General features: G+C 72.4%; 44 protein-coding genes, 1 pseudogene and 1 riboswitch. Of the genes and pseudogenes, 20 read left to right on the forward strand and 25 right to left on the reverse strand.

Annotation, left to right across the window (positions count from 1 at the left end; genetic code table 11):
* Positions 1–52 precede the first annotated feature (52 nt).
* The 8 genes from ACFC1X_RS38030 to ACFC1X_RS38065 form a co-directional block, all read right to left on the reverse strand.
* Positions 53–847 (reverse strand): DUF3159 domain-containing protein, encoded by a 795-nt coding sequence (locus tag ACFC1X_RS38030; RefSeq protein ID WP_376363424.1) that lies wholly within the window; start codon positions 845–847, stop codon positions 53–55.
* A 3-nt stretch (positions 848–850) separates the two neighbouring features.
* Positions 851–1,249 (reverse strand): OB-fold nucleic acid binding domain-containing protein, encoded by a 399-nt coding sequence (locus ACFC1X_RS38035; RefSeq protein ID WP_376363427.1) that lies wholly within the window; start codon positions 1,247–1,249, stop codon positions 851–853.
* 61 nt (positions 1,250–1,310) lie between these two features.
* Entirely contained in the window at positions 1,311–2,027 is a 717-nt protein-coding gene (locus ACFC1X_RS38040) for a response regulator (protein ID WP_234958513.1), read from the reverse strand.
* The gene (locus ACFC1X_RS38045) at positions 2,021–4,570 is read right to left on the reverse strand and encodes an ATP-binding protein (RefSeq protein WP_376363431.1); all 2,550 of its coding nucleotides are present in this window, start codon (positions 4,568–4,570) and stop codon (positions 2,021–2,023) included. The genes ACFC1X_RS38040 and ACFC1X_RS38045 overlap by 7 nt, the downstream gene beginning before the upstream one ends.
* A gap of 120 nt (positions 4,571–4,690) precedes the next feature.
* Positions 4,691–5,386, reverse strand: coding sequence for an ABC transporter ATP-binding protein (locus ACFC1X_RS38050; RefSeq protein WP_376363434.1), 696 nt, complete (start codon positions 5,384–5,386; stop codon positions 4,691–4,693).
* 167 nt (positions 5,387–5,553) lie between these two features.
* On the reverse strand, positions 5,554–6,306 hold the full coding sequence (locus ACFC1X_RS38055) for a DUF3710 domain-containing protein (protein ID WP_376363437.1): 753 nt from the start codon (positions 6,304–6,306) through the stop codon (positions 5,554–5,556).
* A 1-nt stretch (position 6,307) separates the two neighbouring features.
* Positions 6,308–6,859 carry a dUTP diphosphatase gene (gene dut / locus ACFC1X_RS38060; protein WP_122618455.1) on the reverse strand — a complete coding sequence of 184 codons (552 nt, stop codon included), beginning with the start codon at positions 6,857–6,859 and terminating at the stop codon, positions 6,308–6,310.
* On the reverse strand, positions 6,856–7,440 hold the full coding sequence (locus tag ACFC1X_RS38065; protein ID WP_064730235.1) for a PaaI family thioesterase: 585 nt from the start codon (positions 7,438–7,440) through the stop codon (positions 6,856–6,858). The genes dut and ACFC1X_RS38065 overlap by 4 nt, the downstream gene beginning before the upstream one ends.
* Before the next feature lie 57 nt (positions 7,441–7,497).
* Here ACFC1X_RS38065 and ACFC1X_RS38070 point away from each other — a divergent pair, with 57 nt between their 5' ends.
* Entirely contained in the window at positions 7,498–7,959 is a 462-nt protein-coding gene (locus ACFC1X_RS38070) for a DUF3093 domain-containing protein (RefSeq protein WP_376363441.1), read from the forward strand.
* Between the two features lie 33 nt (positions 7,960–7,992).
* On the opposite strand, the gene ACFC1X_RS38075 is transcribed toward ACFC1X_RS38070, so the two are convergent.
* The 4 genes from ACFC1X_RS38075 to ACFC1X_RS38090 all read right to left on the reverse strand — a co-directional run bounded on the left by ACFC1X_RS38075 (position 7,993) and on the right by ACFC1X_RS38090 (position 11,542).
* Positions 7,993–8,922 (reverse strand): hypothetical protein, encoded by a 930-nt coding sequence (locus ACFC1X_RS38075; RefSeq protein ID WP_376363444.1) that lies wholly within the window; start codon positions 8,920–8,922, stop codon positions 7,993–7,995.
* 13 nt (positions 8,923–8,935) lie between these two features.
* Positions 8,936–9,232: a DUF4193 domain-containing protein gene (locus ACFC1X_RS38080; protein WP_003993510.1), complete on the reverse strand. Its 297-nt coding sequence runs from the start codon at positions 9,230–9,232 to the stop codon at positions 8,936–8,938.
* Positions 9,233–9,637: 405 nt separating this feature from the next.
* On the reverse strand, positions 9,638–10,882 hold the full coding sequence (locus ACFC1X_RS38085) for a sensor histidine kinase (protein WP_376363447.1): 1,245 nt from the start codon (positions 10,880–10,882) through the stop codon (positions 9,638–9,640).
* Positions 10,883–10,888: 6 nt separating this feature from the next.
* On the reverse strand, positions 10,889–11,542 hold the full coding sequence (locus ACFC1X_RS38090) for a response regulator transcription factor (protein WP_003993508.1): 654 nt from the start codon (positions 11,540–11,542) through the stop codon (positions 10,889–10,891).
* 415 nt (positions 11,543–11,957) lie between these two features.
* On the opposite strand from ACFC1X_RS38090, the gene ACFC1X_RS38095 reads away from it, so the two are divergent.
* Positions 11,958–12,131, forward strand: coding sequence for a hypothetical protein (locus ACFC1X_RS38095; protein WP_376363451.1), 174 nt, complete (start codon positions 11,958–11,960; stop codon positions 12,129–12,131).
* 491 nt (positions 12,132–12,622) lie between these two features.
* Here the strand turns inward: ACFC1X_RS38095 and ACFC1X_RS38100 are convergent, their stop codons facing one another.
* Positions 12,623–13,441 (reverse strand): inositol monophosphatase family protein, encoded by an 819-nt coding sequence (locus tag ACFC1X_RS38100; RefSeq protein ID WP_376363454.1) that lies wholly within the window; start codon positions 13,439–13,441, stop codon positions 12,623–12,625.
* Between the two features lie 8 nt (positions 13,442–13,449).
* Positions 13,450–14,577, reverse strand: coding sequence for a ferrochelatase (locus ACFC1X_RS38105; protein WP_376363457.1), 1,128 nt, complete (start codon positions 14,575–14,577; stop codon positions 13,450–13,452).
* Positions 14,578–14,741: 164 nt separating this feature from the next.
* Here ACFC1X_RS38105 and ACFC1X_RS38110 point away from each other — a divergent pair, with 164 nt between their 5' ends.
* Both ACFC1X_RS38110 and ACFC1X_RS38115 read left to right on the forward strand, forming a co-directional pair.
* Positions 14,742–15,998, forward strand: a complete 1,257-nt coding sequence (locus ACFC1X_RS38110) for an MFS transporter (RefSeq protein ID WP_376363460.1) — start codon at positions 14,742–14,744, stop codon at positions 15,996–15,998.
* Positions 15,940–17,277 (forward strand): D-arabinono-1,4-lactone oxidase, encoded by a 1,338-nt coding sequence (locus tag ACFC1X_RS38115; protein ID WP_376363463.1) that lies wholly within the window; start codon positions 15,940–15,942, stop codon positions 17,275–17,277. The genes ACFC1X_RS38110 and ACFC1X_RS38115 overlap by 59 nt, the downstream gene beginning before the upstream one ends.
* Here the strand turns inward: ACFC1X_RS38115 and ACFC1X_RS38120 are convergent.
* On the reverse strand, positions 17,201–18,064 hold the full coding sequence (locus ACFC1X_RS38120) for a hypothetical protein (protein WP_376363466.1): 864 nt from the start codon (positions 18,062–18,064) through the stop codon (positions 17,201–17,203). The two genes, ACFC1X_RS38115 and ACFC1X_RS38120, sit on opposite strands and share 77 nt — an antisense overlap.
* A 472-nt stretch (positions 18,065–18,536) precedes the next feature.
* Between ACFC1X_RS38120 and sepH the strand changes: the two genes are divergently transcribed.
* On the forward strand, positions 18,537–19,598 hold the full coding sequence (sepH, locus tag ACFC1X_RS38125) for a septation protein SepH (RefSeq protein ID WP_376363469.1): 1,062 nt from the start codon (positions 18,537–18,539) through the stop codon (positions 19,596–19,598).
* Between the two features lie 640 nt (positions 19,599–20,238).
* On the opposite strand, the gene ACFC1X_RS38130 is transcribed toward sepH, so the two are convergent.
* Positions 20,239–21,090, reverse strand: a complete 852-nt coding sequence (locus ACFC1X_RS38130; protein WP_376363471.1) for a sulfurtransferase — start codon at positions 21,088–21,090, stop codon at positions 20,239–20,241.
* A 236-nt stretch (positions 21,091–21,326) separates the two neighbouring features.
* Between ACFC1X_RS38130 and ACFC1X_RS38135 the strand changes: the two genes are divergently transcribed.
* Positions 21,327–22,166, forward strand: a complete 840-nt coding sequence (locus ACFC1X_RS38135) for a VOC family protein (protein WP_376363474.1) — start codon at positions 21,327–21,329, stop codon at positions 22,164–22,166.
* Here the strand turns inward: ACFC1X_RS38135 and ACFC1X_RS38140 are convergent.
* The 4 genes from ACFC1X_RS38140 to ACFC1X_RS38155 form a co-directional block, all read right to left on the reverse strand.
* The gene (locus ACFC1X_RS38140) at positions 22,155–22,805 is read right to left on the reverse strand and encodes a thymidine kinase (RefSeq protein WP_376363477.1); all 651 of its coding nucleotides are present in this window, start codon (positions 22,803–22,805) and stop codon (positions 22,155–22,157) included. The two genes, ACFC1X_RS38135 and ACFC1X_RS38140, sit on opposite strands and share 12 nt — an antisense overlap.
* A gap of 48 nt (positions 22,806–22,853) precedes the next feature.
* Complete coding sequence (locus ACFC1X_RS38145; protein ID WP_376363480.1) at positions 22,854–24,047, reverse strand: alkaline phosphatase family protein; 1,194 nt, start codon at positions 24,045–24,047, stop codon at positions 22,854–22,856.
* Entirely contained in the window at positions 24,047–24,643 is a 597-nt protein-coding gene (locus ACFC1X_RS38150; protein WP_376363483.1) for a DUF5998 family protein, read from the reverse strand. Before ACFC1X_RS38150 ends, ACFC1X_RS38145 begins: the two co-directional genes overlap by 1 nt.
* 62 nt (positions 24,644–24,705) lie before the next feature.
* Positions 24,706–27,609 (reverse strand): GNAT family N-acetyltransferase, encoded by a 2,904-nt coding sequence (locus tag ACFC1X_RS38155; protein WP_376363486.1) that lies wholly within the window; start codon positions 27,607–27,609, stop codon positions 24,706–24,708.
* A gap of 211 nt (positions 27,610–27,820) precedes the next feature.
* Between ACFC1X_RS38155 and ACFC1X_RS38160 the strand changes: the two genes are divergently transcribed.
* Entirely contained in the window at positions 27,821–28,102 is a 282-nt protein-coding gene (locus ACFC1X_RS38160; RefSeq protein WP_122618470.1) for an HPr family phosphocarrier protein, read from the forward strand.
* 65 nt (positions 28,103–28,167) lie between these two features.
* Here ACFC1X_RS38160 and ACFC1X_RS38165 read toward each other — a convergent pair whose 3' ends face one another.
* Entirely contained in the window at positions 28,168–29,304 is a 1,137-nt protein-coding gene (locus tag ACFC1X_RS38165) for an FAD-dependent oxidoreductase (RefSeq protein WP_376363489.1), read from the reverse strand.
* Between the two features lie 137 nt (positions 29,305–29,441).
* Between ACFC1X_RS38165 and ACFC1X_RS38170 the strand changes: the two genes are divergently transcribed.
* The 12 genes and pseudogenes from ACFC1X_RS38170 (at position 29,442) to ACFC1X_RS38225 (ending at position 42,101) form a co-directional block, all read left to right on the forward strand.
* Positions 29,442–30,140: a TetR/AcrR family transcriptional regulator gene (locus ACFC1X_RS38170; RefSeq protein WP_376363492.1), complete on the forward strand. Its 699-nt coding sequence runs from the start codon at positions 29,442–29,444 to the stop codon at positions 30,138–30,140.
* A 78-nt stretch (positions 30,141–30,218) separates the two neighbouring features.
* Positions 30,219–31,328 (forward strand): annotated as a pseudogene (locus ACFC1X_RS38175) (FAD-dependent monooxygenase); the annotation flags it as partial.
* 84 nt (positions 31,329–31,412) lie between these two features.
* Complete coding sequence (locus tag ACFC1X_RS38180; protein WP_376363495.1) at positions 31,413–32,129, forward strand: DUF998 domain-containing protein; 717 nt, start codon at positions 31,413–31,415, stop codon at positions 32,127–32,129.
* Between the two features lie 90 nt (positions 32,130–32,219).
* Positions 32,220–32,879 carry an RraA family protein gene (locus ACFC1X_RS38185; RefSeq protein WP_376363498.1) on the forward strand — a complete coding sequence of 220 codons (660 nt, stop codon included), beginning with the start codon at positions 32,220–32,222 and terminating at the stop codon, positions 32,877–32,879.
* Positions 32,876–34,024: a pyridoxal phosphate-dependent aminotransferase gene (locus ACFC1X_RS38190; RefSeq protein WP_376363501.1), complete on the forward strand. Its 1,149-nt coding sequence runs from the start codon at positions 32,876–32,878 to the stop codon at positions 34,022–34,024. The genes ACFC1X_RS38185 and ACFC1X_RS38190 overlap by 4 nt, the downstream gene beginning before the upstream one ends.
* Before the next feature lie 82 nt (positions 34,025–34,106).
* Positions 34,107–34,724, forward strand: coding sequence for a TetR/AcrR family transcriptional regulator (locus ACFC1X_RS38195; protein ID WP_376363504.1), 618 nt, complete (start codon positions 34,107–34,109; stop codon positions 34,722–34,724).
* 228 nt (positions 34,725–34,952) lie between these two features.
* Complete coding sequence (locus ACFC1X_RS38200; protein ID WP_376363507.1) at positions 34,953–35,738, forward strand: alpha/beta fold hydrolase; 786 nt, start codon at positions 34,953–34,955, stop codon at positions 35,736–35,738.
* Entirely contained in the window at positions 35,731–36,885 is a 1,155-nt protein-coding gene (locus ACFC1X_RS38205) for a DUF3500 domain-containing protein (RefSeq protein WP_376363510.1), read from the forward strand. The genes ACFC1X_RS38200 and ACFC1X_RS38205 overlap by 8 nt, the downstream gene beginning before the upstream one ends.
* A 5-nt stretch (positions 36,886–36,890) precedes the next feature.
* Entirely contained in the window at positions 36,891–38,714 is a 1,824-nt protein-coding gene (locus ACFC1X_RS38210) for a gamma-glutamyltransferase family protein (RefSeq protein ID WP_376363513.1), read from the forward strand.
* Positions 38,715–38,767: 53 nt separating this feature from the next.
* Positions 38,768–39,499 carry a DUF1275 family protein gene (locus ACFC1X_RS38215; protein ID WP_376363515.1) on the forward strand — a complete coding sequence of 244 codons (732 nt, stop codon included), beginning with the start codon at positions 38,768–38,770 and terminating at the stop codon, positions 39,497–39,499.
* A gap of 14 nt (positions 39,500–39,513) precedes the next feature.
* A complete protein-coding gene (locus ACFC1X_RS38220) occupies positions 39,514–40,911 on the forward strand; it encodes an MFS transporter (protein WP_376363518.1) in 1,398 nt (465 codons plus the stop codon).
* Positions 40,908–42,101 (forward strand): FAD-dependent monooxygenase, encoded by a 1,194-nt coding sequence (locus ACFC1X_RS38225; protein ID WP_376363521.1) that lies wholly within the window; start codon positions 40,908–40,910, stop codon positions 42,099–42,101. The genes ACFC1X_RS38220 and ACFC1X_RS38225 overlap by 4 nt, the downstream gene beginning before the upstream one ends.
* 130 nt (positions 42,102–42,231) lie before the next feature.
* On the opposite strand, the gene ACFC1X_RS38230 is transcribed toward ACFC1X_RS38225, so the two are convergent.
* From ACFC1X_RS38230 to ACFC1X_RS38245, 4 genes are all read right to left on the reverse strand, one after another.
* Positions 42,232–42,927 carry a GntR family transcriptional regulator gene (locus ACFC1X_RS38230; protein ID WP_376363524.1) on the reverse strand — a complete coding sequence of 232 codons (696 nt, stop codon included), beginning with the start codon at positions 42,925–42,927 and terminating at the stop codon, positions 42,232–42,234.
* 199 nt (positions 42,928–43,126) lie between these two features.
* A complete protein-coding gene (locus ACFC1X_RS38235; RefSeq protein WP_376363527.1) occupies positions 43,127–43,891 on the reverse strand; it encodes a M23 family metallopeptidase in 765 nt (254 codons plus the stop codon).
* Positions 43,892–43,903: 12 nt separating this feature from the next.
* A riboswitch (cyclic di-AMP (ydaO/yuaA leader) is annotated at positions 43,904–44,068 on the reverse strand.
* A 191-nt stretch (positions 44,069–44,259) separates the two neighbouring features.
* Positions 44,260–45,648, reverse strand: a complete 1,389-nt coding sequence (locus ACFC1X_RS38240) for a M16 family metallopeptidase (RefSeq protein ID WP_376363530.1) — start codon at positions 45,646–45,648, stop codon at positions 44,260–44,262.
* Complete coding sequence (locus ACFC1X_RS38245; protein WP_376363533.1) at positions 45,645–47,009, reverse strand: M16 family metallopeptidase; 1,365 nt, start codon at positions 47,007–47,009, stop codon at positions 45,645–45,647. Before ACFC1X_RS38245 ends, ACFC1X_RS38240 begins: the two co-directional genes overlap by 4 nt.
* 312 nt (positions 47,010–47,321) lie before the next feature.
* On the opposite strand from ACFC1X_RS38245, the gene ACFC1X_RS38250 reads away from it, so the two are divergent.
* On the forward strand, positions 47,322–49,778 hold the full coding sequence (locus ACFC1X_RS38250; protein ID WP_376363536.1) for a DNA topoisomerase (ATP-hydrolyzing) subunit A: 2,457 nt from the start codon (positions 47,322–47,324) through the stop codon (positions 49,776–49,778).
* Positions 49,779–49,867 lie beyond the last annotated feature (89 nt).

Genomic DNA, 49,867 nt, shown 5'->3' on the forward strand with positions numbered 1-49,867 from the left:
CTCCGGGCGCCCCCACCGTCGTACCGCCACAGGTGTGGACGGCGCTGGACCGTCAGCTCTTGCGGTGTCTGCCGCCGTGCGTGTCGGCGGCGTCGCTCTCGGCGTCCGCGGGCTGCCACACGGCGGCCTTCTCGCGCTCCGCCCGCTCCTTCTCGGCCTTCTCCGCCTCCTCGGCCGCCTCCATCTCCGCGAAGACGTCGATCGGGGCCGGTGCCTTGGCCAGGAAGACCCAGGTCAGCCAGACGGCGAGCAGGAAGGGCGGGATCTTCAGGGTGACCAGGACCCAGCCGAGCTGCTCGGTGTCCGCCCACCAATACAGCGGGAAGAGGATCGCGCTCTTGCCGAGCAGGATCAGGCCCCAGGCGTAGCTGGCCTTGGTGTACGCCTTCTTGCGGCCCGGGTTGCGGGTGCGCCAGGAGAGGTTCTCCTTGAAGACCGGGCCGAGGATCAGGCCGATCAGCGGCACTCCGGCCAGCGAGGTGACGATGTACGCCGTGGCCAGGCCGAGGGTGTAGAGCATGCCCGGCAGATAGAAGTTCTTGGCGTTGTCGGTCATCATCGCGAAGACCACACCGAAGGCGACGCCGAAGACGCCGCTGAAGGCGTGCTTCACGGTGTCCTTCATCACCAGCCGCACCACGACCAGGATCAGCGACACGGCGAGCGCCGCGATCGCGGACATGTGCAGGTCGTTGTTGAGCGTGAAGATGGTGACGAAGAGCAGGCCCGGCAGCACCGTCTCGACCATGCCCCGCACGCCGCCGAACGCCTCGAACAGCGCGGCCTCGGTCACCGCCCGGGAGTCGTCCGCCTCTTTCTCTTCGGTCGGCTTGTCGAGCGACGTCACCGGCTACTCCCGTCCGAGGGGTCTCAGTTCGTATTTCGGGTTGAAGAGCACCCGGCGGCCCCGGCTCATCGAGATCCGGCCCGATGCGATGAGCTTGCGCCCCGGCTCTATGCCCACGATGGAGCGTCTGCCCAGCCACACCACGTCCAAGGCCGCGGAACCGTCGAACAGCTCGGCCTCCAGGGCCGGAACGCCCGCGCGCGGTCGCAGAGTGACCGTGCGCAAGGTACCAGTAACCGACACGACCTGCCGGTCCTGGCAGTCGCAGATGCGGGTGCAGCCGGCGGTGTCGGCGTCCTCGCGCAGTTCCTCCGACTCCAGGTCCTCCTGCGACGAGGAGAGCCGGTCGAACATGCGCCGGAACCGGCCCACCGGCTTGTCGGAACGCGGAGCAGCACTCATATGTGAAGCGTACCGGGGCCCGCCGACAGGCACGCACCCTCCGGGGAAGGGATGGCGAGGCTCACTTTTCGAAGCGGTAGCCCATGCCGGGCTCGGTGATGAAGTGCCGCGGGTGCGCGGGGTCCGCCTCCAGTTTGCGGCGCAGCTGGGCCATGTAGACCCGCAGGTAGTTGGTCTCCGTCCCGTACGACGGCCCCCACACCTCCTGGAGCAGCTGTTTCTGGCTGACCAGGCGCCCCGTGTTGCGCACCAGTACCTCCAGCAGGTGCCACTCGGTGGGCGTCAGGCGTACGTCCCTCCCGTCCCGGTGGACCTTCTTCGCGGCCAGGTCGACGCTGAACCGTTCGGTCTCCACGATCACGTCGTCCCCGTCGCCGGGGACCGGTTCGGCGCGGCGTACGGCGGCCCGCAGCCGGGCCAGCAGCTCGTCCATGCCGAAGGGCTTGGTGACGTAGTCGTCGGCGCCGGCGTCCAGCGCCTCGACCTTCTCGTCGGAGGAGTGGCGGGCGGACAGCACCAGGATCGGCACCCGGGTCCAGCCGCGCAGGCCCTTGATCACCTCGACGCCGTCCATGTCGGGCAGGCCCAGGTCGAGGACGACCACGTCGGGGTGGCGGGCGGCGGCCAGCTGGAGGGCGCCCGCCCCGTCGTGGGCGGCGTCGACCTCGTAGTGGCGCGCCTTGAGGTTGATGACGAGGGCCCGCACGATCTGCGGTTCGTCGTCGATCACGAGCACCCTCGTGGGGGTCTGGGGGTCTCCCCCAGTCGGGTTCAGCATCGGGCGGCCTGCCTTTCTGCCGGCGCGCGGTGGGGGGTCGCTGCGGGTGATCCCGCCGCGCGGAGGGTGAGAACCATGGTGAGGCCGCCGCCGGGGGTGTCCTCCGCGTTCAGGGTGCCGCCCATCGCCTCGGCGAAGCCCCTGGCCACGGCCAGCCCGAGCCCGACACCCGCTCCGCGCGGGGCGTCGCCGTAGCGCTGGAAGGGCTCGAAGATGCGGTCCTTCGCCTCGTCCGGCACCCCGGGTCCCCGGTCGACGATCCTTATCTCGACGCGGTCCGCGAGGGCACTGGCGGTGACCAGGACGCCCCGGTCGTCCGGGCTGTACTTGACGGCGTTCTCCACCAGGTTGGCCAGCGCGCGCTCCAGGAGCCCGGCGTCCACGGCGACCATGGGCAGCGTCTCCGGGATGTCCAGCTCCGCGCTCCCCTCGGGCACCCCGCCGAGCGCCATCGGCGCCACCTCGTCCACGTCGATCTCGCGGATCAGCGGGGTGACCGTGCCGGTCTGGAGGCGGGACATGTCGAGCAGGTTGCCGACGAGGTGGTCGAGGCGGTCGGCGCCCGCCTCGATGCCCTCGAGCAGCTCCGCCTGATCCTCCTCGGACCAGGCGACGTCGTCGGACCTGAGGCTGGTGACCGCGGCCTTGATCCCGGCCAGCGGGGTGCGCAGGTCGTGGCTGACGGCGGCGAGCAGCGCGGTGCGGATGCGGTTGCCCTCGGCCAGCGCCCTGGACCGGTCGGCCTCCTCGCGCAGCCGGCGCCGGTCCAGGACGACGGCGGCCTGGGAGGCGAAGGCGGCCAGCACCCGGCGGTCCTCGGCGGGCAGCACGCGGCCGGTCAGCGCGAGGGCCATGTGGTCCCCGACCGGCATGTCCACGTCCGCGTCCTCCGGTCGCTCCACCGGGGGCCCGGACCCGGCACGCCCGGCGCAGGTCCAGGGCGCCACGTCGCTCTCCCGCTCCAGCAGCGCGGCCGACTCCATGCCGAAGGTCTCACGCACCCGTTCGAGGAGCGTCTCCAGGCTGGTCTCGCCGCGCAGGACGTCGCCGGCCAGGAAGGAGAGGATCTCGGACTCGGCACGCAGCCGGGCGGCCTGGTGGGTGCGGCGGGCCGCGAGGTCGACGACCGAGGCCACGGAGAGCGCGACGCCGACGAATATGGCGAGCGCAAGGATGTTCCTGGGGTCGGCGATGGTGATCCGGTTGACCGGGGGTGTGAAGAACCAGTTCAGCAGCACCGAGCCGACCGCGGCCGAGGCGAGCGCCGGGTACAGCCCGCCGAGCAGCGCGGCGGCCACCGTCAGCGCGAGGTAGAGCAGGACGTCGTTGGCGAGCCCGAGGGGCACGGCGCTGAGCAGCAGGGTCAGCAGCACCGGCCCGCCCAGGCCGGTGAACCAGCCCCAGACGATCCGGGAGCGGCCCAGGCGCGCGCCCCTGGCCACCGGGAGTCCGCGGCCCTTGGCGACCTCCTCGTGGGTCACGATGTGGACGTCCAGGTCGGGGCCGGACTCGCGGGCGACCGTGGCGCCGACGCCGGGGCCGAAGACGTACTGCCACGTCTTGCGGCGCGAGGAGCCGAGGACGATCTGGGTGGCGTTGACGCCGCGCGCGAAGTCGAGGAGGGCGGCGGGTATGTCGTCGCCCAGGACGTGGTGGAAGGTGCCGCCGAGGTCCTCGACGAGGGTGCGCTGGAGGGCCAGCTCCTTCGGGGACGCCGAGGTCAGCCCGTCGCTGCGGGCTATGTACACGGCCAGCACCTCGCCGCCGGCGCCCTTCTCGGCGAGGCGCGCGGCCCGCCGTATCAGCGTGCGGCCCTCGGGACCGCCGGTCAGGCCGACCACGATGCGCTCGCGCGAACCCCAGATCTTCGAGACGCGGTGCTCGCTGCGGTACTGCTGGAGGTACTCGTCGGCCCGGTCGGCCACCCAGAGCAGGGCCAGTTCCCGCAGGGCGGTGAGGTTGCCGGGGCGGAAGTAGTTGGACAGGGCCGCGTCGACCTTGTCGGGCTGGTAGATGTTGCCGTGCGCCATGCGCCGGCGCAGCGCCTGGGGCGACATGTCGACCAGCTCGGTCTGGTCCGCGCGCCGCACCACCTCGTCCGGCACGGTCTCCCGCTGCCGTACGCCGGTGATCGACTCCACGACGTCGCCGAGTGACTCCAGGTGCTGGATGTTGACGGTCGAGACCACGTCGATCCCGGCGGCCAGCAGTTCCTCGACGTCCTGCCAGCGCTTGGCGTTGCGCACGCCGGGGACATTGGTGTGCGCCAGTTCGTCCACGAGGGCGACCTGCGGCTTCCGGGCCAGTACGGCGTCCAGGTCCAGCTCCGTGAAGGTGCCGCCGCGGTACTCCAGCTCCCGGCGCGGCACCTGCTCCAGGCCGCGCAGCATCACCTCGGTGCGGGCCCGGCCGTGGTGCTCGACGAAGGCGACCACGCAGTCCGTGCCCCGCTCGACGCGGCGGTGCGCCTCGGCGAGCATCGCGTACGTCTTTCCGACGCCCGGAGCCGCGCCGAGGTAGATCCGAAGCTTGCCGCGTCCCATGGCCTCATTGTCTTCCGGTCACCGCTGATTGCGCAGCGTCGACCTTACGGCCCACAAACGCGACATAACGGGGCGGGGTGCGGTTGCGGGCCGTCTTTGACGGAACCCTGACGCCCGGCGTCACCGCCCGACGATCTCCCCGTCCCGCAGTTCGAGCACCCGGTCGGCGAGGTCGAGGAGGGTGGCGTCGTGGGTGGCGACCAGGGCGGTGACCCCTTCGCTGCGTACGACGGCCCGCAGCAGCTCCATCACGGCGTGCCCCGTCTCGGCGTCCAACTGGCCGGTGGGCTCGTCGGCGATCAGCAGCGCGGGGTTGTTGGCGAGGGCGCGGGCGATGGCCACCCGCTGCTGCTGCCCGCCGGACAGCTCGCCGGGCCGCTGGGCCGCGTGGTCGGCGAGGCCCACCAGGGAGAGCAGCAGCCCGACGCGCTCCTCGCGCTCGCGGGGCGCGGCCCGGCGCAGCCGCATCGGCACGCCCACGTTCTCGGCGGCGGTGAGGATGGGGATGAGCCCGAAGGACTGGAAGACGAAGCCGACGCGGTCCCGGCGCAGGGCGAGCAGCCCCTCCTCGTCCAGGTCCGCCAGGTCACGGCCGTCCACCTCGATCCGTCCGGCGTCCGGTACGTCGAGTCCGCCGACGATGTTGAGCAGGGTGGTCTTGCCCGACCCCGACCGCCCCTTGAGGGCGACCAACTCGCCCCGCGGCACCTCGAAGGAGACGCCGCGCAGGGCGTGCACGACGGCGGTCCCCTGGGCGTACGACTTGCGCACGTCCTCGACCCGCACCATGGTCTCGGTGACCACCACCTGGCTCATGAGCCCCTCCCCCGCCGGACGACCGGGCGCCAGTATCGCCAGCGGAGGCCGCCGGATTCAACGGCCCGGCGCCACCGTCCCGCCGGGCCCGCGGCGCGAAGGGCCGCATCCCCCTGGGGACGCGGCCCTGATGGCGCGCGTACGGAAGAACCGCACGAAGTTTTTACCTAGCGGACCTCGGTGATCTCCGGTCCACGCTGGAGCTGGCCCATGCCTCCGGAGAAGCGGGAGCCCTCTTCCTGCTGGACACCCTCGGGGACCATCTGCGCGTCGTCCGGCAGCTTGAGGACGATCGGGTCACGGGGGGCCATGGGGCCCTCACCGCGGACGACGACCGTGTCCCGGAAGATCTGCTCCAGCAGACCCGCGGCCTGCGGCTGCACCGCGCCCTGACCCGAGATCACGCCCCGCAGGAACCAGCGGGGGCCGTCCACGCCGACGAACCGCACGACCTGGAAGCCGCCCGTGCCGTCCGGCAGCTGCACCGGCACCTGGGCCCGCAGCTCCCAGCCCAGCGGACCCTCGACCTCGTCGATGATGCCGCCCTGCTGGGTGATGCCGGAGCCGATCTCCTCGCGCACCTCGCCCCAGATGCCCTCGCGCTTGGGCGCGGCGAATCCCTGGAGCTGGATGGCGCTGTCGCGCAGCACGACGGTCGCGGCGACGATCGCGTCTCCGGCGACCTCCACCCGCAGTTCCATGCCCTCGACCCCGGGGATGAACATGCCGCCCAGGTCCACGCGCCCCTCGGCGGGGTCGCGGACCTCGGTGCTGTCCCAGGGTCCGTCGGGCCGGGGCTCGGGGTCGAGCCGCACGCGCTCGCGCTCTTCGTCCGCCTCGGTGTCGACGCTGTCGACGACCTGCTCGGTCTCGCCGGCCGCGTCCTCGGCGGCATCCCTCTTCTTGCGACGTCCGAACACGTCACTGTCCTTCCCGGTCGGATACGACCGAAGCGTATCGATTCCCACCCGTCGGGCCGCCCTCGGCGACCTGACCGCTTGTGCCGCTTGCACGGTCCGTCCCGGCGTGGCCGCCGGTGGACCCGAAGCCCCCCTCGGCCCGCGCCGAGCCGGGAAGCTCCGCGACCTGCCGGAAGCGGACCTTCTCGACCTGCTGGACGACCAGTTGGGCAATCCGGTCGAAGCGCTCGAACCGCACCGTCTCGCGCGGGTCGAGATTCACCACGATCACCTTGATCTCCCCACGGTACCCGGCATCAATCGTCCCCGGGGCATTCACGAGGGCGACACCGCAGCGCGCGGCCAGTCCGGAACGTGGGTGCACGAACCCCGCGTACCCCTCCGGGAGCGACACAGACACGCCGGTGGGCAGTACGGCGCGCTCACCGGGGGCCAGCGCGCAGTCGACGGTGGTGCGCAGGTCGGCGCCCGCGTCACCGGGCTGCGCGTACGTCGGCAGCGGTACGTCGGGGTCGACGCGGCGGATCAGCACCTCGAGCTCGGCGCGGGTCACGGGTTCACCTCGAAGGCACGGGTGCGGCGGATCTGGTCGGGGTCGTCCATGGCCGCGCGGATCTCCTCCTCGCGGCCGTGGTTCACGAAGTGGTCGACCTTGACCTCGATGAACAGGGCGTCGGCGCGGACGGCCACGGGCCCGTCCGGCCCGCCGATCCGGCCGGTGGCGGTGGAGTAGATCTTCCGGCCGGCCACCGCGGTCACCTCGGCCTCCAGGTACAGCGTGGTGTCCACGGGCACCGGCCGCCGGAAGTCGGTCTCCAGCCGTCCGGTCACCGCGATCGTCCGCAGCAGCCAGTTCAGCGAGCCCAGGGTCTCGTCCAGGGCGGTGGCGAGCACGCCGCCGTGCGCCAGACCGGGCGCGCCCTGGTGGGCGGGCCGGACCAGGAACTCGGCGGTGATCGACACGCCCTCGCCGGCCCGCGCCTGGAGGTGCAGTCCGTGGGGCTGGTCGCCGCCGCAGCCGAAGCACTGGCCGTAGTGGGCGCCGAGCAGCTCGCCGGGGGCGGGCGCGTCGGGGTGCCGTACGGGTTTCACGGCGTCGGCGGGAGGCTGAAGTCCTGGGGAAGTACCACTCACAGGCGCAGACCTTACCCGCGCGTCGGCCGAACACCGCCACCGTGCCAAGCTTGGTGCATGCAGCCCTCCCCCGCCCCGTACGAAGAACGCCTCACCGCGCCCCGCTCCTGGTGGCTGGTCTCCTTCCTGGTGGGGCTCGCGTTCGCGCTGATCCTGCTGCCCTTCGGCACGCTGCCGATGCTGGGCGGCCTGGTGGGCGGCACCGCGGTGGCGGCGGTGGCGGCCAGTTCGTACGGCGCGGTCCGCATCCGTGTCGTGGGCGACTCGTTGATCGCGGGCGAGGCGCGGGTGCCGGTCTCGGCGCTGGGCGAGGCGGAGGTCCTCGATCCGGAGGAGGCCCGCGCCTGGCGCACGTACAAGGCCGACACCCGGGCGTTCCTGCTGCTGCGCGCCTACATTCCGAGGGCCGTGCGCGTGGTGGTCACGGACCCGCAGGACCCGACTCCGTACCTGTACCTGTCGACGCGCGAGCCGGAGCGGCTGATCGAGGCCCTCACGGCGGCGAAGGCGGCCGCGTAGCCGGACCGCACGCGCGCGGGGGCGCGCGCGTGGTCAGTGGTCCGGCCGGTCGCCGGGTCCGGGCCCTCTGCCCAGCTCGCCCATCTCGAGGGCGTCCTTGGGCCGTTCCAGGGCCGGGAGGTCGCCGAGGGCGCTCCACGGGACCTGGCGCTTGCGCAGGTCGCCCCGGATCTTGTCGGCGAGCTTTCTGGTGTCACGCCGGTTCATGACGGCCCCTACGGCCGCTCCCACCATGAAGGGCATCAGGTTCGGCAGGTTGCGCACCATCCGCTTCATGATCTGCTGGCGCAGCTGGCGCTTCATGTGGCTGTTCATCGCCGAGCCGAGGGTCGACGGTTTGGACACGTCGACGCCGCGTTCGTCCGACCAGGAGTTCAGGTACGCGGTGCTGCGCTGCCCGAGTCCGCCGGGCGGACGTACGCCGTAGACCTCGTGGAGTTCGGCGATCATCTTGAGCTCGATCGCCGCCACGCCGGTGACCTCGGCGGCCAGTTCGGTGGGCATCGCGGGCGGTACGGGCATCATCGCGGCCGCGCCGATCCCGGCTCCCACGGTCGCGGTGCCCTTGGCGGCGCCGGCCACGAGGCGGTCGGCGAGCTCTTCGGGGCCGAGGCCAGGGAACTGCCTGCGCAGCGTCGCCAGGTCCCGTACGGGCACGCGCGGGGCCAGATCGATGATCCGGTCGGCGAGGTGCCCCAGGGCGGCTCTGGCACGGGTGCCGCCATTGCGGACGCTCTGTCCGGCCTTTTCCCGGAACGCCGCTGCCCGGCGCCGGGCAGCGGGCGCCGGGGTGTTCGTGGTCGCCGGGAGGTCACTCCGGCCGGCCACTGCTTCGAGCGAGGCCGTACCGGAGTCGGTCGTGCCTCGCTCGTCGTCACGCGCGCTGTACGGACCGTCGGACGGTCCTTGGTCCGCTCCCCGCTTGGAGAAGCGGCGCTTCCAGGGAGGGGTCGAGCCGGTCACGGCCGACCCCGCCTCAGTCGCAGTCGCGGCAGATGGGCTGGCCGTTCTTCTCCCGGGCCAGCTGGCTGCGGTGGTGCACCAGGAAGCAGCTCATGCAGGTGAACTCGTCCTGCTGCTTCGGCAGTACACGGACCGCCAGCTCCTCGTTCGAGAGGTCGGCGCCGGGAAGTTCGAGGCCTTCCGCGGCCTCGAACTCGTCGACGTCGACGGCCGAGGCGGACTTGTCGTTCCGCCTCGCCTTCAACTCTTCGAGGCTGTCCGAGTCGACGTCGTCGTCGGTCTTGCGTGGAGTGTCGTAATCGGTTGCCATGGTCGCTCTCCCCCTCTGGGTGTCTGCGGTGTCTCCAGCGCACGTAACGCGTGAGAGGCCGGACTTGTGCCCGACCTGAGGCGGAGATTTTGCCTCACATCAAGGTCTGTTACTCAATCGACACCCAACCGGACCCCTCATGAGTGATCGGCTTGGATGGCGATGGGGACCGTACACGGTCCTAATACCGCACTTCAAAGGCGTCTCACCGTGTACTTCCCGTGATCAAGACCCCTGAAAACCGGGATTTTCCCGGCTTTCCGACAGGGTGCATGATCACGGAGAGTAGATGGCGCGAAAGCCGCTGCTGTGATCGATCACACACGCGACTCCAGGGCCGTTGGCCTGGAAATTCCGCTCAAAGCGAACATCCTCGGGTCTCGGTGAGATGTCGGGGTCATGATCTCAGACGGGCAGCGTGACGCGCATGACGAGTCCCCCGCCTTCGCGCGGCTGCGCGTAGATGTGCCCGCCGTGCGCCCGGGCCACGGACCGCGCGATGGAGAGCCCGAGCCCCACGCCCTTGTCGCTGCCCGTCCGCTCGGTGCGCAGCCGCCGGAACGGCTCGAAGAGGTTGTCGACCTCGTACGCCGGTACGACCGGGCCCGTGTTGGTGACCACCAGGACCGCCTGGCCGTTCTCCACAGAGGTGGTGACCTCGACCCAGCCGTCCTCGGGCACGTTGTAGCGCACGGCGTTCTGGACGAGGTTCAGGGCGATGCGCTCCAGCAGGACGCCGTTGCCCTGGACCACCGCGGCCTCGCGGGCGCCGCGGACCTCCACGCCCTTGCTCTCCGCCTCGGCGTGCACCTGGTCGATGGCCTGGCCGGCCACCTCGGCGAGGTCCACCGGTTTGCGCTCGACGATCTGGTTGTCGCTGCGGGCGAGGAGCAGCAGGCCCTCGACGAGTTGCTCGCTGCGTTCGTTGGTGGCCAGCAGCGTCTTGCCGAGCTGCTGGAGCTCCACCGGGGCGTTCGGATCGGACAGGTGCACTTCCAGGAGGGTGCGGTTGATCGCCAGGGGCGTGCGCAGCTCGTGGGAGGCGTTGCCGACGAAGCGCTGCTGGGCGGTGAACGCCCGCTGCAGCCGCTCCAGCATGTCGTCGAAGGTGTCGGCCAGCTCCTTCAGCTCGTCGTCCGGTCCGTCCAGCTCGATCCGGCGGGAGAGGTCGGAGCCCGCCACCGCGCGGGCGGTGCGGGTGATCCGGCCCAGCGGCGACAGGACGCGCCCGGCCATGGCGTAGCCGAAGGCGAAGGCGATCACGGCGAGGCCGAGGAGCGCCAGCAGCGAACGGCTGAGCAGGTTGTCCAGGGCGACCTTGCGCTGGTGGTCTATGCAGTCGCTGATCGCGGCGTTGAACGCGGACAGCGACAGGTTGCCGTTGTCCACGACCGGACAGTCGCTGCTGGAGACCCTGAGGTCGGTGAAGTCGACGATCTTGTACAGCGGTTCGTTGCCGGTGCGCACCGCCTGGGCGGCGAGCAGATAGATGATCGACAGCAGCAGGATGCCGGCGATCAGGAACATGCCGCCGTACAGCAGCGTGAGCCGTATCCGGATGGTGGGGCGCAGCCACGGCAGGGGGGTGGCCGAGCGCGGGTCCCACGTGGGCTTGGGCGGCGCCCCGGGGGGCGCGGGTGTGGTCGCCACGGCCGATCAGATCCGGTAGCCGGAGCCGGGGACGGTGACGATGACGGGCGGCTCGCCCAGCTTGCGGCGCAGGGTCATGACGGTCACGCGCACGACGTTGGTGAACGGGTCGGTGTTCTCGTCCCAGGCCTTCTCCAGGAGCTGCTCCGCGGAGACCACGGCGCCCTCGCTGCGCATGAGCACCTCCAGCACGGCGAACTCCTTGGGGGCGAGCTGGACCTCCTTGCCGTCGCGGAAGACCTCTCGGCGGTTCGGGTCCAGCTTGATCCCGGCGCGCTCCAGGACGGGCGGCAGGGGCACGCTGGTGCGGCGGCCCAGGGCGCGCACCCGGGCGATCAGCTCGCTGAAGGCGAAGGGCTTGGGCAGGTAGTCGTCGGCGCCGATCTCCAGGCCCTCGACGCGGTCGCTGACGTCGCCGGAGGCCGTGAGCATCAGCACGCGCGTGGGCATGCCCAGCTCGACGATCTTGCGGCACACGTCGTCGCCGTGCACGAGGGGGAGGTCGCGGTCGAGGACGACCACGTCGTAGTCGTTGACGCCGATGCGCTCCAGGGCGGCCGCACCGTCGTACACGACGTCGACGGCCATGGCCTCCCGGCGCAGTCCGGTGGCCACCGCATCGGCGAGCAGTTGCTCGTCCTCGACGACGAGTACGCGCACGTCGCTTGTCCTTCCTGTGTCCACCCGCGTAGCGCTGGTCGGCGCACGAGGGCAGGGGCCTGGTGGGTGTGTTGCCTCCATCCTGCCCTTTTCGGCCATAAGTCGGCTGTAAGGCGGGAGACGGGGCGGCGACGCGGAAAGTCCCGGAGGCGGGAATGCGGGATTTTCTCGCGCGGTTGAGGTTTCCGCGAAGAGGAGCGGGGGGAGGACGGCTTTACACCCCGCGATCACGCTCTGCCTGTACCGCGTTACCGCGCGGTACGCCGCGGTCCGCTTCCGCAGAGCGGGCGTGGGTGTCCGGCACCGTCGCCGCCCAGCAGGGCAGCGCTGGGCACTCCACCGGAGACGTGATCGCCCCTTCCGAACGGCACACCCCCGTGCCAAAGACCCACGACCCAGGACGAGGGGGCGCAGCATGGACGCTTTCACCGCAGGACTTCTGCAGCGCATACAGACGACCGAGTCCGACCTGTCCCGGGCCCGAGACGAGGGCGACGAGTTCCTTGTCGACGTGGAACTGGGAGAGCTCGACGACCTGCGCCGCCTCGCCGCCGAGCACGGCGTGGAGGTAGGGGCGACCAACGCCTGACCGACCCACGAATGACGAAGCCCCGGCGATCCAGCGCCGGGGTTTCGTCGTACGCGGCTGCGCTGCCGCACGGGGAAGCGGCGGCGGTTTCGTGGCGCGCGGATGCGCTGCCGCCCGGAGAGGCAGCGGGGCCGGCCCGGCGCGCGCGGGCCACGGACTAAAGCCGAGGCCCGCGACGCCGACGGCTGGCCTGCCACGCCCCGGCGTCGGCGAGGACCTGGGCAAGTCTGCCCGCCGAGGACCCGCTCGGCGGGGCCGGCGGAGCCACCGCGCCACTCGGCCCCGGGGCCGGGTGGTGGAGCGCTTGGCGGGCGACCGCCGTCGCGGACATCTTCGCTTTCCCCACCGGGGTGTCGCCCGGTGCCCTGCCGGGCCACGGGGGGGGGCCACCCGCGCACCGCGCAGGAGCCATGGCCCCGGCCGGGGCCTGCCCCGCCGCGTCGATCGGCCCGGGGGACCGACCGCCACCCCCCTGATCCACCGCCGGAGGCCTACGCTCCGAAGTCTGTCAGCAGGTGCTGGAGGGGTTCGAAGATGGATGGGGTGGCCGCGATGGTCAGGGTGCCGGAGGGGCGCTCACCGGGGCGTCCGCCGGTCACCGCGCCCGCCTCACGGGCGATCAGGTCGCCCGCCGCGAGGTCCCAGGGGTGCAGCCCGCGTTCGTAGTAGCCGTCGAGGCGTCCCGCGGCCACGTCGCACAGGTCGATCGCGGCCGAGCCACCGCGCCGGATGTCGCGCACCAGCGGGATGAGCCGCCGCGCGATCTCGGCCTGCTCCGCGCGGACGTCGGCGACGTAGTTGAAGCCGGTGGAGACCAGCGCCTGGTCCAGCGGGGCCGCGGGCCGGCAGGCGAGCGCGCGCTCGCCCTCCCAGGCCCCGGTCGCCCACGCTCCGCCGCCCAGCACCGCGTGGTAGGCCTCGCCCCGCATCGGGGCCACGACCGCCGCCGCCACCCGCTCGCCGTCCTGCTCGGCGGCGATGGAGACCGCCCAGGTGGGCAGCCCGTACAGGTAGTTGACCGTGCCGTCGAGCGGGTCGATGACCCAGCGGACGCCGCTCGTGCCCTCGGCGGCGGCGCCCTCCTCGCCGAGGAAGCCGTCCTCGGGACGGCGCTCGGCGATCAGGCCGGTGATCAGCTTCTCCGCCGCGATGTCCATCTCGGTGACCACGTCGATCGGGCTGGACTTGGTGGCGGCGACCGCGAGGTCGGCCGGACGGCCGTCGCGCAGCAGCGCGCCCGCGCGGTGGGCGGCCTCCCGGGCGATCGTCAGCAGCTCGGCGTGGAGCGGGTCGGTCGTCAGGTCGGTCACGGGCTTCCTCACGCGTAGGGGCTGTCGGCGCCCGCCGCGGCGGGCCGGGGGGCACGGGCGGGGCAGCAGCCGACCGGGCACAGGTGGTGGCTCGCGCCGAGCGCGCCGAGGGCACACGGCGCGACGTCCTGGCCGCGCTCGTCGGCGGCCCGCTCCAGGACGAGGTCGCGGACCGCCGCCGCGAACCGCGGGTCGGCACCGACGGTCGCCGAGCGGCGCACCGGCAGCCCCAGTTCCCCGGCCTTGGCGGTGGCCTCGGTGTCGAGGTCGTACAGGACCTCCATGTGGTCGGAGACGAACCCGATGGGGGCCATCACCACGGCGGGCGCACCGGCCGCGCGGCGCTCCTCCAGGTGGTCGCAGATGTCGGGCTCCAGCCACGGGATGTGCGGGGCGCCGGAGCGCGACTGGTAGACGAGCTGCCAGGGGTGGTCGACGCCGGTGCGCTCGCGGACGGCGTCGGCGATCACCTGCGCGACGTCGAGGTGCTGGCGGACGTAGGCCCCGCCGTCACCGTGTGCCTCGACGGGACCGGAGGTGTCCGCGGCCGAGGTGGGGATCGAGTGGGTCGAGAACGCGATGTGCGCGCCGTCGCGGACCTCCTCGGGCAGCTCGGCGAGGGACCGGACCACCCCGTCGGCCATGGGCTCCACGAACCCCGGGTGGTTGAAGTAGTGCCGGAGCTTGTCGACCCGGGGCGGCTCCAGCCCCTCGGACTCCAGGGCGGCCAGCGCGTCCGCCAGGTTCTCGCGGTACTGGCGGCAGCCCGAGTACGAGGCGTAGGCGCTGGTCGCGAGGACCAGGACCCGGCGGCGGCCGTCGCGGACCATCTCGCGCAGGGTGTCCGTCAGGTACGGCGCCCAGTTCCGGTTGCCCCAGTAGACCGGCAGGTCCAGGCCGTGCTCGGCGAAGTCCTTGCGGAGGGCGTCCAGCAGGGCGCGGTTCTGGTCGTTGATCGGGCTGACACCGCCGAAGAGGAAGTAGTGCTGCCCGACCTCCTTGAGGCGTTCCTTCGGGATGCCCCGCCCGCGCGTCACGTTCTCCAGGAAGGGGACCACGTCGTGCGGGCCCTCCGGGCCGCCGAACGAGAGCAGGAGCAGGGCGTCGTACGGACTGACATCGAGCACGTCTGGCATGTCTCGATCCTGCCACCAGCCACTGACAGCGAGGAAACGGCGGGGTACCGACCGTGCGTTTCACCAGGTCCGCGGGGGTGTTTCCGGGCGTTCCGGCGAGTAATCTGTATCGACTGTGTTCGCACCTTACTGAGCGTGTTACCGAGCCTTTTCCGGAGACCTCGTTGGCCAGCCCCTACCGCGCCCTGTTCGCCGCCCCCGGCAGCAAGGGCTTCTCCGCCGCGGGCTTCCTCGGCCGGATGCCGCTGTCGATGATGGGCATCGGCGTGGTGACCATGATCTCGCAGCTCACCGGGCGGTACGGACTGGCCGGGGCGCTGTCGGCCACCATCGCGCTCGCCGCCGCCGTGGCGGGGCCGCAGGTCTCCCGTCTGGTGGACCGGTACGGGCAGCGGCGGGTGCTGCGCCCGGCGACCCTGGTGTCGCTGACCGCGGCGGCGGTGCTGCTGCCGGCCGCGCACTACGGGTGGCCGGACTGGGTACTGTTCGTGGCCTGCGTCGGCATCGGCTGCGTGCCGAGCCTCGGCGCGATGGTCCGGGCCCGCTGGGCCGCCCTGTACCGGGGCACCCCGCAGCTGCACACCGCGTACTCCTTCGAGTCCGTGGTGGACGAGATCTGCTTCATCTTCGGGCCGATCATCTCCATCGGCCTGTCCACGGCGTGGTTCCCGGAGGCCGGGCCGCTGCTCGCCGCCTGCTTCCTGGCGACGGGCGTCTTCTGGCTGACCGCGCAGCGCGCCACCGAGCCGGCACCGCACCCCCGCGAGCACAAGGGCGGCGGCACCGCGCTGCGCTCGCCCGGGCTCCAGGTCCTGGTCGGCACGTTCGCGGCCACGGGAACGATCTTCGGGGCCATCGACGTCGTCACCGTGGCGTTCGCCGAGGAGGAGGGGCACAAGGCCGCCGCCAGCCTCGTCCTCGCCCTGTACGCGGCGGGATCGTGCACGGCGGCCATGATCTTCGGCCTGCTGCGCTTCGCCGGTCCGCCCGAGCGCCGCTGGCTGCTGGGCGTGTGCGCGATGGCCGTGAGTATGATCCCCCTGCTACTGGTCGGAAACCTGCTGTTTCTGGCCGCGGCGCTGTTCGTTGCGGGTCTGTCCATCGCTCCGACGATGATCACGACGATGTCCCTCATCGAAGAGCACGTACCACGCGCGCAGCTCACCGAGGGCATGACCTGGGTGAGCACCGGACTCGCGGTCGGGGTCGCGCTCGGCTCCTCCGGCGGCGGCTGGGTGATCGACGCCTCCGGGGCGCGTGCGGGGTACTGGGTTCCGGCGGTGGCCGGGGCCGTCGCGGTCGCGGTCGGTTTCCTCGGGTACCGCCGGCTCAAGCGGCCGGATCCGCGTCGGGGAGGCACCGTTGAGCAGCACACGCACGGCGAGCGGCAGGACGAACGGCCGGAACGGCACATGGCGTAACTGGGGCGGCAACGTCTCCGCCCGCCCCGCGCGGGAGGTCACTCCCGCCTCCGTCGAGGAGCTGGCCGACGCGGTCCGCGCGGCGGCCGGTGAGGGACTGCGGGTCAAGGCGGTCGGCACCGGGCACTCCTTCACCTCCATAGCGGCGACCGACGGCCTGTTGATCCGCCCTCAACTGTTGACGGGCATCCGCGACATCGACCGTGCCGCCATGACGGTCACGGTCGAGGCCGGCACTCCGCTCAAGCGGCTCAACCTGGCCCTCGCGCGTGAGGGGCTGTCGCTGACCAACATGGGCGACATCGTGGAGCAGACCGTCTCCGGGGCCACCAGTACCGGCACCCACGGCACGGGCCGCGAGTCGGCCTCGATCGCCGCCCAGATCCGGGGGCTGGAAATGGTCACCGCGGACGGCTCGGTGCTGACCTGTTCCGAGCGGGAGAACCCCGACGTGTTCGCCGCCGCCCGGATCGGCCTGGGCGCGCTGGGCGTCGTCACCGCCCTCACCTTCGCCGTGGAGCCGCTCTTCCTGCTCACCGCGCGTGAGGAACCGATGCCCTTCGAGCGGGTCCTCGCCGACTTCGACGAACTGTGGACCGAGAACGAGCACTTCGAGTTCTATTGGTTCCCGCACACCGGCAACACCAACACCAAGCGCAACAACCGCAGCGCCGGCCCGGAGCAGCCGGTGGGCCGGCTCCAGGGCTGGTTCGAGGACGAGTTCCTGTCCAACGGCGCCTTCCAGGCCGCCAACTGGGTCGGCCGCGCCGCCCCCGGCGCCATCCCGGCGATCGCCCGGTTCTCCAGCAAGGCGCTCTCCGCGCGGACGTACACGGACGCCCCGCACAAGGTCTTCACCTCGCCGCGCCGGGTGCGGTTCGTGGAGATGGAGTACGCCGTTCCGCGCGAGGCGGTCGTCGAGACGCTGCGCGAACTCAAGGCGATGGTCGACCGGTCACGGCTCAGGATCAGCTTCCCGGTCGAGGTGCGCACGGCCCCGGCCGACGACATCACGCTGTCCACCGCCTCGGGCCGCGACAGCGCGTACATCGCCGTGCACATGTTCCGGGGCACGCCCTACCAGGCGTACTTCACCGCCGCCGAGCGCATCTTCACGGCGCACGAGGGGCGGCCGCACTGGGGCAAGGTGCACACCCGGGACGCCGAGTACCTCTCCCGGGTCTACCCGCGCTTCGGCGAGTTCACTGCGCTGCGGGACCGCCTTGACCCTGGCCGTCTGTTCCTGAACGACTACTTGCGCCGGGTGCTGGGGCCGTAGCCGAGTCGTCGGGGGCCGGGCTCCCGGAGTCGCCGGAGCCCTCGTCCCCGGTGGCGTCCGGGGTGGGCGTCGGGCTGGTCGCCGTACCGCCGTCCTGCCCGGCGTCGCCGCCCGAGGAGGTGTCGTCGCCGGTTCCGCTCGGGGTGCCGGACGGGGTGGCGGCCGGGGTGTCGCCGCCCGAGCCGTCGTCGCCGGAGTTCCCGGAACCGCCCGGGTCGCCCTTGCCGTTCTCGGAGTTCCCGGAGTCGCCCGAGTCGTCGGGATCGCCGGACTCACCGGAGTTTCCCGAATCCGAAGCGGACTTGTTGTGGCCGGAGAGGGCGTTGCCGACGGTGGTGCGGTGGCCGCCGCTCAGGTTCTCGCCGGAGGCGACCTCGTACGTGGTGATCCCGGCCATGGCGACCCCGAAGACGAGGGCGGCCGCGAGCACCGGGCGCTTCCAGCCCGTGGTCCGCGCGCGGTAGACGGTGCCCTTGGAGAACTCGCCCGGAGCCGGTGCCGCTCCGTGTCCCGCCCCCTGGGCGACGGCGGCCGTGCGCTTCACCCGGAGCTGTTCCCCGGTGCGTTTGAAGAAGTGCTGGAGGACCGAGCCCCCGCACGTGGCGACCACACTGATCACACCGGCGCCCAGGATCGTGCCGTAGACGCCGAACGAGGAGGCGAGCTTGGCGGCCACCACCGCGGCCAGCGCGCTGCCCGCGACCTGGGCCACGCTCAGGTCGATCCGCCTGGTTTCCCCCTCCGTACGCACGTCCGCCTCCCCGGCGCCATCGGACTTTTCACGCATCCTCTGACCTTGCCTGCCTTTCCCCTACGGGACCGATCAACTGCACGAGAAAGGGACGTGCGGCCGAAACCATTAGTTCCGTTTCTGGTGATTGCGTGAAGTACGCCACGTCCAAGATCGCGGAAATCGCGGCGGGGGCGGCCAAGTGCCCCCTCTTGCCAGAAGTTGGGCGGCGTGCCAATCCACGCACGTGGCCCGAATGGAGTACTGTTGCGAGCCCTGGGTCCGGTCTCCCGACAGGGGGTTCGGAGCCTTGAAGGACCGCCGGGAGGGGGCTAGTTGCACAGGGTGACGGAGTTGGTCACTTAGCGTTGCGAACAGGTAACCGTGCCATAACGGCGATCCAGGGCCCGCGCCCGACACGCCGGGCAACTCGGCAAGGTTGTGGCAGGCTGCACCCGGGCAGGCCACACTCGACAGAGCGGAAGCAGCGACGCACGTGACGTCGGCAGGCACCACCCGGGAGGTCCCCATGCCCGAACTGCGTGTCGTGGCCGTCTCGAATGACGGCACACGGCTGGTGCTGAAGGCTGCGGACAGCACGGAGTACACGCTTCCGATCGACGAACGACTCCGGGTCGCCGTGCGCGGCGACCGTCCCCGCCTCGGCCAGATCGAGATCGAGGTGGAGAGTCATCTCCGCCCCCGCGACATCCAGGCGCGTATACGTGCCGGCGCGACCGCGGAAGAGGTCGCCCAGATGGCCGGCATCCCCGTCGACCGCGTACGGCGCTTCGAGGGTCCCGTGCTGGCCGAGCGCGCCTTCATGGCGGAGCGGGCCCGCAAGACCCCCGTCCGCCGCCCCGGCGAGAACTCCGGGCCGCCCCTCGGCGAGGCGGTCCAGGAGCGGCTGCTGCTGCGCGGCGCCGACAAGGACACCGTCCAGTGGGACTCCTGGCGCCGCGACGACGGCACCTGGGAAGTGCTCCTGGTCTACGTGGTCGCCGGCGAACCGCACTCGGCGAGCTGGACGTACGACCCGCCCCGGCGGCTCGTCCAGGCCGTCGACTCGGAGGCACGCGCGCTGATCGGCGAGTCCGACGACCTCGCCGCAGCCGAGCCCAGCTTCCCGTTCGTGCCGCGCATCGCCCGGCTGCCGCGCGACCGGCCGCTGGACCGTTCCCTCGACCGGGAGCAGCGGGAGCGGCCGAGCCTGCCCCCGCCGCCGTCCGAGCCTGCCGAGGAGACCACGGCCACCGCCTCCGCCGAACGCGAACGGGACTCGCTCACCAGCCTCCTGGAGGCCGTACCGAGCTTCCGGGGCGACCTGGTGGTGCCCGAGCGCGCCCCGGAACCGGTGGTGGAGGAACCGGCCGAGGAGCCCGAGGTGGAGGAGCCCCCGGCGCCCGCCGCGTCGGCCGGTTCCGCCTACGCCGACGTGCTGATGCCGCGCTCGGTGGCCAGCCACCGCGACCGCCTCACCGGCTCCACCGACCGCCAGGCGGAGGCCGACGGCGTCCGCCCTGGCCGCCGCGCGGCGGTGCCGAGCTGGGACGAGATCGTCTTCGGCACCCGCCGCAAGAAGCAGGACTAGGGCCTGTCCGGCGGATCAGGGCGCAGGAAAGCCGCAGTGCCTCATTGGTGCCGGTGAGCGGGGTCTGGTGCGTCCAGCTGCAAGGCGGAGGAGGGCGACAGGGCGGAGCCCTGGCAACCGACGACAACGCCGCTGGGGGTACCTCCCACGCCTTTAAGGCAGTGGGGGAGGGCGTGCCAGACCCCGCGTCTGCGGCATGATCCGCCGGACAGGCCCTAGGCACCCTCACGTCCGGGACCGGGGCCGTGCCCACGCGGGTGCGGCCCCGGTGCCGTGCGCGGGCCCCCTTGTGCTGTTCGGTCCCGGGGCCGACCGGTCTGCCGTCGGGTGCGCCCTGTCCGCGTCGCCCGCCGCCACCAGGCGGTGGCCCCGCCACCGGCGGTCGCGCCGGTCGCCGCGGTGTCACCCGGCCCGGCCTCGGCCGGCCCGGAGACCCGGAGGTCGGCTGCCCCGCCCAGGGCCCGGGCGCGGATACGGGCCATCAGCCGCGCCTGCGTCCGCCGGCCCCGGCCGCGCGCGCGTGCGCCGTCCGTCCGCTCCAGTCGCCGCCGACAGCCGTCACCGGCGCCCCGGAGCCCGACGTCCGCCCCCGCTCCGAGGCCCGGCGACCAGGCCCCGCCCTGTACGCCCCTCGGCGCCCCTACTGCGGGTCCGGTCCCACCGCGACCGGTCGGGACGAGTCCGAGGACCACTCCGACCACGACCCCACGTACAGCGCCGCCGGGATGCCCGCCACCGCCAGGGCGAGCACCTCGTGGGCGCCCGACACGCCCGAGCCGCAGTAGACGCCGACCTCGTCGCCCTCCGTGGCGCCGAGTGTCTTGAAACGCGCCCGGAGTTCCCCGGCGGGCAGAAAGCGGCCGTCCGCCGCCACGTTGTCCGTCGTCGGTGCGGACACTGCACCCGGGATGTGGCCGCCGACGGGATCGATCGGCTCGACCTCGCCCCGGTAACGCTCCCCCGCGCGGGCGTCGAACAGCACCCCGGAGCGGGCCAGCGCGGCGGCACCGTCCGCGTCCAGCAGCCCCGACGCGCCCGGCGACGGGGCGAAGTCGCCCTCCTCGGGGGCCGGGACGTCCGTCGACAGCGGTGCCTCCCAGGCCGGCAACCCGCCGTCGAGAACCCGCACGTTCGGGTGACCCGTCCACTGCAGGAGCCACCACGCGCGGGCCGCCGCCCACCCCTGTCCGCCGTCGTAGGCGACGACCGGCCGGCCCGACGACACGCCCGCCCGGCGCATCGCCGCGCCGAACTCGGCCACGTCCGGCAGGGGGTGACGGCCGCGCCCGCCGGCCGCGGAGGCGAGTTCCCGGTCCAGGTCGACGTAGACGGCGCCGGGAAGATGCCCGGCCGCGTACTCGGCCCGGCCGTCGAAGGGCGCGGCGCCCGCCGCCCTGGCCGTGCTCAACTGCCAGCGGACGTCGAGCAGGACGGGCGGGTTGGCGCCCGCCAGCTCCTTCTGGAGTTCGGATGCGGAGATGATGGCGTTCATGGCCCCATCCTGGCGTACCGAGTGGCCGAGGCGCCGATGTCGGGCTACTCTGCCCGCCGGACAGTACCGATCACGAGGCGTGCGGGTTCGGGCACATGCTGTACCACCCGGGCAGCCGGGCCGCCCCGCGAGCGCACCCGAGGCGCACGGCGCCGGGACCGATGCCGGCATCGGCGCGGGGTCCGTCGGAGCGGAAGCGGACGCACGGCCCGCGGAGGGCCGAGAAGAGAGTGACGATGACGGACGCACGGGGGTCGGCCGGCCGGAACGGCGAGACGAACGCCCGGCGCACACCCGGCGCACCCTGCTGGGTGAGTCTGATGGTGCACGGACCGGCCGCGACCCATGACTTCTACGGGGGCCTGTTCGGCTGGGAGTTCCGGCCCGGACCCCAGCAACTGGGCCCCTACGCGCGGGCCCTGCTCGACGGGTACGAGGTGGCGGGAATCGGCCAACTGCCGCCGGACCGCCAGCTCCCCATCGCGTGGACGCCCTACTTCGCCTCCGAGGACGTGAACCGTACGGCCGAGACGGTGCGCCTGTGCGGTGGCACGGTCGGCGTCGGCCCGCTGGACGCGGGCGAGGCCGGCCGGCTGGCCATCGCCTCGGACCCTTCGGGCGCCGTCTTCGGCGTCTGGCAGGCTGCGGAGCACCTCGGCACCGCCGTCACGGGCGTGCCCGGCACCCCGGCGTGGAACGAACTGATCACGTTTGAGACGGCGAACGTCGCCAAGTTCTACGAGACGGTGTTCGGCTTCGAGCCGGCGCCGGCGGTCCCGGCCGGCTTCGACCATGTGACCCTGCGCCTCGACGGCCGCCCGGTCGCCGGCATCCACGGTCTGGGCAACGCGCTCCCCCGGGAACGGGGGCCGCACTGGCTGACGTACTTCGAGGTGGCCGACGCGGACGCGGCCCTGGAGCGGCTCGTCGGGCTCGGCGGGCATGTGGTCGAGCCGGTCCAGGACTCGCCGCAGGGCCGGACGGCCATGGTCGCGGATCCGGAGGGGGCGCGGTTCTCGCTGCTCCAGAACCGGAAGGGCGGGGCGCCGAGCCCCACGGGTCCCTCAGGCGGGTGACACCGGCAGCACGTCCGGCGACAGGGCCGCCGCGCAGGCCGTCGCCGCGGTCGTACGGCGTCGGTGGTGGCGTCGGCACAGCACCTCGTAGCCGATTTCGTCGGGGGACTGGGCGACGTCGCCGACGACCACCTGGGCGCCCTCGACGACCATGACGCCGCCCACGGTCCGGGCGTTGTGCGTGGCGCGGGCGCCGCACCAGCACAGGGCCTCGACCTGGAGCACCTCGACCCGGTCGGCGAGTTCGACCAGGCGCTGGGAGCCGGGGAAGAGCTTGGAGCGGAAGTCGGTGGTGATGCCGAAGGCGTACACGTCGATGTCGAGATCGTCGACCACGCGCGCGAGCTGGTCGATCTGGTCCGGCGCGAGGAACTGCGCCTCGTCCGCGATCACGTAGTCCACGCGCCCGCCCTGCGAGAGGTGGTCGACGACGTGGGCGTACAGGTCCTGTCCGTCCTTGACCTCCGCCGCGTCGGTGACCAGGCCGAGGCGCGAGGAGAGCTTGCCCTCGCCCGCGCGGTCGTCGCGGGTGAATATCATCCCGGCGAGTCCGCGCGCCGAGCGGTTGTGCTCGATCTGGAGAGCCAGTGTCGACTTCCCGCAGTCCATCGTTCCGGAGAAGAACACCAGCTCGGGCATGAGGGGTTGGGCACCTTTCGGCAACGGGGTCGGGTGTGCGGCAGGGCGTCAGGAGCGTACTTCGAGCAGGGGGACGAGCTGCTCGGCAGGGGTCATCGAACCGTGGTTGCCGACCATCGCCGACTCCTTCGGCTCGCGCTCGGAGGCGATGAGCAGGACGTCGTCGCGCGCGGCGGCGACCACGTCGCCGATGCGGTCGTACACCCGGTCGTCGATCCGGGGGCCGAACCAGCCCGCCTCGATCGCCTCGTCCCGGGACGCCACCCAGAACTGCTCGCCGAGCACCTCGCGCCAGCAGGTCAGCACGTCGTTGCGGGCACCCGGGACGGCGTACACGTGCCGGGCGCGGCCCTCGCCGCCGAGGAGGGCGACGCCCGCCTTCAGCTCCCAGTCCTCGTCGAAGTCGATGCGGTGGTCCTCGTCGAAGGGCACGTCGACCATGCCGTGGTCGGCGGTGACGTAGAGGGCGCTGCGCGGCGGCAGCTGCTCGGCGAGGCGCTGGACGAGCCGGTCGACGTGCCCGAGCTGGCCGCGCCAGGTGTCGGAGTCGACGCCGAAGCGGTGTCCGGCGCCGTCGACCTCGGCGTAGTACGTGTACACGAGGGCGCGGTCGGCGCCGGCCAGCTGCTCGGCGGCGCAGTCCATCCGGTCCTCGCCGGAGAGCTGTCCGAGGAAGGTGCCGCCGCTGAGCGCGACCTTGGTCAGCGGGGTGTTCGCGAAGGTCGGGGAGGAGACCTGCGCCGCGTGCACGCCCGCCTGCTGGGCGAGTTGGAAGACGGTGGGGTACGGCTGCCAGGGGCCCGGCGCGGTCCACGGCTGCCAGCGCAGCTGGTTCATCAGGGCGCCGGTGGCCGGGTCGCGCACGGTGTATCCGGGCAGGCCGTGGGCGCCCGGCGGCAGGCCGGTGCCGACGGAGGCGAGGGAGGTCGCCGTGGTCGCCGGGTAGCCGGCGGTGATCGGACGCCCGGTGCCGCCGCGCGAGGTGCCGAGGAGCGAGCACAGGAAGGGGGCCTCGTCCGGGTGGGCCCGCAGCTGCTCCCAGCCGAGGCCGTCGATCAGGAAGACGCAGTTCCGGTCGGCCGGGGTCAGTTCGGTGATGCCCGCGGTCATGCCGGGGACGCCGAGTCCCGCGGCCAGGGTGGGCAGCAGGTCGGCGAGCGAGCCCCTGCCGTACTCGGGGACGGGGGCGGAGTCGACGGGGAGCGGTTCCGGGTCGGTGTCCCAGGCGGTGGACTGCACCATCAGCGGCCGGTCTCCGCGGTCGCCTCGGAGAGGGCCTGCGCGAAGGTGAGCGCCTGGCGGACCGTCTCGGGGCCGTCCCCGGCCTCGCTGACGCGCAGGCTGAGGTCGTCGGCCGTCGAGCTACCCGTGTAGCCGTGGTCGGCCTCGCAGTTGGGGTCGCCGCAGGCGGCCGGCTCCAGGTCGAGTCTGGAGACGGCGCCCCAGCCGATGGTGAGCACGATCTCGCGGGGCAGGGTGCCCGGCTTGTACTGCTCCGGGTTGGCGACCACGCGGCTGACGACGATGGACGAGATCCGGCCGAGCTTGACGGACTCCGTGGACGTCGTGGCGTACGGCGTCGGGGAGGTGTCGTCGGCGGCCTGCTCGTCGGTGTGGCTGACGATGAAGCGGTTGCCGGTGAGCACGAGCACGGTCACGTGCCGGCGCACCTCGTTCTGGTCGAACGTCGTCTCCTGGTGGACCAGGTACGACCGCACGGGCTCGCCGCCCACGGCGGCCTCCACCGCGTCGGCCACGAGGGCCGGGTAGTAGCCGCTGCGCTCGATCGCCGCTCGCAGCCCCTGGGTCGTCGTACTGGTCTTGGCCATGCCCTCCATCCTAAGGGGGCCCACTGACTGTGCGGCACGCTCCCGCGGGACCCGGTCCGGGCCGTGGGCGGTCAGTACGCGGGGAGGGTCCGGGGGCCGAGGTCGTCCCTGGCGGGAGGGGGCGCGAGCCGGACGGAGGCACTGAGGACGCTCAGGCCGTGCGGGGCCACCACCACCGGTTCCAGGGTGACCGCGACGACCTCCGGGTGGTCGTCGACCAGCCGGGAGACCCGCAGCAGCAGCTCCTCCAGGGCCGGGGCGTCGACCGGGGCCGAGCCGCGCCAGCCGAAGAGGAGGGGCGCGGTGCGGACCGAGCGGATGAGCGAGGTGGCGTCGCGGTCGGTGACCGGAATCAGCCGGTGCGCCGTGTCGCCGAGCAGCTGTGTGGCGGCGCCGGCGAGTCCGAAGGAGAGCACCGCGCCGGCCGCCGGGTCGATGACGGCCCGTACGACGGTGTCGACGCCGCGCGGTGCCATGCCCTGCACCACCGGGCGCAGCTCCGCGGGCTTGCCGAACAGTTCGGTCAACTCGGCGTAGGCCCTGCGCAGTTGCTCCTCGTCCGCGAGGTCAAGGCGTACGCCGCCCAGGTCGGCGCGGTGGCGCAGGTGGGGGGCGGTGGCCTTGAGGGCGACGGGGTAGCCGATGGTCCGCGCGGCGGACGCGGCCTCGTCGGGGTCGGGGGCGGGCAGCGCGCGGTGGACGTCGATGCCGTACCTGCCGAGCAGCTCGCAGGTCTCCGCCGCGCCGAGGGTGAGCCCCTGCCCGCGCGCGAGGTACCCGGCTATCTGCTCGGCGGCGCCCTTCTCGTCGATGTCGTCGTACTCCGGCACCTTCCCGGGGTCCCCGGCGTCACGCCGCCACTGGGCGTAGGCGACGGCCTCGGCAAGCGCGCGGACGGCACGTTCGGCGGCGGGGTAGGCGGGGATGAGCCGGGTGTCGTCGCCGGAGGCGGGAGCGGAGGCCGGCGGCTCGGTGGCCGCGGGGGCGTCGGTCTGCGGCCCGGTGGCCGGAACCTTCCGGGGCTCGGGGCGCTCCGGGGCCGTGGCCGATCCGGGCTCGGCGGGCGTCGGCCGCCGGGGCTCCGTGGGTGGCGGAGCCTGCGGCGCGGTGCTGGCCGCGGCCGAGAGGGCCTCCGCCAGGCCGCCCAGTTCCACGTGGACCACCAGGACCGGCTTGGCGGGCACCGCGGCCGCCGCCGACCGCAGAGCCTCCGCCAGGGCGGCGTCCCCGGCCGGCCCCTCCCCCACCGTCGGGATGGCGGTCACCACCACCGCGTCGCAGGTGTCGTCGGCGAGCGCCCGGGAGAGCGCCGCGTGGAAGTCGTCCGCCGAGGCCGCCGTCGTCAGGTCCAGCGGAGGGTGCGGTCGCAGCCCCTCGGAGAGGCACGCGTCGTAGGTCAGGAGGCCCAGGGATTCGGAGTTCCCCAGGATGGCGACCCTGGGCCCGGCGGGCAGCGGCTGGCGGGCGAGCAGCAGCCCCGCGTCCACCAGGTCGGTGATCGTGTCGACCCTGATCACGCCGGCCTGCCGGAGCAGCGCGGAGACCGTGGCGTGCGGGAGGCGTGTCGCCCGTACGGCGTGACCCTGGGGGGCCACGCCGCCGTGTCGTGCGCCCTGCACCACGACCAGCGGCTTGGCGGCCGCGGTCCGGCGCGCCAGGCGGGTGAACTTGCGCGGGTTGCCGATGGACTCCAGGTACATCAGCGCGACGTCGGTCTCCGGGTCGTCGTACCAGTACTGGAGGACGTCGTTGCCGGAGACGTCGGCCCGGTTGCCGGAGGAGACGAAGGTCGACACGCCCGTGACGCCGGTGACTCCCCCGCCGCGCCGGTGCAGCCGGGACAGGAGGGCGATGCCGATGGCGCCGGACTGGGCGAAGAGGCCGATCCGTCCGGGGCGCGGCATCTCGGGGGCGAGGGAGGCGTTGAGCCGGACCTCCGGTGAGGTGTTGATGATCCCGAAGGCGTTGGGGCCGATGATCCGCATGCCGTAGGTGCGCGCCTGCCGTACGAGGGCCCGCTGGCGTTCGCGTCCTTCGGCGCCGCTGTCGGCGTATCCGGCGGAGACCACCACCAGTCCCTGCACCCCGTGCTCGCCGCACTCGGCGACGACCTCGGGGACCTGCTCGGCGGGGACGGTGACGACGGCGAGGTCGACGGGGCCGTCGACGGCGCGCACGGAACGGTGCGCGGGCACGCCGTCGAGGTCCGTCAGGTCGTCGGCGAAGGACCTGTTCACGGCGTAGAGCCGGCCGGTGTAGCCCGCGTCGCGGATGTTGCCGAGGACGCTGCGGCCGACACCGCCCGGTGTCCGGCCGGTGCCGATGACGGCCACCGAGCCCGGCTGGAGCAGGCGCTGGACGGAGCGGGCCTCCGCGCGGTGCTCGCGCGCGTACTGCACGGCGAGGGAGCGGTCGGTGGGTTCGAGATCGAACTCCAGGCGGACCACGCCGTCCTCGAAGCTGCGCTTCTGGGTGTACCCGGCGTCCATGAACACCTTGATCATCTTGGTGTTGGCGGGCAGCACCTCGGCGGCGAAGCGGCGGATCCCGCGCTCGCGGGCGACGGCGGCGATGTGCTCCAGCAGCGCGGAGGCGACGCCGCGGCCCTGGTGGGCGTCCTGGACGAGGAAGGCGACCTCCGCCTCCTCCGCCGGTGCGGAAGCAGGTGTTCCGGTGGGGCCGATCCGGTCGTAGCGTACGGTGGCGATGAACTCGCCGCCGATGGTGGCCGCGAGTCCCACCCGGTCCACAAAGTCGTGGTGCGTGAAGCGGTGGACGTCCTTGGCGGACAGGCGAGGGTACGGCGCGAAGAAGCGGTAGTACTTCGACTCGTCGGAAACCTGCTCGTAGAAGCTGACCAGGCGCTCGGCGTCATCAACGGTGATGGGGCGGACGCGCGCGGTGCCGCCGTCGCGCAGCACCACGTCGGCTTCCCAGTGGGCGGGGTACTCGTGCCGGTCCGACGAGGTCTGCATGGGCCCCAGAGTACGGCTCGCGTACGACAACGGCGCGGGGCAGTCTGTGGGGGACACGAGCGACGACACGAGCTCGGACCGAGGCCGCGGTCCGAGCACCGGACGGGACGGCACAGGGCCGTCCCGGCATGCTTCACGATGTGGGAAACTGGTCTAGACAACACTGGTCTAGACAACCTCAACCCTCTGAACACCTGAAGGGCAGCATCACATGGCTGAGCGCCGCGTCAACGTCGGCTGGGCCGAGGGTCTCCACGCCCGTCCCGCCTCCATCTTCGTCCGAGCCGCCACGGCCACAGGCGTCCCGGTGACGATCGCCAAGGCCGACGGGTCCCCCGTCAACGCGGCCTCCATGCTGGCCGTCCTCGGCCTCGGCGCGCAGGGCGGCGAGGAGATCGTCCTCGCCTCCGACGCCGAGGGCGCGGACATCGCCCTGGACCGGCTGGCGAAGCTGGTCGCCGAGGGGCTCGAGGAGCTTCCCGAGACCGTCTGACGGACGGCAGCCTCGCGACGACGGCCCGCACTGCCCGCTCGGGGTCGTGCGGGCCGTCGTCGTGGTCAGGCCGACTGCTCTTGGTGGTGCTCGGGCATCAGGGCGAGAAGCCTTTCGGGGACGGAGTCTCCGAACATCTCCTCGAGGTGCTTGGCCGTCTCGTCGTCGGCGTGGCTCATGCGGGTGAACATGGCCTGCTCGTAGGTGTTGAGGCCGGCCTCGGTGTCGTCGGGGTGGGCCGCGAGGGCGTGGGCGAGTTCGGCGCCGTCGCACATGGCCCAGTTGGCTCCTTCACCGTCGGGGGCCTGAAGGTGGGCGGCGTCACCGACCAGGGTCACCCCGGGCGTCCGCTGCCACCGATGCCCCTCGGGCAGGGCGTGGTGCGGGCGCAGGACGGGCGGGGTGTCGGTGTCGGTGATCAGCGCGGTCAGTTCGGACGCCCAGCCGTCGAACTCGGCCGCGACGCGGGCGGCGGCCGCGGCCGGGTCGGAGAAGTCGATGGCCTCGAACCACTCCAGCGGCCTGGTGAGCGACACGTAGGCGTGCAGGGTGTCGCCGCGTTCACGGTGCGCGGTGATCGTCCTGTCCGGTGCCGGGGCGAACATCGAGCCACCGCCGACCGCCTTCGCGGCGGCCGGGTGCCCGGTGTCGGCGTGGAACAGGTAGGTCTCCACGAAGGACGTGCCGACGTAAGCGGGTATCGCCGCCGACAGCAGCGGGCGGATGCGTGACCAGGCGCCGTCGGCGCCGACCAGCAGGCTCGTGGTGAGGGTGCCGCCGTCGGCGAACGTCACCTCGTGGCGACCGTCGCCGAGGCTCCTGGCGCCGGAGACGTTGCGGCCCCAGCGAACGGTGCCTTCGGGCAGCGCGTCGAGCAGCATCCGCCGCAGGTCCGCGCGCTGCGCTTCCGGGCGGCCCCCGGTGCCGTCGTCGGCCTTCTCGAACAGGACGCTGCCGTCGTGCCCCAGGGCGCGCATCGCCTGGCGGCCTTCGAGGGTGATCGCGCGGAACTCCTCCATCAGGCCGGCCGCCTCGAGGGCGAGCTGTCCGTTGTAGTCGTGGATGTCGAGCATTCCGCCCTGGGCGCGCGCCTCGGGGGAGGCTTCCGCTTCGTAGACCTCGGCAGGAATGCCGTGGACGTGCAGGACGCGGGCCAGAGTCAGTCCGCCGAGTCCGGCGCCGATGATCGTGACGGTTTCCAAGTCGACTCCCTCGTGAGCGGGGGCGGCGCGGCGTGCTCGCCGAGCCGATTTGGTGCAGCGTGCCAAGAGGGACGCTACGGCACTTTGGTACGCGGTGCCAAGTTGGCACGGCGTACCAAATATGTCAGCATGGCCGCATGACAACGCCAGCGCGCCGGTCTCAGCGGCGTAACCAGGTGCTCTCCCGGGAGCAGATCATCGAGGCCGCCATCGAGCTGCTGGACTCGGGTGGCGAGGGCGCGCTGACCGTCCGGGCCTTGAGTGAGCGGCTGTCCACCGGGTCCGGGGCGATCTCCTATCACGTGGGCAAGCGGGACGAGCTCCTGGACGCGGCGACCGAGACGGTCGTCCTGGCCGCGCTGGCGACGAAGCCCGCCCGGGCCGGATCGGCGCCGCAGGAAGAGATCCGCGTCGTCGCGCTGGCCCTGTTCGACGCGATCGCGGAGCACCGGTGGCTCGCCACCCGGCTGACGCTCCAGATCATCCGCAACCCGGTGGGCCCGGTGACGGTGGGGATCTTCGAGCGGATCGGGCGGCAGGTGGGTGCCCTGGGCGTGCCGCAGGCCCGCTGGTTCGACGCGGCCTCGACACTCGTGCACTACATCCTCGGAGCGGTCAGCCAGAACGCCCGCATCGAGGGGGACACCTCAGGGATCGACCCCGAGTCGGATCGCGAGGAGTTCTTCGACGCGACCTCGGCGGCGTGGCAGCGACTCGACCCCGAGGACCACCCGTTCATGCACGCCGTCGTCGGCCAGATGAGAGAGCACGACGACCGCGCGCAGTTCCTCACCGGCGTCGCCGTCGTCCTCGACGGCCTCACCCGTCTGCGCTGACCGTCTCATCCGGCCGGGGCAGCCCCACGCTCTGGTTCCAGAAGGGAGACTCCCATGCACGACGTGGCCATAGCGGGTGCCGGACCGCTCGGCGTGGAGATCGTCCGGGGCGCTCCCGTCACGGCCCTGAGCCAGGACGCCGAGGGCATCGTCGCCACGGCGGGCGGGCGGCAGCACCGGGCGCGCCGGCTGGTGGGATGCGACGGCGGGCGCAGCGCGGTACGCGCGCTCGCGGGTTTCGAATTCCTCGGCACCGAGCCGTTGTTCACCGGCTACGTCGCCCAGGTCACCTTCGCCGACCCCGAGCAGCTGCCCCTCGGATTCCATCCGACGGCGAACGGCATGTACCTGCGCACGCCGCTCGAAGGGCACCTGGGCATGATGGACTTCGACGGCGGCGCCTTCGACCGCTCCGCGCCGCTGACCCGCGACCACCTCCAGTCGGTGCTGCGCCGCGTCTCCGGCACCGACGTGACGCTGGACGAGGTCCGTCTCGCCTCCAGCTTCACCGACCGCGCGATGCAGGTGACGACCTACCGCGAGGAGCGCGTGCTGCTCGCCGGCGACGCCGCGCACATCCACTCGCCGCTGGGCGGGCAGGGGCTCAACCCAGGCATCGGCGACGCCATGAACCTCGGCTGGAAGCTCGCCGCGACCGTAGGCGGACACGCGCCCGAGGCCCTGCTCGACAGCTACACCGGTGAGCGCCGCCCCGTCGGCGCCGCGGTGCTCGACTGGTCGCGAGCCCAGGTGGCGACCATGAAGCCGGGCCCCAACGCGGCCGCGCTGCGCGGGCTGGTCCTCGACCTGATGAGCACCCCCGACGGGACGACCCACGTCCACCGCAGGACATCGGGCCTGTTCACCCACTACGACCTGGACAACGAGCACCCGCTCGTCGGCCGCAGCGCCCCGGACTTCCGCTTCGACGACGGCACCCGTCTCGGCGACCTGATGCACAACGGCCGGGGCGTCGCGCTCGACTTCACCGCCGACCACGCGCTGCGCGGTGCGGCACAGGGATGGGAGGGCCGGATCCGGTACGCGGCCGGTCCGGTGCGCAACGCCCTCGGGCTGGCGGCCGTACTGGTCCGCCCCGACGGCGTCGTGGCCTGGGCGGGCGAGACTCCCGATCACGACGCCTTCGCACGGGCCGCTGCCCAGTGGTTCGGCACTCCGGGAATCTGAACCGCTCCACTCATCTCCTCCGGCCTCGCCCCGCCCTCTTCGGCGGCTCGGGCGCCAACCTCGGCCATCAGAAAGGGACACGACATGTCCGAAGCCATGGGCTCGCGGCCCGAAGAGCGCGAGATACCCGCCTCCGGCGCGGGCCCGTCGACGCAGCGGCGAGTGGCGGGAGCGTTACTCGTCGCCGGGCCGGCGGTCTTCCTGCTCGGGGAGTTCATCTCCGCCGCGGCCTGGACCGACCCCGCCTACAGCTACACGTACCACTTCATCAGCAACCTCGGCGTCCACGGGCCCTCGACCCTGTTCGGGCAGTACATGTACTCGCCCCTGGCCTGGTTGATGAACACCGGATTCCTCCTCTTCGGGATCACGATCCTGGCGGGCACGGCCACCCTGCGAGATCTGTCGGGAGGGCGCCGCTGGGCAACGCTCGTCCCCGCGACGCTGCTTGCCGTCGGCGGCGTCCTGCTCGCGCTGTATCCCGGATCCGGCGAGGCGCTCGACAACGGCACCGGCGAGTACCACAGCATGGGCGCCTTCGCCGGCTTCATCGGCGGGAACGTGCTCGCCATCGTGCTCGGACGCCGGTGGCGGCGCATCGGCATCCCGCCGCGGATGGGACGAGCCCTGACCACGGTCGGCGTGATCGGCCTGATCTCCATGGTGCTCTACCTCGCGCTGATCCTCACGGCCGGCGACAACCCCATCGGCATCATCGGCCTCATCGAACGAGGCGCCGTCCATCCGTTCCTGATCGGCCTCCTCTGCGCCGGAGCGTCGATCTGGAAGCGGCGCCGGTAACGGCGGCTCCAAGCATTGTGGCCGGGCGGTGGGGCGGCTATGGTCCTTCTTATCTGAGAGAGATGCCTCATTTAAGAATGGAGTGTCATCGTGTTCATTGCCGCGACGACGGACGGCGTGTCCGTCGCTCCGAGCTGGGACCGCGCTCCCGCGGCCGAGACGCGCCGTCTGGGGGAAGTGCCGGCCGCCCACGTCGGCGACGCGCTGGAGCGGATGACCGTCATGGACGGCGGCATCCGCCTGTTCACCGGGCGCGCCGCCCTCCTGGGGAACGCCCTCACGGTGGACGTGCGGTCGGGTGACAACCTCGCCGTCCACAGGGCGCTCGACGAAGCCCGGCCGGGCGACGTCCTGGTCGTCAACGGGCACGGAGACACGACCCGCGCGCTGATCGGCGACCTCATCGGCGAGATCATGGTGAACGCCGGAGTCACCGGCGCCGTGGTCGACGGCGCCGTCCGCGACGTACAGGCGCTGTCCGGGATGGGCCTGGCCGTCTACGCGCGGGCGATCACCCCCGCCGGACCGTTCAAGGACGGGCCCGGCACCGTAGGAGCCCCGGTGGCGGTCGGCGGCACGGTGGTGGCGGCCGGTGACGTGCTCGTCGGTGACGCCGACGGCGTGGTCGTCGTACCGCGGCGGCGCGTCACGGAGGTCGTGGACGCGGTCGACGGGATCGGCGAGAGGGAGGACGCGCTCCGCGGGCGCATCCTCGCCGCGCGCCCCGACCGCGCGGTGGTGGCCCGATGACCGCCGCGCCGCCCGCCTTCAGGATCGAGGAACTGCGCCGCCGTTCGCGCCGCCCGGCCCTCGCCCCGGCCCCGCCTGGGACCGTCTCCCTGGCCATGGGGGAGCCGGACTTCCCGACCCCGCCGACGATCGTCGGGGCCGCGGTGGCCGCCCTGCGCGAGGGACACACCCACTACGCCGACCAGAAGGGGCTGGTGGAGCTGCGCACCGCGCTCGCGTCGAGGCTGCCGGCCCTCCCCGGCCGTACGTGGAGCGCGGACGACGTCGTGGTCACCCACGGTGCCACCGCGGCGCTTGCGTCGGTCGTGCTCGCGACGATCGGCCCCGGTGACCGTGTGGTCGTCCCGGAGCCCGCCTACTCGCTCTACGCCGACCTGGTCGTCCTCGCCGGCGGCACCGTGGACTTCGTCCCGCTCGCCCCGGACCTGCACTGGGACCTCGACGCGTTGGCCGCCGCGCTCCCCGGTGCCGCGATGATGATCTTCTCGAACCCGTCGAACCCGACCGGCATCGTGCACCGCGCGGAGGAACTCGAGGCCCTCGGGAAGCTCCTCGACGGATCCGACACCCTGGTCGTCAGCGACGAGGCGTATCACCGGCTGGTCCACCCGGGACACGAAGCGACCTCGGCGCTGGAGATCGAGTCGTTGCGCGACCGGACGGTGTACGTCCAGACGTTCTCCAAGACGTACGCCATGACCGGCTGGCGGGTGGGATACCTGACGGGGCCGCGCGAGGTGGTGGACGCGGCGGCGCAGGCGCACCGCACCTGGAACGGCTCGTTGAACACGGCGGTCCAGCACGCGGCCCTCGCCGCCCTCGACCTGCCGGACGGCGTCGTCGACGCGATGCTCGACCGGTACCGGCGGCGTCGCGAGCTAGTGGTCGGGCGGCTGTCCGGCGTGCCCGGCCTGCACCTGGTTCCGCCGGAGGGAGCGTTCTACGGGTTCCTGCGTTACGACACCGGCCTGCCCTCCGAGACGGTCGTCCGCGAACTCGCCGCGCGGCAGGTGCTGGTCCGGGCCGGCGCCGAGTACGGGCCCTCGGGCGAGGGGCACGTCCGGATCTCGTTCGCGGCCTCCGAGGACGACCTGTGGACCGGGCTGGAACGCATCGTCGGCTACTTCGGCGATGCGCGCTCCTGAGCAGGTCGCACGGCGCCTCAGCCGGAGCCGCTACCCCGAGGCGATACCCTTTGCCCGCACTTCCATGAGGCGGAGGAGGCCCGTGACCGATCAGCAGGCCGACCCACGCGGGCGGCGCAAGCCGCGCAGCGACACCCGCCGCAACCACCGGCGCCTCCTCCAGGCCGTCGGCGAGCTCGCCCGGGAGGCACCCGACGGGCTCACCATGCAGGCGGTCGCGTCCCGCGCGGAGATCGGTCCGGCCACCGCCTACCGCTACTACTCCTCGGTGGACGACGTGCTGGCGGCCTATGTGCTCAGCGTCGTCGAGGAGCTCCGTGATTTCAGCACCACGTCGACCGCGCAGGGGCGGCCGCTGTTCGACGCCCTCGTGGACAAGTGGGTGGACCTTCTCGCCGAGCACGGCCCGGCGTTGGTGCAACTCAGGTCCCGTCGGGGCTACCTGGAGCGGCTGCACGACGGGAACGAGATCATCGTCGCTCTGCGGGACGCCTGGAGCGAGCCCGTGCGCGGGCTGCTCGGCGAGATCGGCCTGCCGGACGAGCTGCTTGAGCACGCCCTTTTCCTCAGCAACATGATCTTCGATCCGCGGGAGATCCAGGACTTGCTGCGGGAGACGGGTCTGTCCCGCCGGGAGGTCATCGCCCGGCTCACCGAGGCGTACTGCGGCGCGCTGCGCGGGTGGGTGCGCGCGGGCTGACCGCCTCGCCCTCCCTGCACCCCCTACCCCGGTATCACCCCCACGTTGGCTCCCGGGTATGACGCCCGCCGCATAGCCGTCCACCCACTCTGTACCCCGTCGCCCGGCACCACCGCACCCGCGTTGGAGCCTTGCGTCATGCGGCCCATGAAGTGATAGATCAATCTCAAATCATACAGCTGTATCCGTTTCTGTAGCTGCATCTGTATCTCTATGGGAGGTCCAGTGGTGACCAAGCACCAGGAAGAGACCGTCCGAGCGGGCGCTCTCGACGTCGGGATCATCGACAGCGGCGACGGTGTGCCGCTCGTGCTCGTCCACGGCGGCGAGAGCGACCGCACCCAGTTCGCCACGCTCCGCGCGCGGCTCGGCGCGGGGATCCGGGCGATCTCCTACGACCAACGCGATTCGGGGATCACCGTGAACCCGCCGAATCCCTACACGCTGCCCGTCCTCGCCGACGACCTCGTCGCCCTGCTGGACGCGCTGGGACTCCAGCGGGCCCACCTGCTGGGCACCTCCTTCGGCGGCGCGGTCGCGCAGCACGTCGCGCTCCGGCATCCCGCACGGGTCGCGTCCCTCGTCCTGGTCGCCACCACGCCGAGCTTCGCGATGGGCAGCGCGGCGATCGACGAACTCCTGAACATGTCCCACGAGAAACGTCAGAAGTCGGCCCCGGGCTACTTCTTCACGCCCGAGGGGCAGGCCGAGCAGCGTGCCCGGCCGACCCGGACGCTCACCCGCCGCAGTCCCGAGCAGAGCGCCCGCCGCCACGAGGTCGCCCGGCAGCACGAGGTCCGGGACAGCCTCGGGGAGATCACCGCACCCACCCTGATCGTGCACGGCACGGAGGACCGGCTGGCCCCCTACGACGGAGCCGTCCTGATGGAGCGACGCATGCCGAACGCCGAGCTGCGCTCGATCGAGGGCGGACGCCACGGGATCGCCGTGGAGTTCGCGGACACGGTGGCTCACTGGGTGCGCGAGTTCCTCGGGGTCAATGGCCATGGCTGACGCCGCCCGCGACGTCGCGGACCGGATGGCCGAGGCTGCCCGGGCGTGGCTGGACTCCCTGGACGCCGGGCAGCGCGAGGTGGCGGCCGGACCGCCGCCGGGCGCCGGCGGCGCGGCCGGGGCCAAAGTCGGGGCCGAAGCCGGGGCTGAGGCCGAGGCCGAACGTACCCGGTGGTACTACACGCCCACGGACCACGGCGGCCTGACCTTCCACCAGCAGCGCCCAGCCCAGCACCGGTTGGCGATGCGCCTGGTCGCGAGCGGACTGTCCCGGGCCGGGTACGTCACCGTCGCCACCGTGCTCGGCCTGGAGAACGTACTCGACCACGTCGAGGACTTCTCGGTGAACTGGGGAAGGGAGCGGACCCGCGACCCCGGCATGTACTACCTGCGGGTCTTCGGGGAGCCCGGTGGTCCGCAGCCGTGGGGGTGGCGGTTCGGCGGCCACCATGTCTCGCTCAACAACCTCGTCGTGGACGGACGCGTCGTCGCCACCACACCCTTCTTCCTGGGCGCCGACCCTGCCGCCTCGCCCCTGCTGGGCGGCGCGACCCTGCGCCCGCTGGGGACGGCCGAGGACATGGCCCGCGAGCTGGTCCGCTCCCTGCGCCCCGAGTCCGCCGCCCGCGCGGTACTGCTGCCCCGCCCCCCGAACGACATCGTGGCGGGCAACAGCCCCCGCGTCGACGACCGCGTGATCAAGCGGGCCGAACTCTGGCGCCCCGGCACGCACACCCCCGACCGTGCGGAGCACCCGTCCACCGGCCTCGACGGTGCCGACCGGCGGGCGCTGGCCCTCACCCCGACGCCCCAGGGGCTGCCGTGTGCCGAACTCGACGCGGATCAGCGGGAGTTGCTGCGCGCCCTGCTCGGCACCTACCTGGACCGCGTGCCGGACGGGGTCTCCCCGCTGGCCCGCTACGACGACCCCGCGGCGCTGGACGCCGTACACCTCGCCTGGGCCGGCTCGACCAGGGCGGGCGAACCGCACTACTACCGCCTGCAGGGCCCGCGGCTGCTCATCGAATGGACCAACGTCCACCGCGGCGTCAACCACGCGCACGCCGTGTGGCGGGACCCGGAGACCGACTTCGGCGGCGACGTCCTGGCCGCCCACCATGCCGCCCACCACGCGAACGGAATGTGACAGACATGGCCGGTCAACCACCGTCACCGACCGAGGATCCCCCTCACACCACACGCCCCACCCTGCGCGGCTCCTTCGGCATGTGCGCGTCGACGCACTGGCTGGCCTCCGCGACCGCCCAGTCCGTACTGGAGCGGGGCGGCAACGCGTTCGACGCGGCCACGGCCGGCGCCTTCGTGCTGCACGTGGCCGAACCCCACCTCAACGGGCCGGGCGGTGACCTCGTCGCCGTGCTCGCGACCGCCGCGGACGCGTCGCCGCTCGTGCTGGCGGGGCAGGGCCACGCCCCGCGCGGAGCCACGATCGAGCACTTCCGGGCCGAAGGGCTCGACCACGTCCCCGGCGCGGGAGCCCTGGCCGCCGCCGTCCCGGGCGCCGTCGACTCCTGGCTCCGGCTGCTCGCCGAGTACGGCACCTGGGAGCTCGCCGACGTCCTGGCCTACGCGATCGAGTACGCGGAGCGCGGAGTCCCGGTCGTACCCCAACTGGCGCGCGTCCTGGCCACGGTCGAGGACCTCTTCCGCACGCACTGGCCGACGTCGTACGCCCTGTGGATGCCGGGGGGACGAGTCCCCGGGCCGCACGGCACGCTCGTCAATCCCGCCTACGCCCGCACCCTGCGCAGGCTGATCATGGCGGGGGCCGCAGCCGGCACGTCCGGGACGAGGGCCGCACGGGTCGAGGCCGCGCGACGCGCCTGGCGCACCGGGTTCGTGGCGGCCGCCGTGGCGGAGTTCGCGGCCCAGCCGCACCGGCACTCCTCGGGCGGGGACCACGCCGGAGTGATCACCACCGCCGACTTCGCCGACTTCCACCCGTCCCTCGAGCCCGCGGTCACCGCGGAGTTCCGGGGGATCACGGTGGCGAAGGCGGGCCTGTGGTCCCAGGGACCCGTGCTGCTGCAGGCCCTCACCATGCTCGGCCACTTCGACGACGCGCGGCTCGATCCGTCGACGGCCGAGGGCATCCACACCATCACCGAGGCCATGAAGCTGGCCCTGGCCGACCGGGAGGCGTTCTACGGGCACCTCGACCCGGCGGAGGCGGAGGCCGTGGTGCGCCGTCTGCTGTCCCCCCGGTACAGCAAGGAGCGCGCGAGCCTCATCAGCCCGGTCGCCTCGACCGCGTTCAGGCCCGGCGACATCGGTGTCGCACCGTACACACCACCGCTCGTCACCCGCGGTTACGCCCAACGACCCGACGGCGTGGGAGAACCCACCGTGCAGCAGACCGGGGAGACCCGGGGCGACACCTGCCACATCGACGTGGTCGACCGCTGGGGAAACATCATCTCCGCCACACCGTCGGGAGGGTGGCTCCAGTCCTCCCCCGCCGTGCCCGAGCTCGGTTTCGCGCTGGGCACACGGCTCCAGATGACCTGGCTGGACCCGGCCGCCCCGTCGCGCCTGGCACCGGGCCGGCGGCCGCGTACGACACTGTCTCCGACCCTGCTGCTGCGCGACGGCAGCCCCGTGGCCGCCCTGGGCACGCCCGGGGGCGACCAGCAGGACCAGTGGCAACTGATCTACCTGGTGCGCACGCTGGCGCTGGGCATGGACCCGCAGGCGGCGATCGACGCGCCCGCGTTCCACACCACCGCGGTACCGAGTTCGTTCTGGCCACGGACCTGGACGCCCGGGGGTCTGGTGATCGAGGAACGAGCGGGCGGGGCGGTCGTCGACGAGCTGCGCGCACGCGGCCACGACGTGACCGTCTCCGGGCCCTGGAGCCAGGGCCGCCTGTCGGTCGTCACGCGTGATCCGGACAGCGGCGTCCTCCGGGCGGCCGCGAACCCGCGCGGCGCCCAGGGCTACGCGGCAGGCCGATGAGCGGCCGCGCGGCCCGCGTCCGCACGCGCGGCCTTCGGCCCCTGCGACAGCACGTGACGTCGCCCGGTCTGATGCTCGCCCTCACCTTCGCGACGGGCGTGGTCGACGCCGTCGGATACCTGCGCCTCGACCAGGTGTTCGCGGGCAACATGACGGGCAACGTGGTCATCCTCGGCATGGCGGCCACGGGCGGTACGGGGCTGCCGGTGCTCGGTCCGGTCGCGGCGCTGGCGGCCTTCCTCGCCGGCGCGGCGACGGCCGGGCGGGTACTGCGCACCGCGGCCCCTGGCTGGAGCCTCCGGTGCACGGCGCTGCTGGGCGGTGTCGGACTGTTCCTGACCGCGACGGCACTCGGTCTGGCCGTCGTCGGCGCCGACTGCTCCGGCGCCCGCGCGTGGATGGCGGCGGCGCTCGCCCTGGCGATGGGGGCGCAGGCGGCGACGGCACGCCACCTGGCGGTCAAGGACGTCACCACGGTGGTCGTGACCTCCACGCTGACCGGCCTCGCTGCGGACTCCCGGCTGGGAGCGGCCCGCGGCGGAGGTGCCCTGCGCCGGGTCGCCGCCGTCACGCTCATCGTCCTCGGAGCGGCCACCGGCGCGGTGCTGTGCCGGGTGCACGAGGGCCTCGCGGTGGCGGCGGCGGCAGGCGTCGTGCTGGCGGTGACCGTTCTCGGCCGGGTGGCGCCGACCACGACCGGATCTCCTTCGACTTTGACCGCTCCCTCGACTTCGACCGCTCCCTCGCCTTTGACCGCTCCTTCGACGGCCCTCACCCGGCCATGACGGAAAGGACGCTCATGACCACAACCCTGGCTCCCCCGGTCCCCATCGGGAAGGCCGCTGTCGGGGCCCTCGGCATACTGGCGCTGTCCACCGGTGCCCTGGAGTCGGTGGTGGCACCGACGATCCCGCTCCTGGAACGCGAACTGGACATGAGCCAGTCCGAGGGGGCGCTGCTCAGCATCATTCTTCTCATCACCGGCGCGCTCATCACCCCGTTGGCGGGCAAGTTCGGCGACCGCTACGGCGGGAAGAGGGTCCTGATCCGGCTGATGGCGGTGGTCTCGGTCGGCGGCACGGTGTCCGCCCTGGCCCCGAACCTGCCCGTGCTGCTGGCCGGCCAGGTGTTGCAGGGCGCGATGATCGGCGCGCTGCCCCTGTCGTTCATCGTGGTCCGCAAACACCTCCCCGCCGGGGAGTCCAAGGTGGCCATCGGTGTGGTCAGCGGACTCTTCGTCGGCGGGTCGATGGTCGGCATGCTGTCGGCCGGTCCGGTGGCGGAACAGCTCTCCCGGCACTGGATGTTCGCGCTGCCGACGATCGCGGTCATCGGCGCCACCCTGCTCGTGAACCGGCTGATGCCGGCCGATCCGCCCGGCCGGCCGGACGACTCCGGGATCGACTGGCCCGGCCTGCTGCTGCTGAGCGGGATGCTGGTCACCCTCATGCTCGTCCTCGCGCTGGCGCCCGAAGCCGGCTCGCAGCCGCTCGCGCTCGTCGCCCTGGTGCTGGTTCTGGCCGCGTTCGTCATCGGATGGGTGAGGGTCGAACGGCGCGCGGCGGCACCGATGATCGACCTGCGCATGCTGGCACGGCCCGCGATATGGAAGGCGTGCGTGCTCACGTTCGTCATCTGCCTCGGTACCACGATGGCGGTCTATCTGATTCCGCAGCTGCTCGACGAGCGCGGCGACGGGTACGGGTTCAGGGCCAGCGCCACCGAGATCGGTTTCTTCCTGCTGCCCGGCGCCATCGCCGCGACGCTGGCCGGGCCGCTCGGCGGGATCGGGGACCGGCGTTTCGGCTCGCGTGCCGTGGTCAACACCGGTGTCGTCATGATGACCGTCGGCCTGCTCGCCGTGGCGGCCGTCCACTCCGAGGTGTGGCACCTCGTCGTCGGCAAGGTGCTGATCGCGCTGGCCAACGGCCTGTGCGTCACGGCGATGATGACCAGCACCGCCACCGCCGTCGACCAGGGCGACACCGGCATCGCGACCAGCCTGATCCTGGTGAGCCGCGTGGTCGGCTCCGCCGTCGGCGGGCAGCTGGGCGGCGCGCTCCTCACCGCCGGAACCCCTTCCGGATCGAAGGTCGCGGCCGAATCGGCCTACGTCACCGGATTCGTCATCGCCGGCGTCGTCGTGTCGCTGGCCCTCTTCGTCACCCGCACCATGAGCAAGGGAGTCAAAGCATGACCCGCACCGCACCGGGGCCCAAGGTCCTGATCTCCGGGGCCAGCATCGCCGGTCCCGCCCTGGCCTTCTGGCTCAACCGCCACGGATTCGAGGTCACCGTGGTGGAGAAGGCCGGCACGCTCCGCAGCGGCGGCTACCCCATCGACGTGCGCGGCACCGCGCTCGACGTCGTGGAGAGGATGGGGATCCTGCCGCAGCTGCGGGACGCGCACATCGACCTGCGCCGGCTCACCTTCATGGACGGGGACGGCGGCGAGGTGGCCTCGCTCCACCCGCACGCCGTCACCGGCGGTGTCGCCGGACGGGACCTGGAGATACGCCGCGGGGATCTGACGGACGCGCTGTACATGGCGGTCCGGGACGACGTGGAGTTCCTCTTCAACGACTCCGTCGACACCCTCGACCAGTCCGAGCACGGGGTCGACGTCACCTTCCGCGGTGGCGGCAGCCGTACCTTCGACATGGTGTTCGGCGCCGACGGCATGCACTCACGTACCCGGGAGATGCTCTTCGGCCCCGAGGAGAAGTTCCACCGGTACCTCGGCTACTGCTTCGCCGTGTTCACCATGCGCAACACCTTCGGCCTCTCCCACGAGACGGTCATGTGGAACACCCCGGGCAGGGCCGCCGCCCTCTACGCCGTGGGGGACGACGACGAAGTGCACGCCTTCCTGAACTTCGCCCGGCCGGAGCCGCCCTTCGACGCCTTCGGCAGCCCGGAAGCCCAACGGGACCTGCTCGCCGAGGTCTTTGCCGACGCCGGTTGGGAGGTCCCGGGCATTTTGACCGCCCTCCACGACGCGGACGACGTGTTCTTCGACGCGGTCGGCCAGATCCGCATGCCCCGCTGGTCCAGCGGCAGGGTCGCGCTGGTGGGCGACGCCGCGTACGCGCCCTCGTTCCTCACCGGACAGGGCACCAGCCTCGCCCTCGTCGGCGCCTACATGCTGGCCGGTTCCCTGGCCGACCGGGACCATGCCGCGGGCTTCGCGGCCTACGAACACGGCACCCGTGACTTCGTGACCCTGAACCAGAACCTGGTCGGCCAGGGCGGCGCCACCCTCTTCCCGACCACCGCCCGGGCCCTGGAGCAGCGCAACGACCGGCTGCGCGGCCTCAGCGCCATGCCCGCACCGGAGCCCCGCCCGGCCCATTCGGCCCTCGCCCTGCCCGCCTTCGGCGGTCGCTGACTCCGCGGGCCTTTCGCTGTGCCATTCGGCTGCCCAATTTCCGTCCGAGCAGCTCAAATCTGGACACCTGGAATATGGGCAGCCGAAAAAAGCCCCCCGAAATTCCTGCTCTTTGTATACGGGACCCGTGTTAATGCCGCAGGCTCGCCGTGTTTACGGGACGTTGCGAGTTCCTCACACGCTCCGTCCTGCCGCCGCCGGAGGCGAATCGCAGGCGGTGTCCCGGCGCCGACCGCTCGGTGTGCAGCGCCATGAGCGCCCGCGCGCGGTCGCCGTCGCCCCGGGCCACCGCGTCGAGGATCGCGCCGTGCTCGGCCCAGTACTCCACCGGCCCGGCCGGCGCGTCCACGTCGTACATCCAGGCGATCTTGTGGCGCAGCTGGGTCAGCAGCGCCGTCAGGGAGGGGCTGCCGGCGGCCTGGGCGAGGGTCTCGTGGAACCAGCCGCCCAGGGAACGCAGATCCTCGCCACTGCCCTGCCTGGCGCGTTCCTGCCCCAGGCGGACCAGGCCGCGCAACACCTTGAGGTGGGCGTCGGTCCGGCGCCGGGCGGCCCGGGCGGCGCCGAGGGGCTCCAGGAGCGTACGGGTCTCCAGCAGGTCGGCGGCCTCCTGTTCGGTCGGTTCCGCGACGCACGCGCCCGCGTGCCGCCGGGTCACCACGAAGCCCTCGGCCTCCAGCGTGCGCAGGGCCTCGCGGACCGGGACGCGGGAGACGCCGTAGCGGCGGGCGAGGAGTTCCTCGGTGAGCCGGCCCCCGCGCGCGTGGACTCCGGCGACGATGTCGTCCCGGATCGCCGTGCACACCGAATGCGCCGGAATACGCATGACCGACCTCCGCCTTAATCCCCGTGAAACGTCGACGATTGACGTGTCCAGCGACTCTAGGCCAATCAAGCGGATATTCCGACGGCGGAGCGGATTTCATGGATATTTTTTGGCCTACGACGGGCGGCCGCGCGCCGACGAAAACCGAAAGCCCCGGCTCGGAGGCCGGGGCTTTCGGATGGTGTGGCGGGGTCCGCCGTCAGACGTTCACGCCGTGGGAGCGGAGGTAGGCGACGGGGTCCATGTCCGAGCCGTACTCGGGGCTCGTACGGGCCTCGAAGTGCAGGTGGGGCCCGGTGACGTTGCCGGTGGCGCCGGAGAGGCCGATCTGCTGGCCGGGGTCGACCGACTGGCCGACGGAGACGCCGACGGACGACAGGTGCCCGTACTGCGTGTACGTGCCGTCGTGCATCTTGATCACGACCTGGTTGCCGTACGCCCCGCCCCAGCCGGCCTCGACGACGGTGCCGACGCCGACCGCGTGCACGGTCGTACCGCTGGAGGCGTGGAAGTCGATGCCGGTGTGGCTGCCGGAGGACCACAGGGAGCTGCCGGCCTGGTACGCGGTGGAGACGTAGGAGGAGGTGATCGGCGGGACGAAGGTGTTGAGGCGCTTGCGCTCCGCCTCCCGCGCGGCGCGCTCCTTGGCCTCGCGCGCCTCCTTGGCCGCCTCGGCGGCCCGCTCGCGCGCGGCCTCCTGGGCCGCCTCACGGGCGGCGGCGTCCGCGGCGGCCTGCCGCTGTGCGAGGGCCTGGGCGTCGATCTCCTCGGCCAGGGAGTCGCCGATGCTGATGACCGGGGTGAGTCCGCTCCGCTCCACCTCGGGCTCGGCGGCGAGCGCCGGAGCCGCGAGGGTGCCGACGACGCCGGTGGTGGCGAGGGCCGCGACACCCGCCGCGCGGGCGGTACTGCGGTGCATCCTGCTGGGACGCCGGTGCTTCCCGGTGGCGCGCGTGAACGCCATGTAGAGGCTGGTCCTTTCCTTCCCTCTCGCCTACCGGGTTAGCTGACGGGTTCGGAGCAGGAAGGTCTCCTACGGACCCCCTCGCTGCGCGCGCGGGCGTCCGATTCACCCCAGGGACTACGGTGGGTCCCCGGCTCCCCTGGCTCGCGCCGTACGGGGACTCGGCGATGACTGTCCGGTGCCGCGGGTGCGGCGCACTGCCTGACGAACAGCCCGGATGACGCTAAACGCGGCTGTGTTCAATCCTCAAACGCAACAGCGCTTTTGTAGCGCATGCCACAGGGCAGACAGGCAGCCTCTCCCTCAATTCGGACAAACGGCAGCCCCGGTGACACTCCGGTCACCGGGGCCTCCTCCCGCGCGTGCCGCTATTCGGCCGCCACCACGGTGACTTCACCGATGCCGAGGGCCTCGACGGGCTCCTTGATCTGCGCGGCGTCACCGACGAGGACGGTCACCAGACGGTCGACCGGGAAGGCGTTCACGACCGCCGCCGTGGCCTCCACGGTGCCCGTGGCGGCCAGTTGACGGTAGAGCGTCGCCTGGTAGTCGTCGGGCAGATGCTGCTCGACCTGGTCGGCCAGGGTGCTCGCCACGGCCGCGGCCGTCTCGTACTTCAGCGGCGCCACACCCACCAGGTTCTGCACGGCCACGTCACGCTCGGGGTCGGTGAGCCCCTCCGCGGCGAGCTTGCGCAGCACCGTCCACAGGTCCTCCAGGGCGGGACCGGTGTTGGGGGTGTCGACGGAGCCGCTGATGGCGAGCATGGCGGCGCCGGTGCCGTCCGGCGCGGACCGCAGCACCTGCCCGAACGCCCGGACGCCGTAGGTGTAGCCCTTCTCCTCGCGCAGGACGCGGTCCAGGCGGGAGGTGAGGGTGCCGCCGAGGCAGTAGGTGCCGAGCACCTGTGCGGCCCACACGCGGTCGTGCCGGTCGGATCCGGTGCGGCCGAGCAGCAACTGCGTCTGGACGGCGCCGGGCCGGTCCACGATGACGACCCGGCCCCGGTCGTCGGCGGTCACCGGCGGCACGGGACGGGGTTCGGCGGCGGAGCCGGTCCACGCGCCCAGCGTCTCGCCCAGCAGCGCGTCCAGGTCGACGCCGGTGAGGTCGCCGACGACCACGGCGGTGGCCGTGGCGGGGCGGACGTGCCTCTCGTAGAAGGCGCGTACGGAGCCGGCGTCGATGGCCTCGACCGTCTCCTCGGTGCCCTGGCGCGGGCGCGACATGCGGGTCCCGGCCGGGAACAGCTCCTTGGAGAGCTCCTTGGCCGCGCGGCGGGCCGGGTTGGCCAGCTCGTGCGGGATCTCGTCGAGGCGGTTGCGGACCAGCCGTTCGACCTCGCTGTCCGCGAAGGCGGGTGCCCTCAGGGCGTCGGCGACGAGGCCGAGCGCCTTGGCGAGGCGCGAGGCGGGCACCTCCAGGCTGAGCCGGACGCCGGGGTGGTCGGCGTGCGCGTCGAGGGTGGCACCGCAGCGCTCCAGCTCGGCGGCGAACTCTTCGGCGGAGTGCTTGTCGGTGCCCTCGGAGAAGGCGCGCGCCATGATCGTGGCGACACCGTCGAGGCCCGCCGGCTCGGCGTCCAGGGGTGCGTCGAGGAGCACCTCGACGGCGACGACCTGCTGGCCGGGGCGGTGGCAGCGCAGCACCGTCAGCCCGTTGTCGAGGCTGCCGCGGCCGGGCGCGGGGAATGCCCACGGCTTGGGCTCGCCGGCCTGCGGCTGGGCGTGGAAGTCCATCGTGGCGAGGTCGGTCACTTGGCCGCCTCCTCGTTCTCGTCGGTGGCGTCGTTCTCGGCGGCGTTCTCGTCGGTGGGGGCGGTCGGCTCGTAGACGAGCACCGCGCGGTTGTCGGGGCGCAGGCGGGCCTTGGCGACCTCCTGGACCTCCGCCGCCGTCACCTCGAGCACCCGCTGCACGGCGGTGAGGGCGAGCTGCGGGTCGCCGAACAGCACGGCGTACCGGCACAGTTCGTCGGCGCGGCCGGCGACCGTGCCCAGCCGGTCCAGCCACTCGCGCTCCAGCTGGGCCTGGGCGCGCTCCATCTCCTCGGCGGTGGGGCCCTCCTCGGCGAACCGGGCCAGCTCCTCGTCGATGGCGGTTTCGATGACCGGCACCTCGACGTCACCGGACGTCTTCACGTCCAGCCACCCCAGGGAGGGCGCCCCGGCGAGCCGCAGCAGGCCGAAACCGGCGGCGACGGCCGTACGGTCGCGCCGCACCAGCCGGTTGTACAGGCGGGACGACTCGCCGCCGCCCAGGACGGTGAGCGCCAGGTCGGCCGCGTCGCTCGCGCGCGTGCCGTCCTCCGGGAGGCGGTAGGCCGCCATCAGGGCGCGGGCCGGGACCTCCTCCTCGACGACCTCGCGGAGCTGGCCGCCCATGACGTCGGGCAGCGAGCCGTCCCGGGGGGCCTGCTTGCCGTCGTGCGAGGCGATGGAACCGAAGTACTTCTCGATCCAGGCCAGCGTCTGCTCGGGGTCGATGTCGCCGACGACCGACAGCACCGCGTTGTTCGGCGCGTAGTACGTGCGGAAGAACGCGCGGGCGTCCTCCAGGGTGGCCGCGTCCAGGTCGGCCATGGAGCCGATCGGCGTGTGGTGGTAGGGGTGGCCCTCCGGGTAGGCGAGGGCGGTCAGCTTCTCGAAGGCCGTGCCGTAGGGGACGTTGTCGTAGCGCTGGCGGCGCTCGTTCTTGACGACGTCCCGCTGGTTTTCCATCGACTCTTCGTCCAGGGCGGACAGCAGGGAGCCCATGCGGTCGGCCTCCAGCCAGAGGGCGAGCTCCAGCTGGTGGGCGGGCATGGTCTCGAAGTAGTTGGTCCGCTCGAAGCTGGTGGTGCCGTTGAGCGAGCCGCCGGCGCCCTGCACCAGCTCGAAGTGGCCGTTGCCCTTGACCTGGGCGGAGCCCTGGAACATGAGGTGCTCGAAAAGGTGAGCCAGGCCGGTACGTCCCTTGACCTCGTGGCGGGAACCGACGTCGTACCAGAGGCACACCGCAGCGACCGGGGTCAGGTGGTCCTCGGAGAGCACCACGCGCAGGCCGTTGGCCAGGCGGTGCTCGGTCGCTGTCAGGCCGCCGGAGTCTGCCTGGGCTGTGGCCGTGTGACCCATGGGCATGTACGTCCCTTCGATCGCGGAATCCTTGGTGGAATCACTGGGTGGATCATTGGGCGGAACTGCGGAATTCCGCCGATCCTGCCACTGTATGCAAGCGTGCGGGACGCCGGTGGAGTTCCCGGGCCTCCTACGCCGAGAGCGAGAACGGGGTTGGCGGCCCGCCGGGGACGAGGGCGCCGGAGGAGGGCGTACCCTGCGGGCAGCGCCGGGCCGGGCAGCCCGTGACGGGTCCTGGTCGGTGGCTGTCAGTGCCGCAGTCCACAATGGACGGCGTCAGATCACCGTTCACGCTTCAGCAAGGAGCCGGCAGCGATGGCCCGCCGTAGTACGAAGACCCCGCCGCCCGACGACTCGTACGAGGAGAAGATCCTCGACATCGACGTCGTCGACGAGATGCAGGGCTCCTTCCTCGAGTACGCGTACTCGGTCATCTACTCCCGTGCACTGCCGGACGCCCGCGACGGCCTCAAGCCGGTGCACCGCCGGATCGTGTACCAGATGAACGAGATGGGCCTCAGGCCCGAGCGCGGCTACGTGAAGTGCGCCCGCGTCGTCGGCGAGGTCATGGGCAAGCTGCACCCGCACGGCGATGCGTCGATCTACGACGCGCTGGTGCGCATGGCCCAGCCCTTCTCGATGCGCGTCCCCCTGGTGGACGGCCACGGCAACTTCGGCTCGCTGGGCAACGACGACCCGCCCGCCGCCATGCGGTACACCGAGTGCCGGATGGCCGAGGCCACCAGCCTGATGACGGAGTCCATCGACGAGGACACCGTCGACTTCGGTCCCAACTACGACGGCCAGGAGCGGGAGCCGGTGGCGCTGCCCGCCGCCTTCCCGAACCTGCTGGTCAACGGCGCCTCCGGCATCGCGGTCGGCATGGCGACCAACATGCCGCCGCACAATCTGCGCGAGGTGATCGCCGCCGCCCGGCACCTGATCCGGAACCCGAACGCCGATCTCGACGCCCTGATGAAGCACGTGCCGGGCCCCGACCTGCCCACCGGCGGCCGGATCGTGGGCCTGCCCGGCATCCGGGACGCGTACGAGACGGGCCGCGGCACCTTCAAGATCCGCGCGACGGTGTCCGTGGAGACGGTGACGGCCCGGCGCAAGGGCCTCGTCGTCACCGAGCTGCCCTTCGCGGTCGGTCCCGAGAAGGTCATCGCGAAGATCAAGGACCTGGTGGGCTCGAAGAAGCTCCAGGGCATCGCGGACGTCAAGGACCTCACCGACCGCGAACACGGACTGCGCCTGGTCATCGAGATCAAGAACGGCTTCGTGCCCGAGGCGGTCCTGGAGCAGCTCTACAAGCTGACGCCGATGGAGGAGTCCTTCGGCATCAACAACGTCGCCCTGGTGGACGGCCAGCCCCTCACCCTGGGCCTCAAGGAGCTGCTGGAGGTCTATCTCGACCACCGCTTCAACGTCGTACGGCGCCGCAGCGAGTTCCGCCGGAGCAAGAAGCGCGACCGGCTGCACCTGGTGGAGGGCCTGCTCACCGCACTGCTCGACATCGACGAGGTCATCCGCCTCATCCGCTCCAGCGAGAACTCCGCGCAGGCCAAGCAGCGCCTGATGGAGCACTTCTCGCTGAGCGACGTGCAGACCCAGTACATCCTGGACACGCCGCTGCGCCGGCTCACCAAGTACGACCGCATCGAGCTGGAGGCCGAGAAGGAGCGGCTCAACGCGGAGATCGAGGAGCTGACCCGAATCCTCGACTCGGACGCCGAGCTGCGCAAGCTGGTCTCCGCCGAACTGGCCTCGGTCGCCAAGAAGTTCGGCACCGACCGCCGTACGACGCTGCTGGAGTCGGGCGGCGTCCCGGTCGCCGCCGTGCCGCTCCAGGTGGCGGACGACCCGTGCCGGGTGCTGCTCTCCTCGACGGGCCTGCTGGCCCGCACCGCGAACGCCGATCCCCTGGTCACGGAGGCCGGTGCCAAGCGCGTCAAGCACGACCTGATCGTCTCGGCGGTGGCGGCCACCGCGCGCGGCGAGGTCGGCGTGGTGACGTCCGGCGGACGTCTGCTGCGGGTGAACGTCGTGGACCTGCCCCAGCTCCCCGAGTCCATGCCGGCGCCGAACCTGGCGGGCGGCGCGCCGCTGGCGGAGTTCGTGTCCCTGGAGGACGACGAGACGGTCGTCTGCCTGACCACCCTGGACGAGTCCTCGCCGGGCCTGGCGCTCGGCACGGAGCAGGGCGTGGTCAAGCGGGTGGTGCCCGACTACCCGTCCAACAAGGACGAGTTGGAGGTCATCACCCTCAAGGAGGGCGACCGCATCGTCGGCGGCGTCGAGTTGCGCACCGGTGACGAGGACCTGGTCTTCATCACGGACGACGCGCAGCTCTTGCGCTACCAGGCCGCACAGGTGCGCGCGCAGGGCCGTCCGGCGGGTGGTGTGGCGGGCATCAAGCTCACCGACGGAGCCAAGGTCATCTCCTTCACGGCGGTGGACCCGGCCGTGGACGGGGTGGTCTTCACGGTGGCCGGTTCGCGCGGGACCCTGGACGACTCCGTGCAGACCACGGCCAAGCTCACGCCGTTCGACCAGTACCCGCGCAAGGGGCGCGCCACGGGTGGCGTGCGCTGCCAGCGGTTCCTGAAGGGCGAGGACTGCCTGGCCTTCGCCTGGGCGGGCCCGACCCCGGCGCTGGCCGCCCAGAAGAACGGCACACCGGCCCAGCTCCCGGACATCGACCCGCGCCGCGACGGCTCCGGCGTGTCGCTGCCGAAGACGGTGTCGGTGGTGGCGGGCCCGGCCTAGTGATCTGGTTGTGAGTCGGTCGGGCACCACATGAGTTGCCTTCGGTACCAAGTTGGCGGGTTTGGCTGACGGGTGCCGGTCGGCTTCGG

The sequence above is a fragment of the Streptomyces sp. NPDC056128 genome, assembly GCF_042263835.1.
Lineage (GTDB): Bacteria > Actinomycetota > Actinomycetes > Streptomycetales > Streptomycetaceae > Streptomyces.

What these genes read in the sequence shown, in the direction of transcription:
- ACFC1X_RS38120 (WP_376363466.1), bottom strand. Translation starts at nt 18,064, where the DNA reads ATGCGTGAAAAGTCCGATGGCGCCGGGGAGGCGGACGTGCGTACGGAG.
- ACFC1X_RS38040 (WP_234958513.1), bottom strand. Translation starts at nt 2,027, where the DNA reads ATGCTGAACCCGACTGGGGGAGACCCCCAGACCCCCACGAGGGTGCTC.
- ACFC1X_RS38095 (WP_376363451.1), top strand. Translation starts at nt 11,958, where the DNA reads ATGGACGCTTTCACCGCAGGACTTCTGCAGCGCATACAGACGACCGAG.
- ACFC1X_RS38140 (WP_376363477.1), bottom strand. Translation starts at nt 22,805, where the DNA reads ATGCCCGAGCTGGTGTTCTTCTCCGGAACGATGGACTGCGGGAAGTCG.
- sepH (WP_376363469.1), top strand. Translation starts at nt 18,537, where the DNA reads ATGCCCGAACTGCGTGTCGTGGCCGTCTCGAATGACGGCACACGGCTG.
- ACFC1X_RS38035 (WP_376363427.1), bottom strand. Translation starts at nt 1,249, where the DNA reads ATGAGTGCTGCTCCGCGTTCCGACAAGCCGGTGGGCCGGTTCCGGCGC.
- ACFC1X_RS38150 (WP_376363483.1), bottom strand. Translation starts at nt 24,643, where the DNA reads ATGGAGGGCATGGCCAAGACCAGTACGACGACCCAGGGGCTGCGAGCG.
- ACFC1X_RS38235 (WP_376363527.1), bottom strand. Translation starts at nt 43,891, where the DNA reads ATGGCGTTCACGCGCGCCACCGGGAAGCACCGGCGTCCCAGCAGGATG.
- ACFC1X_RS38070 (WP_376363441.1), top strand. Translation starts at nt 7,498, where the DNA reads ATGCAGCCCTCCCCCGCCCCGTACGAAGAACGCCTCACCGCGCCCCGC.
- ACFC1X_RS38135 (WP_376363474.1), top strand. Translation starts at nt 21,327, where the DNA reads ATGACGGACGCACGGGGGTCGGCCGGCCGGAACGGCGAGACGAACGCC.
- ACFC1X_RS38245 (WP_376363533.1), bottom strand. Translation starts at nt 47,009, where the DNA reads ATGCCCATGGGTCACACGGCCACAGCCCAGGCAGACTCCGGCGGCCTG.
- ACFC1X_RS38050 (WP_376363434.1), bottom strand. Translation starts at nt 5,386, where the DNA reads ATGAGCCAGGTGGTGGTCACCGAGACCATGGTGCGGGTCGAGGACGTG.
- ACFC1X_RS38145 (WP_376363480.1), bottom strand. Translation starts at nt 24,047, where the DNA reads ATGGTGCAGTCCACCGCCTGGGACACCGACCCGGAACCGCTCCCCGTC.
- ACFC1X_RS38220 (WP_376363518.1), top strand. Translation starts at nt 39,514, where the DNA reads ATGACCACAACCCTGGCTCCCCCGGTCCCCATCGGGAAGGCCGCTGTC.
- ACFC1X_RS38190 (WP_376363501.1), top strand. Translation starts at nt 32,876, where the DNA reads ATGACCGCCGCGCCGCCCGCCTTCAGGATCGAGGAACTGCGCCGCCGT.
- ACFC1X_RS38180 (WP_376363495.1), top strand. Translation starts at nt 31,413, where the DNA reads ATGTCCGAAGCCATGGGCTCGCGGCCCGAAGAGCGCGAGATACCCGCC.
- ACFC1X_RS38105 (WP_376363457.1), bottom strand. Translation starts at nt 14,577, where the DNA reads ATGCCAGACGTGCTCGATGTCAGTCCGTACGACGCCCTGCTCCTGCTC.
- ACFC1X_RS38230 (WP_376363524.1), bottom strand. Translation starts at nt 42,927, where the DNA reads ATGCGTATTCCGGCGCATTCGGTGTGCACGGCGATCCGGGACGACATC.
- ACFC1X_RS38045 (WP_376363431.1), bottom strand. Translation starts at nt 4,570, where the DNA reads ATGGGACGCGGCAAGCTTCGGATCTACCTCGGCGCGGCTCCGGGCGTC.
- ACFC1X_RS38155 (WP_376363486.1), bottom strand. Translation starts at nt 27,609, where the DNA reads ATGCAGACCTCGTCGGACCGGCACGAGTACCCCGCCCACTGGGAAGCC.
- ACFC1X_RS38205 (WP_376363510.1), top strand. Translation starts at nt 35,731, where the DNA reads ATGGCTGACGCCGCCCGCGACGTCGCGGACCGGATGGCCGAGGCTGCC.
- ACFC1X_RS38130 (WP_376363471.1), bottom strand. Translation starts at nt 21,090, where the DNA reads ATGAACGCCATCATCTCCGCATCCGAACTCCAGAAGGAGCTGGCGGGC.
- ACFC1X_RS38225 (WP_376363521.1), top strand. Translation starts at nt 40,908, where the DNA reads ATGACCCGCACCGCACCGGGGCCCAAGGTCCTGATCTCCGGGGCCAGC.
- ACFC1X_RS38250 (WP_376363536.1), top strand. Translation starts at nt 47,322, where the DNA reads ATGGCCCGCCGTAGTACGAAGACCCCGCCGCCCGACGACTCGTACGAG.
- ACFC1X_RS38080 (WP_003993510.1), bottom strand. Translation starts at nt 9,232, where the DNA reads ATGGCAACCGATTACGACACTCCACGCAAGACCGACGACGACGTCGAC.
- ACFC1X_RS38160 (WP_122618470.1), top strand. Translation starts at nt 27,821, where the DNA reads ATGGCTGAGCGCCGCGTCAACGTCGGCTGGGCCGAGGGTCTCCACGCC.
- ACFC1X_RS38210 (WP_376363513.1), top strand. Translation starts at nt 36,891, where the DNA reads ATGGCCGGTCAACCACCGTCACCGACCGAGGATCCCCCTCACACCACA.
- ACFC1X_RS38170 (WP_376363492.1), top strand. Translation starts at nt 29,442, where the DNA reads ATGACAACGCCAGCGCGCCGGTCTCAGCGGCGTAACCAGGTGCTCTCC.